26 protein-coding genes and 6 pseudogenes are annotated in these 41,149 nt (G+C 39.4%); 10 read left to right on the plus strand and 22 right to left on the minus strand.

Annotated elements, in window-relative coordinates; translation table 11 throughout:
* Positions 1 to 411 precede the first annotated feature (411 nt).
* The gene (locus tag BM100_RS18915) at positions 412 to 1,152 is read right to left on the minus strand and encodes a hypothetical protein (RefSeq protein ID WP_092513834.1); all 741 of its coding nucleotides are present in this window, start codon (positions 1,150 to 1,152) and stop codon (positions 412 to 414) included.
* A 773-nt stretch (positions 1,153 to 1,925) separates the two neighbouring features.
* Here BM100_RS18915 and BM100_RS18920 point away from each other — a divergent pair.
* On the plus strand, positions 1,926 to 2,204 hold the full coding sequence (locus tag BM100_RS18920; RefSeq protein ID WP_092513836.1) for a gp53-like domain-containing protein: 279 nt from the start codon (positions 1,926 to 1,928) through the stop codon (positions 2,202 to 2,204).
* A gap of 834 nt (positions 2,205 to 3,038) precedes the next feature.
* On the opposite strand, the gene BM100_RS23670 is transcribed toward BM100_RS18920, so the two are convergent.
* The 6 genes and pseudogenes from BM100_RS23670 to BM100_RS23215 form a co-directional block, all read right to left on the minus strand.
* A complete protein-coding gene (locus tag BM100_RS23670) occupies positions 3,039 to 3,308 on the minus strand; it encodes a tail assembly protein (protein ID WP_244590688.1) in 270 nt (89 codons plus the stop codon).
* 54 nt (positions 3,309 to 3,362) lie between these two features.
* Positions 3,363 to 3,647: pseudogene (locus tag BM100_RS18930) on the minus strand (C40 family peptidase); the annotation flags it as partial.
* Between the two features lie 99 nt (positions 3,648 to 3,746).
* Positions 3,747 to 4,412: a DNA translocase FtsK gene (locus BM100_RS18935; protein ID WP_169924754.1), complete on the minus strand. Its 666-nt coding sequence runs from the start codon at positions 4,410 to 4,412 to the stop codon at positions 3,747 to 3,749.
* Positions 4,413 to 4,485: 73 nt separating this feature from the next.
* Positions 4,486 to 5,134 (minus strand): annotated as a pseudogene (locus BM100_RS18940) (phage minor tail protein L).
* Between the two features lie 552 nt (positions 5,135 to 5,686).
* Positions 5,687 to 6,106 carry a hypothetical protein gene (locus tag BM100_RS18955; RefSeq protein WP_092513840.1) on the minus strand — a complete coding sequence of 140 codons (420 nt, stop codon included), beginning with the start codon at positions 6,104 to 6,106 and terminating at the stop codon, positions 5,687 to 5,689.
* A 1,376-nt stretch (positions 6,107 to 7,482) separates the two neighbouring features.
* Entirely contained in the window at positions 7,483 to 7,776 is a 294-nt protein-coding gene (locus tag BM100_RS23215; protein ID WP_153044897.1) for a hypothetical protein, read from the minus strand.
* Between the two features lie 221 nt (positions 7,777 to 7,997).
* Here BM100_RS23215 and BM100_RS18970 point away from each other — a divergent pair, with 221 nt between their 5' ends.
* Positions 7,998 to 8,690 (plus strand): tail fiber protein, encoded by a 693-nt coding sequence (locus tag BM100_RS18970; RefSeq protein WP_092513844.1) that lies wholly within the window; start codon positions 7,998 to 8,000, stop codon positions 8,688 to 8,690.
* A gap of 596 nt (positions 8,691 to 9,286) precedes the next feature.
* Here the strand turns inward: BM100_RS18970 and BM100_RS18975 are convergent.
* Complete coding sequence (locus BM100_RS18975; RefSeq protein ID WP_092513846.1) at positions 9,287 to 9,631, minus strand: hypothetical protein; 345 nt, start codon at positions 9,629 to 9,631, stop codon at positions 9,287 to 9,289.
* Positions 9,632 to 10,079: 448 nt separating this feature from the next.
* Between BM100_RS18975 and BM100_RS18980 the strand changes: the two genes are divergently transcribed.
* Entirely contained in the window at positions 10,080 to 10,526 is a 447-nt protein-coding gene (locus BM100_RS18980; protein WP_092513848.1) for a DUF1240 domain-containing protein, read from the plus strand.
* Between the two features lie 207 nt (positions 10,527 to 10,733).
* On the opposite strand, the gene BM100_RS22735 is transcribed toward BM100_RS18980, so the two are convergent.
* Positions 10,734 to 10,913, minus strand: coding sequence for a hypothetical protein (locus tag BM100_RS22735; protein ID WP_139216997.1), 180 nt, complete (start codon positions 10,911 to 10,913; stop codon positions 10,734 to 10,736).
* 853 nt (positions 10,914 to 11,766) lie between these two features.
* On the opposite strand from BM100_RS22735, the gene BM100_RS18995 reads away from it, so the two are divergent.
* The 5 genes and pseudogenes from BM100_RS18995 to BM100_RS19015 all read left to right on the plus strand — a co-directional run bounded on the left by BM100_RS18995 (position 11,767) and on the right by BM100_RS19015 (position 18,424).
* Entirely contained in the window at positions 11,767 to 13,305 is a 1,539-nt protein-coding gene (locus BM100_RS18995; protein ID WP_244590689.1) for a sulfatase-like hydrolase/transferase, read from the plus strand.
* A gap of 775 nt (positions 13,306 to 14,080) precedes the next feature.
* Entirely contained in the window at positions 14,081 to 14,248 is a 168-nt protein-coding gene (locus BM100_RS23220; RefSeq protein WP_169924755.1) for a hypothetical protein, read from the plus strand.
* Positions 14,249 to 14,259: 11 nt separating this feature from the next.
* Positions 14,260 to 14,400 carry a hypothetical protein gene (locus tag BM100_RS23225; RefSeq protein WP_169924756.1) on the plus strand — a complete coding sequence of 47 codons (141 nt, stop codon included), beginning with the start codon at positions 14,260 to 14,262 and terminating at the stop codon, positions 14,398 to 14,400.
* Positions 14,401 to 14,598: 198 nt separating this feature from the next.
* Positions 14,599 to 15,855 (plus strand): annotated as a pseudogene (locus BM100_RS19000) (IS3 family transposase).
* Positions 15,856 to 16,657: 802 nt separating this feature from the next.
* Positions 16,658 to 18,424: a purple acid phosphatase family protein gene (locus tag BM100_RS19015; protein ID WP_092513856.1), complete on the plus strand. Its 1,767-nt coding sequence runs from the start codon at positions 16,658 to 16,660 to the stop codon at positions 18,422 to 18,424.
* A gap of 372 nt (positions 18,425 to 18,796) precedes the next feature.
* Here BM100_RS19015 and BM100_RS19020 read toward each other — a convergent pair.
* From BM100_RS19020 to BM100_RS23230, 12 genes and pseudogenes are all read right to left on the minus strand, one after another.
* Positions 18,797 to 19,352 (minus strand): annotated as a pseudogene (locus BM100_RS19020) (IS982 family transposase); the annotation flags it as partial.
* Positions 19,353 to 19,581: 229 nt separating this feature from the next.
* Positions 19,582 to 24,213: a hypothetical protein gene (locus tag BM100_RS19025; protein WP_092513858.1), complete on the minus strand. Its 4,632-nt coding sequence runs from the start codon at positions 24,211 to 24,213 to the stop codon at positions 19,582 to 19,584.
* Positions 24,214 to 24,605: 392 nt separating this feature from the next.
* Positions 24,606 to 26,648 carry an ATP-binding protein gene (locus BM100_RS19030; RefSeq protein WP_169924757.1) on the minus strand — a complete coding sequence of 681 codons (2,043 nt, stop codon included), beginning with the start codon at positions 26,646 to 26,648 and terminating at the stop codon, positions 24,606 to 24,608.
* Between the two features lie 153 nt (positions 26,649 to 26,801).
* Positions 26,802 to 27,698 (minus strand): Pvc16 family protein, encoded by an 897-nt coding sequence (locus BM100_RS19035; RefSeq protein ID WP_092513862.1) that lies wholly within the window; start codon positions 27,696 to 27,698, stop codon positions 26,802 to 26,804.
* Positions 27,699 to 27,720: 22 nt separating this feature from the next.
* Positions 27,721 to 28,824, minus strand: coding sequence for a contractile injection system tape measure protein (locus BM100_RS23865; protein ID WP_092513864.1), 1,104 nt, complete (start codon positions 28,822 to 28,824; stop codon positions 27,721 to 27,723).
* Positions 28,758 to 29,540 carry a contractile injection system tape measure protein gene (locus BM100_RS23870; RefSeq protein ID WP_092513866.1) on the minus strand — a complete coding sequence of 261 codons (783 nt, stop codon included), beginning with the start codon at positions 29,538 to 29,540 and terminating at the stop codon, positions 28,758 to 28,760. The genes BM100_RS23865 and BM100_RS23870 overlap by 67 nt, the downstream gene beginning before the upstream one ends.
* Positions 29,541 to 29,672: 132 nt before the next feature.
* Positions 29,673 to 30,632 (minus strand): hypothetical protein, encoded by a 960-nt coding sequence (locus BM100_RS19050; RefSeq protein WP_092513868.1) that lies wholly within the window; start codon positions 30,630 to 30,632, stop codon positions 29,673 to 29,675.
* Positions 30,633 to 30,948: 316 nt separating this feature from the next.
* Positions 30,949 to 33,762 carry a hypothetical protein gene (locus BM100_RS19055; protein ID WP_139216998.1) on the minus strand — a complete coding sequence of 938 codons (2,814 nt, stop codon included), beginning with the start codon at positions 33,760 to 33,762 and terminating at the stop codon, positions 30,949 to 30,951.
* The gene (locus BM100_RS19060) at positions 33,752 to 36,580 is read right to left on the minus strand and encodes a hypothetical protein (protein WP_092513872.1); all 2,829 of its coding nucleotides are present in this window, start codon (positions 36,578 to 36,580) and stop codon (positions 33,752 to 33,754) included. The genes BM100_RS19055 and BM100_RS19060 overlap by 11 nt, the downstream gene beginning before the upstream one ends.
* 51 nt (positions 36,581 to 36,631) lie before the next feature.
* Positions 36,632 to 37,054, minus strand: a complete 423-nt coding sequence (locus BM100_RS19065; RefSeq protein WP_092513874.1) for a hypothetical protein — start codon at positions 37,052 to 37,054, stop codon at positions 36,632 to 36,634.
* Positions 37,051 to 37,470, minus strand: coding sequence for a GPW/gp25 family protein (locus BM100_RS19070; RefSeq protein ID WP_092513876.1), 420 nt, complete (start codon positions 37,468 to 37,470; stop codon positions 37,051 to 37,053). Before BM100_RS19070 ends, BM100_RS19065 begins: the two co-directional genes overlap by 4 nt.
* Before the next feature lie 47 nt (positions 37,471 to 37,517).
* On the minus strand, positions 37,518 to 38,606 hold the full coding sequence (locus BM100_RS23230; protein WP_420855337.1) for a phage baseplate assembly protein V: 1,089 nt from the start codon (positions 38,604 to 38,606) through the stop codon (positions 37,518 to 37,520).
* 26 nt (positions 38,607 to 38,632) lie between these two features.
* Between BM100_RS23230 and BM100_RS24105 the strand changes: the two are divergent.
* Positions 38,633 to 38,713 (plus strand): annotated as a pseudogene (locus BM100_RS24105) (hypothetical protein); the annotation flags it as partial.
* Between the two features lie 229 nt (positions 38,714 to 38,942).
* Here the strand turns inward: BM100_RS24105 and BM100_RS23685 are convergent.
* Positions 38,943 to 39,041: pseudogene (locus tag BM100_RS23685) on the minus strand (phage integrase N-terminal domain-containing protein); the annotation flags it as partial.
* A 999-nt stretch (positions 39,042 to 40,040) separates the two neighbouring features.
* Between BM100_RS23685 and BM100_RS19090 the strand changes: the two are divergent.
* The coding region (locus BM100_RS19090; protein WP_092513880.1) for a type VI secretion system baseplate subunit TssF at positions 40,041 to 41,149 on the plus strand (1,109 nt) is incomplete at its 3' end.

Here is a 41,149-nt window from a genome sequence, read left to right on the forward strand (position 1 = left end):
ACGAGAGGTTACAAAACACCTAATGAATTATTTAAAGGAGTGCCCACTCATTTACTTCGTTCATTACGGTGTTGCGCTTAATATGTGAATCCAAGGTTCATACATAAAAAATATTGCTAAATCAGCTATGATTTTTACAAATGAAAAATTAAAATAAGTCGTTTTTATACAAACATCAATTTCATAAAGGCAATGAAGATTATTTTTCATCTGAGAAACTTGAAGATAATATAAATTTAAAATCGGTTTTTTAGGTTGTCATATATATGAAATCAAGCCCGATATTAACATCAAAAAAACCAATTCTTTATATAAACTGACAAATTAGTTTGAGGCATAATAAAGATTCAGTGAAAGCAAAAATTGATTATACCTCAGACACGTGAGTTTCTTTCTGAGATGATACTGAAGCTAATTCGATTTGCGTAATTCCTGATGGGCTTGCTGTAACCATACTTTATGCAACTTGCGATAGTGCGGTTTGGAATAGCGAGCAATAACAATTATGGTCTCTAATTGCTGTTTCGCCGAAATTAAGTCCCCCTTCTCACATAGCATCTCGTAATAACGAAAACGTGCTTCAGGGCCAGTGTAATATTCGACAAGCACACGATATTCCTCTTCGGCCTTGTCCAGGTTTCCCATCTGTTGCTGTGCCCTGGCATAAAGTAAGTGGCAATCCTGAGAGCGAAAATCAGGATTCATCTGAATCAATTCATCTAATGTTTTTTCGCAGCCAATTGGATCATTATTATCAAATTGAGCCTTTGCTAATTTTGCCATGATGGTGGGATCATGTTTAAAAAGCCCGGTTAATGCTTTTTGATAGTTTTGTATTGCTTCCTGTAATCGCCCCAACCGGGCTAATTCATCCCCCAATTGTGTGTAATTTTCACTGTTTTCACTGATCATTAACGCATCACGTTGCTTGTTTATATGACGTTCAGGTGCAATTTTATCGAGAATACGGCTAATTCCTTGTTGCCCATAACGGCTACTGAAGAATTCCGGAATTATGATTGATAGTATGTAAATAGTACAGCCTAAGCCGGGTAAACCAATAATTAAATATAACCAAAAACGTTCCTGATTAGCTCTGATAACGTGAACGCCACACAGAATCTGGATAAAAACAATAATGATAAATGGCATATTTCCCTACTCTTTCTAAAATTGGTGTTTATTCAATAATTACAATAATGGCTCTAAATCACATTCAGTGAATAACCTGTTGCAATGGTGCCTGTACTCTTATGCACCTAACAAAATTTTAAAAACAGGCTGAACTTGAAAGTGTAAATTTTGCGCTATTCAATTTTCGATAAATGTGATTCGTTCACAATAGATAATTTGTTTCATCTCCTCTTACCCAGTATAGCGATGCCCTGTTTTTCATCTTTTCTCACAAACCCATTTTTATGAATTATTCATCGGTGATTTATAGAAAAATTTTATGTATATTTCAGTCCTATGATGTTTATGAGGGGGTATTCTACGAGATAATCTGTTAAATTTAATTTATACAATACCTGTTTTTTATTATTTAGGAGAAATCTTAATTAACATAATTTTTCGTGGGAATATTGTCCGCGACAAAAAACAATATTGTGTGGATCGTTGCTATACAAGGAAGAAGGAATTTTTACATCACTTGTAAATCACCTCCTCTACCCTATTCTAGGGCCTCGTAAAATAAATAAATTATTTTCCGATTTCATTTTAGAAAATGGAATAATGAGAACACCTTGCTTTATAAGCATATTAATTCAAAACACATCGCTCACAAAAAACGTCAGTTCATTCTCATCAATGACTTACAAATAATGTACATTGCAGCTTATTTCTTTTCATGATGTTATATAGGCCGCACAGTGCGACTCTAAATTATCTTTATAATATTCCTATCATATCTATTTGGGGGTTTTATGAATAATACAGCATCAATACTTCAGAATGGCTGGTGGAAATGTGGTTCTACGGGAATTATTCACCAATGGGGAGTTATAAATAGAATATATGATGAAACCCGCGTTTATTTCCCTATTAATTTTCCTCACAATTGCTTGAATGTGCAATTAACCCTATCAGGCATCAGTGGAGGAAGCAGTGATAATATAGTTGCCAGAGATATAACATCAACAGGATTTACATATTATGCTCATGGTGGAGAAGTTCAATCTTATTGGTTTGCCATAGGTTATTAATATAAAATTTCTCCTCTATAACTTATGCAGTAAAAATCCACCGGCTATGCTGGTGGATTTTTACTGATGATATTTCCCTAGCCATATTCCGACAATAAATACTTACCATTTCTTATAGGGAATGTTCTTAAGGAAAGTTTTGATAGTATCAGTATACGCCGAAAAAATTTGCATCCATGCTTGAGCAACTAATCAACAAAAAAGCCTCATGATAAAGCCGATTGGATTTCACTCGAATTGTTTTCACTCTTTTTTGCAGTTAGCTGCTGCATTACACCATCATAAGGTGAATTACCAATCGTAATCGTGCTATAGCGTAATGAGGGGAAAAATCCTCCCTAAATTCACCATCATCATATTTAAACTCTCGTTCCTTCATAAAAATCAATCCTTATTTGTGGTTGCTTGGTTACCCATTTCAATCAAATTAATTTCTTGAGTTAATATTACAAATAAGAATTTTTGGTCAAGGATGTTACCGTATAGATGTGAAGTTTATCTAATAGCTTGAGAATAAAGAGTGAAAATTAGACACAAGCTAAGTGATATGTAGTTTTTTATAGGACGGTCATTATATTCTCTTGAAATAATATTGGCTGTAATTAAATACTCTCTGCCAGGAAACCAGGAGGTTGTATATACACATATACCCTATTAACTCCAAGTTTCAGGAAGCAACGTATTATTATCCCGCGTCGCAAGATGATAATACGTGCACCTTGAAGTACAACGCGTATACTACTCCAGACTTCACCAACGGCACACCGTAAGGCGTGGCCCACATAAATGCTCCGACCACCACTATCACCGCCCCGAGGATAGTCTGAAAGACCTCTACCTTTTGCTGCCGATAATCACCGGTGCTATGCGGATGTTTTCTTCACCGAAGAATTCCAGTTCATCCCGGATAATGTTGCGCGTTCCATTATAGACAGCAAAGACCAGCCCGCGCTCTTTTGCCGTCAGGAGAAACTGTTCAAAGCCATTGGGTAAGACAGACAGTGCCCGGATGGCTTCTTGGGGGGATGAAACCGCCAGTTTATGTTCACTTCCGAATTGTGCGCCGAGTATTCCGTATAAGCGTAATATGCGCACTGTATTCATTACTCACTCCAATAAAAAACCTGCCGAATCAGGTTGGTTTCGATAATGTTCGGTTACCCACGAGAGCTGGGACAGGTCACACTGGGCAATATCCAGCTGGCTGGCTGGATTGCGTAGTAGCATCGGAGTGACTGTGAACAATGACGACAATCGTCCCGGCGTCTTCGGCATTGGCGTAATCTTCAGGGTGAATGCTGAATTGCTCTGTGGGTGAATGGGCGGTGTGTGACAAGGGATGTAGCGCTGTTTTTGACTGTTCTGTATCACCAAACCACAGCACTCATTGGGGTATTCGGCCTGTGCGTGATCGGTGATGGCTTTTAGAATATGTGGTCGCATGGAAAATCTCTTCCCATAAAAAACTGCACCTTACTCAGTTGGTGTCCAGCTTTTAGGGTGCAGTTTAATTTGCGAGGCATAATAAAAACAATTGAGGGGTTACATATCTAAGTGCTCCAAATAATATTTATCTTTATTCGGTTCATAACTCACGGTTACATTAAATTTTGTTCTTATCATTGCGCCAAAGCTATTTTGAGAGTCAACATAACCAATAAATTTAAAGCCACACCCCCTAAGTACAGATGATTCTACATCAGAAAAGCTGACAAATTTTGCAGTAGATGGGAATTTTAAATTAGATAATATAAAACTTTTTGCATGATTATAAGCACCTTCATCATCGGAGCAATAATTTCCTCTATAATGTGATGGTTTTCCAGAACAAGAAATAAAGATAACCAAAATTACAGTAAAACTAACAAGAGCCATAAACCACTCCAATCCATCATAACCTAATACTTTGGAGTTTCCTTTTTTAGAAGTGTTTTTACCTGCATACTCGTATGGTTTTTGTTGAGGTTGAACTTTGCTTTTTATTATTTCTTTAGTGGCAACTAAATATTGATTTGATTTATTGTTTCCATCCCATTCTTTCCATGTAACTATCCCAGCCTCTTCCATTTGCTCTAATAGAATCACAGCTCTATTATAATCTATGTTAAAGAACTGCATTAAGTCATTGGCTGAAATGGATTTATTGGCAATCACATAATCCACAGCTTTATCAAATAATGGGTCAAGAGTCTCCTTAGTTATATCCACTATCTATATCCTCGTTATGTGCAATATATCAGCAGATATTAACCTTTAGTTCACTTTATATCTATAAACTCTGTTACCGCCTTAGTAGCGCAGAGCCGGGGAAGTCGCCAAACGGAAGTTGATTGCCCTTTTCAAAACGTACTTCACCCCCATAGACAATAAACCAGAACACGTATCCTTTGAGGGCTCATCGACAGGATTGCCGTCTTCATCAAAATACTTTGTTCCCGTGTAGTTACATGGCGACTTACGATACAAACCTAGCATGCACCATGTACACTGGCTATGAATTTGGCATGTTGGAATTTTAATGCTCTGTAAATTAGCAGGCGAAGACAAGGCAAGATGCGCCTCGGTATTGTCTTCATGTGTCTTACTGTCAATGTAGAAGACGTCGATTTTTTCTTGTGTCGGATTGGATTCTGGATTTCCTTCGGGAAAATTACGGGCGTCCAGATAGTGCGAAAATGTCATATGAATAGTGACACGCGCCTGAACCAGATTCTGATACGCCAGACACATTGCGCTGATAGTGCCATCAAGGTTAGCCACACTTAGCAGTGGTGAGACAGTTCCACCATCACTATTAACTTCCAAGCCCTCAATTCTGGCAGGCTATGATTTATATTCGACACTTTGCCACCAAGCGCCGAGCCATCGACCGCAAATAATAAGGCTTTGTTTCCTACTTCCAGTTTTTGTACGTTTGACGTTATGCTCATGCGCTGAATGATTGTTCAAATTCTGCTTTAACCCGATACAGCCCTTTTTCACCAAATGGCGATGTCCATATAAATGATTTCAAGGTATGCCTTCGAATAAACTAAAAAAAAGCATCCGGCTAAATCCCCGTGCAGTTTGGCGGACTCGATATAGGGAGTTACCTGCAACTTTTTCAGCTTCTTTCTAAACTGTTCACGAATGGTGTTATCCCGTTGCTACCATTTCTTTAAAGCACGCTCGCCAACTCGATGCTAAATTTCATCGGTATTTATCCGAATACTTTTAGCGGTTTTTTTAAGTGTTCCCGTACAACATTATGAATGTCTTCGTCGTGCTCTGAGACTATCACTGACACTTCTGTGAATGGCAGCTTTTCATTCTTTACTACATAGCGTAGAAAGATCCGCATAACAAGGACTGATACTCATCAAATTTTTTAAAGGGCTGTATATATTATGTACTTGATTTGATATAAGCTAGCAAACTCGAACACACTATTCCATCAACAAAAAAAACGTAATGAGGCTTATTGATCTTCAGAAGAGTTATTTTCACTCTTTTTTGCAGTTATTGAGCCATTGCATTATTCCACCGTTGCGCGGATCACCAATCGTAATTGTTGCTATACCGTCATGGGGAGAAAAACTTTCACTAAGCTCGCCATCATCATATTTAAACATTCGTGCTGACATCAGCTTCCTACCATCCGGTGCTACTGGCGGTACGGTTAAAGCCATTTCATGTCCAACATAATCACCTGATTTCATTCCATGAATGATCATAACCCCATCGTTAAAAGTCATTCTGGCTTTCGCTGTCCCCAGCGGAAAATGATATTCACTTCCTCGGTCTGCTGCTACATAATTCATTAACCGGCCTATTCTACAGGTGTATATTCCGTTATATTCACTGTAATTCTCACCGCATCCCGTTAAGATAAGCGCTGCACACGATAATAGTAATTTATTCATTCCGTTATCCATTGTTTGCGGTAATAATCATGGTGGCTACCAAAAACAATCTCAAATAGCCCCCTATGAAGCTGATTGTGCCGAAAGCAAACCGCTTTAGTGTATGTAACACGACGTATTATACTTGATTTCTTAGTTATTCATCTACAGCAGGAATAAAATTGTTGTTTGGTTTGTAGAACGTTTTAATCTCAACATCTTTATTATTTCGAGACATAAATATTGCAAATTAAAATATAGAATGATTTTAGGTTGACTGCATTGGCTAGGTGTTCTAGTTCATCAAACTTATTCATTATTCCTGCTCCTTCTTAATTTTTATGTATTCAGAACTGAGTGGATGGAACTCCTTTTTCAATGCGCTATTTTTAATATTTTTCCATCATGTGGAGCATCCGCGATTTATCCATCTTTCTGATCTTTTCACGTCCTCCATTTTCATCTCGCCCCAGCCAATACCTAGCAAAATATTCTTATGTTTCTTCATTTGTAATGGGCTTAGATAAAGCGATTTCACCAAGGCCATTTTTAATACCAATAACACCTGCACACAGTCAGTCGTTTGTGGTTTCTATCTATATTCGCCATGTTTTGTTCATTAATATTGTTCGAAGGTTCATCATTCGATAATTTTGATTCGGTATCGTTTATTGGACTACACTATTTCAGAGAGCGTTTTGCTAATGCCTTTCAAATTGAATTTGTAGAGACTGATATCATCTGTCAATTAGCCTCCTGCAATTCGTTCCTGTATCCAGACAGGAAAAATAAGGGAGAATATAATTCCTAATAAATAGAGTATGTTGAAATAAACAAATAAAAATCCAAACCGTTTTGGGTGTTCACTTTTAAGACAAAAATAAGTTGGAAAAATACCGCTATTTACAGTTATGTATCCTTCCTTTAATGCTCTTAGGTTGAAACAAATTCCACAACACACGCAGGTAATACATGCACCAATCGCTACAAACCAAAAATAAATATCCATACAACACCCTATGTTTTCTTTTAGATATGACAATATTACCTCAAAAGTCCTTAGTGTAGGATAGAAAACAAATATCCTATTGATATTATTCTAATTTTACTCAGATTGGGTCAGCCGGTTCTAAGCCGTCGTGAGAGTTAGCAAAGTAGCAGTTTTTTGCAGTATCCGACGCATGTCGTGATTTAGTACAAATAATTTCTGTAATTCTTTTCAGTTCTGTATTGGGATTGTATTTTTCATAACGATGAATCATGAAAATGACATCGCCCACTTACTCTATCACGCCTGACTCTCGCAGATCGGTGTTGACCGATCACTTATTTTCACTCTGCTCCAAATTCTGGTTTGCAGTAGTCAACTAGGCTGTTTAGCAAATTCTTTCGGGTCTTCAATATTGTATATCATCTCCGTACTTTCCAATTAATTTATCAGTAATGTTAGATAATGCTTCTTCGATTTGTTCGACAGGCAATCTTTCAACTTTATCACCGTGAGCTATTGAAGCTGCAATACTATTCAAATAATCAGTTTTACTTGCTATCCCTTTAATATCATCTTTTAATTTAAACACATCAAGATCACCCAACATCCCGGGATATACGGTATTGAAACACTGAACACCTGTAGGATCATTTTTTAATAAGCATAAAAGCAAAGGAGATTTTACTCCTTTTACTCTCAACTTTCATCAGTCATCTGATAAATTCTATTAATTCCTCACCTATCATTTTATGTCATCCTTCCATCAAAAATATGCTACTCACAGAATCACCTTCTAGCTGTAATTAGTCAAAATTATTCGCCAGTATTGATGAACCGATTTTATTGATATTCACTGGCGGAGAAATCCTCCGCCTCATGTTATTTAGCAATGTGCATTGTTGATTAAATGAGGGAATAAATATGAGTAATGAAAATAATAAGCTAGATACATCATGTCCTGATGACTGTGATTTGTTGATAGTGCCTAGCCGAAAATATGTGAAAGACACTATCGATAAGAAAATTGAAGAACACGTTCAAAGTCGGAATCATCCCTATGCAACACTGACCGATAGAGGATTTGTTACTCTAAGTAATGATACTGACAGTGATAGCGAAATGACTGCGGCAACATCTCAGGCAGTTAAAACAGTGTTTACTGCAGCAAATACAGCAGACCAAAAGGCTGATAATGCAAACACTAATGCTAATACACGACTGGCTAAAGGCCAGAACGGCGCAGATATTCCAGATAAATCGGCATTTATGAAGAATATAGGGCTGGGTGATGCTCGATTTGTGATTGAGCGTGGCAGTAATGTGTATGGCGCATGGGTGATATGGTCAGACGGTGCTATAGAGTTGTTTGGTAAAGGGGAGCCGGTAGCGGGGTTAGCTACAGTTAATTTCCCCATAGAGTTACCTAGCATCTCATACTATATCAGTATAGCTGAGCATATAGCTGATGATACCGGTGATGGAAATGCAGTTCATGTATCAATCATCATTGATAGGACGTTAACAAAGTCAGGTTTTCAGGCTCGTTGTCAAATGGTTAATGGTCAATCGACTAATAACGCATTTTCATGGAGGCTCTATTATCCGCCCTCTTAATCCTATGCAATGGCCGAAGTTCTGTCATTAATTCCCGATACGATAAAACAACCTAGCTACCATCTGATTATTTTTTACGAACAAGAAAGATTACAAAGGAAATTATTATCAACCAATGAACTAGGTGATCCCTCCTTGATTTATACTTCTACTGCATTTGAATAGAACACAGGGGCTATGTGACGTGCCCCTGTGTTCTATTTTGTTTCAACTAATTTTTTCTGTTGCTGATTCCACGCCGAATCTTCCGGCATCTAGACACGAATATCCAAGCGATACTCTTCAGAAATATCACAGGGTTCACTATCCGCATAGTAGACCTTCTAACCGTCCATAATGGCTTTTACTCGTTTGTTCTGAAAGCGCTCCAAATGACTGTGCTGGCGGAGGAACATCTCAATCGTGTGCTGCCGTCCTTTTCCGGTAACGGAATGTTGTTTGTCCGATGATGATTCCTATTAGACTACGCTGGGCTGGCATGAGATGAAATGATGATGGTGTGACATATCGCAATTTACTATAGAGGCTCTTTGGGGTTAGCAAAATCTTGGCAAAATGCAGTCTGCTGACATTATGCTTAACTGTGCCATAAGATTTTATCTTATTGGTGGAGGCGTCCAAAATGTCTGGACACTTAATATTGCCAGTTGCATCGGCTGAGAAAATTGTGTAATTGCCTGTATATCCCAACAATTATTTTTAAATATTTCAATACGTTGTAGATTATGCGTTTTCCCGCCTAAATACCGCAATGTATCTTGATAAGTATAGCTGAGATGCAAATGAGGCCATGCATTTGCTGGATTGATACAGTGGGGATCTGGTGAGAAATACAGGTCAGAAGCACTCCAATCTGGCCCTCGTTTCCACATTCTTCCAAATATAGCTTCTTGCCCAACAAAAATTAAAACTCTCTCTGGAAGATACATAGCCATAACCATAAAAACCTCCCTATATTCTGAACCTTTTTCAGAAGAGCGGGTAGTGCCATTCTCTTACATAAGGAAAGCATATTTTGTGCCTTAATCCGCATAATTCTTAAAAGAACTTACACTCCCGCTAAGCACCAATATTGATGCCTCTAAATAGTTACGCGTAATAGTGCTCCATTTTTTCCATCCCTTGCAGCATCAAGTTTATGATGCTCTACCCTTATGACTGCTCCTGTTGCCTGCTACTAAACAGCAAGAGTAGCGATATTAGACGCAGCTATTTAGAATACTCTCTTTATTGCGATAGGGTGCATACCTCTCAAACTGGTAGACTGTTATCCTATTTTGTTTGCCTATTGATAGTATTAATAATAGGGTAATGTTTTAAATCCTGATAGTCGGCACGATACGCGGTATTTATCAGGGCAACACGTTGCGTGCCTAGGGAAAGAATATCATGACAGTGCAAAAAAGAATCGGGACTATCCTATTTTTATTAGCTTTTCTACTGGGGTATGGATTTGTTGTTTTTTTAGTAAGTAGTGATCTGATTGCGGTATTTAAGATGGAGGACAGTGTTAAATTTTCTTGGGTCATGTTTAACATTATTTTTTTATCGCCATTTATTTTTTATTTCTGTCTTTGGGGGCTTTATTTGAGTGTGACGCTAAAGCCAGAAGAACTTCAAAAGAAGGAAAAAAAGAAAAAGGGGAAAAGAGTTCCAACACTGAATGAACGCCTCATGATTATCTTTCTTGTAATGGCTCTAATCGGGTTAGTCGCTGGTGCTCCCCTATCTTGGTATATGCATTTTAAGTTTACGAGAGCCGGGTATGTTGTTTGTGAAAGTACCTCCTCTAAAGCACCAAGCCAGTATGCGAAAGAAAAAAAATTTTGTCGCTAAATTGGTAATGTCTGTTAACACCAGACAAAAAAACCGCCATAACAATGGCCATCAAAGGGAGGGATGGCTGGCTATTCATCATCATCTGGTGAATACCGTTGAAACCGGATCACCTCTTCGCCAAGCCAGTCATTCAATTGTTTCATCTTGCTTTGCGACGGCGTCAGCTCACTGCTCGCATACATCTCGGCCGCCTTTTCCACATTCCTAAAGTCGCCCGTGTTCTGCGCGGTTAATGCCTATCATCAGCGACAGAAGACAATGTGCAGCCAAATATTTAGGTAGGCCATACAATTTCCGCTGGCGACCGTGAAACGGCGAATGAGTATAATATTCTGGGCAATATCGATGTGGTAGGGCGTCAAATTCCAGCCAGTGATGGTTCATGATGCCCCCTGCCTTCAACACCAACGCATTTTACGGGAATAACCTGTAGTATCGTAATTGACATGAACAACATCACCGTGATGCACAAACTGGTGAAAACCATCATCCAGATCGAAACCAACCAGCAACCCTATTCTGATACTGTGTTTATCTGGATGCTTGAATTGCTGATAAAAACGCCTCCATATTCATACGGCTGTACGTACACAACGGAATTATCTTTTTCATGTGCTAATGTATCAGGGGGCTAACAAGTAAAAACGAGTAATTAGAAAAATAACCAATTGGTTACAACCAGTGCCAGAATATCACTTACGGTTCGGCATTCATTAACCATGAAACCTTTGCCTACTACCTGACTAGGTCGCTCCTGATTGAAGCAGTACTACCCCACCCGCCACATGTTATTTTTCAAGATAAAGAACCACCTTTAGAGTGGCTGCCCCTAATCCATTTCAAATTAATGTTATTTTATGAGCAGGGTGAAATTTGAACCTACACAGACTTAAAACCAAGGAATTTAGAATTAAATTATACTATAACTCAATGAATTAAATCAATATTCTCTTAATATAAACGCCAATTGGCTCCATTATAAGACAAAAAATTATAACCTCTATCCCTTAATTATTAGGCATAGAAAAAACATAAGGGGCATGGCATCATTTATCATTTTGTTAAAAATATTTTATGATTTTTTTAAATGTAAAAATGTGAACGAAAGAACCGAATGTGTCGACAAGACTCTCAATCGCAATTTTTTATTTGTTATAAAAAATCACATATCCTTTTGTTTAAAATATTAACTCATGTATAATCTATTGTTTCATGCCGCTATTGAATAGTATATTTTATGAACTTAAAAAAGAAAGAATCATATAAATACATATTAACTATTTTTTCAATGTTAATTTTATCTTATGCATTGAATCTATTTATTTTTCAAAAAGATTCTAGCATCCCCCATTTATCAACCTTTGCTCTGCTCTTATCAATTTTTCTATTAATTAAGGAAAAAAATAAGGCTTTGATCAGTATTGGTAGCTTGTTACTTTTTTTCTTAATTCTCCAAATAAATTACTCTCTCACTTTTGGCGAAAGAGTATCAGTATCAGTTCTAGATTCATTTATTGAAACAAATAAAAAAGAATCGTTATCTATGGCTAGTCATTTATTTTTTATAATGTTACTGCCATCTTCAGTCGTTACAATAGTTTTATTTTATTTAATAAAAAAAACAAAAAGCATTCAGTACCACATAACATTTAAGATGTTTCCTGTATTTATTTTCCTTTTTACACTTTATTTTAGTATATCTTCCGTAGACAAACAATTATTGTCAGATATCCGCGAGGATGATAAAACAACAGGGCGATTTATAAGGGACAGGTACCCTGCCGTTATTGGTGACCTAGTATATTTATATATTTCAAGCCATTCAAATGATAAGTATGCAAATATCAATGAAATAAATGAATTTAACGATTCAATAATAGGAAAGAAAAAACCCGAACTTAACACTGTTATTTTAATAATGGGAGAATCATCGCTATCAACACATTATAGTGCATATGGATACAAACTAAATACAACGCCAAATATGAGCAGTATATTTTCTTCCAATGGAGGATGTGTAATAAATAACGCACATTCTAGTGCACCAATAACAAGAAACTCTGTTTCTATGTCCCTTGCTTTTCATACTCCTGAAAGCGAAAATAATTTATTTAAAAACAAATCAATCATAGAAATGGCTAAATCAAATGGCTATAAAACGTATTGGTTGGGTTCTCAGGATCTAAGTGGGCTCCATTCGTCTAAATATGGGTTTATTGCGAAGAAATCTGATGTAATAAAACTCACAAATTTTAAAGACGATAATCTCGCTCCTCTATTAAATGCAGTTCTCTTAGATAAAGAAGAATATAAATTTATTATAATTCACTTACATGGTAGTCATATGCCTTATAAAAATTACGATGACATTGATAAGATAGCACTACCTAATGCTGATAATTATGATTTAACTATCCATCATACAGATAGAGTTATAAAAGACATATATGATGTGATTGATAAAAAAAGCATTAATTATTCTTTAATATATACTTCTGATCATGGAGAAATTGTAAATAAAGGTCATGGTTATCAAAATGGTAGGGAGCAATATTTAATACCCTTTATGTACAAATCAAATAATCATCATTTTAACTGCCAATTCATAGAGTCGTTTCGAAACAAAGATGGCTATCTAAGCGGATTAATGAATAAGTATATACTATCAAATCTTATCGGTTATGATATCAATCCATTAACTCTAGGTACAGAAAGAGATAATGACAGAGTCTTAACGGCAGACGAATCTATTTCACCATTTTCACAAGTAGAATAAAATAGTAAAATTACGACCACTTATTTAGTGGTCGTGAATACGTTTAATTTTATATTCACTATATTGATAATGCAATTTAACAAATTATTTTTAGAAAATAAGTATCACGATAAAAACCCCCATTAATTTTTAGAGATTTTCAGCCATACATATCATGTTCTATAAGGAAACTCCAATTCGCTGATCAGCAGATTATTATTGTTTTGAAGTTCATCGAAACCGGTATATTCGAGAAAGAAGAACATTTATTTCAAGACTGAGCAAACTGGGCAGAAAAAATCAGAATCGAAGCCATTGACGGTGAAAACTTGGAAAAGGGCATACAAGATATTATGTCCGAAATAAAAAATTTGACTAATAAAACACCTGAACCATTATGCTAAAATTTCAAACCTATCAAAGAAGGTATTTGCATGATAATCAATTTAGTGGGTAGTCGTTTTTATGCATATTTTAAGGGAAGTGGATAGTGGTAGTGTGGTGATACGGTGCTAATTATTCAATGGGAAACTCATAATTTTAAACCAGCAGATATGAATACAATTATTTTACAAAAGAATTTAAGCATGCCATTCTCAGTATTCAGATAAATGATACTGGAAGCTTGGTCTTATCAATGGTAGGCGCGCGCAATAGCACATTGCATAGTTTTAATACTTGAGCTGCCAGAAAATTTGTTGCATTTGATGGAAAAGAAATAACCCTTAAGCCTCCCAATAACATTAATGGACAATATATTGTGATCGGCTATTAAACATCCTCACTTCGTCAACTCGTGAAGGCAAAAACGCGCTATCCCGCTTCAGTCACTCATGCCGTGAATAAAGTGGCAGATGCCATTGGCAAATTAACGGCTTCGGCCAACGCGGCACATGCGTTCCATAACGCAATCAATGTCTATCAAAACCCGTCCCAATTGATCCAGATGCGTATTGCTATTTAAAAGGCCACCTGTTGCCCGATAGCACCCCATTTCATTTAATTGAGGCGATTGCGGATACCAGCATGACAACCGCCCAACACCAGCCCATTGCGGGAATTAACACGGATGATATTCAGGCAGCAATGAAGGGGGATCAATTCACGTCTGGATAACAAGCTGGGAACAAGTAACTTTATTCCAACCTTGTGCGACGAACAAATCACTCAACTAAACGACGCCGCGGAAGCATTAACGCATTCGCTTGATGACCTTGATAAAGCCACGTAGGCCGTCAATCGATTAGCCACACAGGTGAATTATCCCATCCTAAATAAGGTTGACACTTTTCTTCATCTATTGAGGAGAGTGTTATGAAATCAGAAAATAAACTCACTCAACGTGATTATTCACTGGCTTTTAAATTAGCCGTTGTTGATCAAGTTGAAAAAGGCGAGATGACATATAAACAAGCCTAAAACCGGTACGGTATTCAGGGGCGTTCAATCGTTTTAGTTTGGCTTAGGAAGCATGGTCAGTTAGATTGAAGTCTGGGTCGTACCCCTTTACATCCTCAAGGAGTTGCCATGACTTCATCCTCCTTACTCATTCCCGAGCAGCGGATAAAAGAACTTGAACAACAACTGGTTGAAATGGAAAAGAAAGTCGCGTTTTTTGAGGCAGTCGTTGAAGCGTTGAAACGGGATTATGGGGTGACTATCGTAAAAAAACCACGAGGCAAGCCATCCAAGGGAAAAAGGTAATCGGCTTCAATGTGGCTCAATGTTGCCGTTATCTGGGTATCACACGACAAGCTTATTACCAGCAATGCCAGCGGGCAGCTATAAAAGAAAAGCAGGAACAGGATGTGCTGGTGCAAGTGCTGTCAATCCGACTGAAACAACCCTGTATTGGCACGAGAAAGCTTCAGTATCTGCTGAACCAATCACGCCCAGTAAAAATAGGCAGAGACAATCTGTTCGCTTTACTCAGAGCCCATCATTTGTTAGTCAAACCCAGACGGGCTTATCATAAAACAACGTATAGTCATCATCGTTTTTACTGTCACCCTAATTTACTCAAAGCCGGTCCTAATAAGATAACCCCAACGGGGCCGGAACAAGTGTGGGTAGCCGATATTACGTACCTTTCAGTGAAAACAGGGGGAAGCGTATTTAAGTCTGATCACGGATGCCTGGTCACGTAAAATCGTGGGACATCATGTTCACGATAACTTAAGAGCAGACTCGGCCATTCAGGCCTATAAACACGCTTTAAAAAGTCGGAAGTTGATTGAACACTCGCTTATTCATCATTCAGATAGGGGATTACAATATTGTTCAAAACGCTATCAAGCGTTACATAAACACCATGAGATTATCTGTTCAATGACAGACGGCTCTGATTGCTATCAGAATGCCTTGGCAGAGCGTGTTAATGGTACCCTGAAAACTGAATTTTTACTCTGTAAACCCGCAGACCTGAAAGACGCGGCGAAAATGGTAAGTGAATCGATAGAGATTTATAATCGGTATAGGCCTCATTTAGCCCTAAAATATAAAACGCCCGATGAAGTACATCATCAGGATCAGGCGTTAAGCAAAATAAGTGTCAACGTATATCAGGACTAGACACGTAAAATAGAAAAGCCGATGTTTACACACCGGCTCTCTAAGCGCACAAATCCAACCAAAACAAGGTGTTTCTGCTGAATTATAAAAGAAGGATATTAGTAAAACGGGGCTTTGTGCCAGAAATATACTTAATCTTTCTTAGATTCAGTTCCTTGAACACCCTCGTGAGTCGATTTGATGGACTCCATTGTCTCTTTAAAGAGTTCGAAGGCTTTTTCGTATTTTCTTGTTTTCTCTGTCAGCGTAGTAATGAGTTCGTTTTCGAATTCATTACTTTGGCAAAAATCCTTTTTGTACAGGAGCAAAACCTGATCGGCGAAGCTGTTATCATCTATATAAAAATAGCAAGTTGGCACATCTAAAATCGCGGCAATCTGGCAGGCCACATTGTATGGCGGGGATAAAACCCCTATTTCATATTGGCTTATTTTTGCCTTTGCCTGCTCTTAACTTAAAAAGTCCATCCTGAATAATATCGGTATTCGGATAACGCAACTGATTACCTTGGCCCTCAAATCCTGGGGCTGATTCAACAATAGCCAGAATGGGTATCGTTAATCTGGCTATCGTAAATGAGTTGGCTAAAAATAACAATTTAAGATTTAAATTGACCGGTTAACTGTGTTTTTGTTCCATTGCCTCACAAACCCCAAAAATAAAATTTTTATTCGGTGTGCCGTAAAACCCCATTCTTCACTTTAGATCTAGGAGGATGTCAAATTTGTGTAACAAACGTTGTTTATTATTAATTTTTTATATAAACCTTGCTAGGTACAAAATCTCAATCGGGAATATTTACATGAAACTAACACTAAAAAAGATAAATTGTATATTAACAACAAGCTTAATTGCCTGTTCACTATTTGGTTTTTCTCACGCCCAAAGTAATATCACTAATAATCCCCTCACTAGTAATGCTACGTTACATAGAGCAGACAATATTCACAAGATTGAGACAATCATAGGTACTATTGACAAACCGAATGTTGCACCAATATATAAAAATAACAAACCTAACCGCATTACATCTACGTTAAAAAAACAAACAGATACAGAACGGTCATTTCGTTGGTTCACCAGTGACGTAGTAAAATCACCTGTTGTAATGATTGATACTCATCCTGATATGAAAAATGCTACAGCTTATCCAGCAGAAACTGCTACAGTTGAAAGTCATTATCTTGAACGTGATAAAGATGGTTTTTTTATCTATAAAGTGATCGATGATAAAAACAATGTGGTACGCTATTTCACTGATGCTGGTATTACCGATATAAAATGGGAGCCTAAAAAAGAGGTAAAAAATAAAAATGAAAAGGTAGCAATAGATATCATTCCTGTAAAAGAAGTGATTTATAGCGCAGACATCAATGGATTATCTCCTGAAACCGTTTATTATTACCAAGTTGGGGATAAAAATGGTGAGCTTAGTCAGATTGGCCAATTTAAAACATCTAGTTCACCACAAAAACCCTTTTCATTTATTCAATATACAGATACACAAAATGCTTACTGGAACGAACATATTCGTAATGAAGCCCAATTTGGCGCAGATACCATACAACAAGCACAGGAAAAAGCCCCTGATGCAGAGTTTGTAATTCATACTGGTGATATTGTGGAAATTGGTGAAGTTGAGGATGAATGGGTTGATTTAATGTCACAGTCGCAAAATTCATTATTAAAAATGAGTTTTGTGCCCGTTTCAGGTAATCATGATGAATATGGTTTAAACACAACTGATTTATACCTTAATAAATTTAATGATCATTTTAATGTCGATAGTGCTGGTAAAATTGATGGAGGGTCATACTATTCATTTGATTATAATAATGCTCACTTCATTGTACTAAATACTAATGATTACAAAAATGAAAAGAAAAAATCATTAAGTAAAGAACAATTAAAATGGTTAGAAAATGATGTAAAACAAGCGCGTAAAAAAGGAGCTGAATGGGTTATATTGAGTTACCATAAGCCATTATTTTCTAAGTCTTATCATTCATTACAAGATGAAGATGTACAAAATGTCCGCGAAGATTTTATGAAGTTAATTGATCAGTTGGATATTGATTTAGCGCTACAAGGTCATGACCATGTTTTCTCACGAACTAAATCATTAAAATACGCGGATAAAGTAGACAGTTTTGTAAACGCTAAAATTGATAACGCTCAATTCACCTATGATGAAAATAATTATAAAAAGTTAATTTCACCCTCGGGCACGACTTTTGTTATTCCGAATACGGGTGGAACGAAAGCCTATGATGCGATCTTCAATAAGCCGCTAACACATATTCACGAAATGCGACCAAAATTAAATTGGTTAACTCAGGAACAACTCGAACATTACAATAACTTATTTGAAGTCGGTTACCAACCTCAGAATTCCGAACGTTTTAAAACAAAACATGAGAATTACCGTGATAGTTCAGTTCAAAACTTTGCAGTTTATACAATCGATAATAATCAACTAACAGGTGAAATCTATCAAGTTACTGGTGACTTATCAAAAGGCGAAAAGCGTAGTGTTGAATTAATCGATAAGTTTTATATAGAAAAGTAGTAAATTGGGGTCGGCGTAGAATCCTAATACGGAATTCTGCGCCGGAAACCAGTAAAATTTTGAGATATTGTTCATCAGCCTGAAGACAGAGTGATCTCATCGAGCATTGCGTCCAGCTCGCTCTTCTTCCTCACACTAATAAAAGTGTAATGTCCATTTAAAAAGATGTGTTACTAAGCGAATGGTAACGTCCAACTCAGTAATTCAATACTACGAGTGTTACTGTTGGCCTTGTATTTTCGTAACAATAGGGATAATGGATTTATGTTATAGTAAATGACAGCGATAGTTAAAAATCCTAATTTGGTCAGTATATTTTTGGCTATTTAAATTGGTTGCTTCGCCGTGTTTTTGGTTCCATTACCCCCCAGCATAAAGTTTATCTAAAAACCCTTTTGAGAGCGCTTTAACAGGCGCCCTATCATCAATATTTGCGGGCGTCAGTTTTACGGCAACGATTTCACCCTGATGATTAACAATCATATGAAGCTTAAAGCCGTAAAACCATCCCATCGTGCCTTTTCCTCTTGCCGCGGTCTCTTTAAACACCTGATGTCTGGATATTCTGAGGTTGTGGCACACTTTAATACTTGTCGAATCAATAAATTCAATCCCTGTCGGTTTACCTTTAAGGTGGGTAAAAAATGCGCTCAATGGCGCCAATACCGTGGGCATCACCTCAAGAAAACGGGTATAACTGAACATCGTTGGAAAATCTTTTTTATGATATACCATCATAAATCCAATATAAAAATGCTGAAATCACGTTGATGAGACATATGATAATCGTCATGATTTCACTGGCCGCCATGCGTCCTTGGTGTAATCGCCGGCGCTCCCCCCTTTCAATCAAATAGATTTGCCAGTGAGGCATGAAGTTCTGGCAAAAATCATCGACATGACAGAATAAGTTGACTAAATTATGCATAGCGGGTTCCTAAGTGAAAAGTTTCTTTTTTGGTCAAAAGATCTGATCACCGAACCCGCTTTTAGTTCCCTTCTTTTTTATTCTGCTTATCCCGAACTCAGGTTAAATTAAACATACCAAAAACAGGCAATTACACAAATTCAGATACAGGGTCTGCAAAAACGGGGAAGACCATAGATTTTTTAATGTCTCAATGGGTAAATAAATCAAAAGGATTAACTAATGATTTTTATCCGATGTTCATTATCAGATACCCACTACCTTTAAACTCTATACTCGTTATTTTTTTACCATTAAACTCTTCAGCATGCTGAGCCAACATAAATGATGTAGCCTTACAATTATCAGTTCCTAAAAGTGTATAAAAAGCGTCTGGATTTTCAGTAGGAGAAACTCGTATAAGTTTACCTCGTTGAACCGGGGTTCCTATGGCGTCTATGACATTTTGAGTGACTTTATTTTCAATACTGGCTTGAATGGATTTTTTGAGATTTTTCAGGTCAACACCTGACTTTTTAAGCGAAAAAAACATGATATCTGAGTAAGGTAATGGTTTTCCAAATATAGGCTTTGTAGTTATATCATCAGCTTTATAAGATGATGAGGTGATGATATTTTCACCATCCCTGGATATATATATATCATAAGCCGGCTTTTCAGCTCCATTTGCTTTAATCTTAATATTATCCACATCACCTTGTACTAAGTCTCTGACATTTGCAAGTATAGAGGCTTCCGACGTGCTGCTGGTAATATATCTGTTATCAAAGTCATTTATTGTACTATCTGATACAGTGGATTTACTTTGAGAATTTTCATATAACTCTTTACCTTTTTGCTTCAACTTATCGAATTCCAGCTTATTACTCTCTTTCGGCTTAAATTCAATGGGCTTCGTTTTTTGAGCTGATGATGTTTCTGGTCGTTGTCTCAATGGTATCGGTGGCAGCTGTTGTTGTAAGAGTGGAGGAGGCGGAGGTGGTGGTGGCTGATGCCTTCCCCCTCCTCCCAGCAACCCCACATTATTTATTTCCCATAAATTATCACTGTTCAATTTGATTGGCATAGCATAATCAAACCGGCTGGGGTGTTTAGGATTAATAATTCGCCATGTGTGATAATCCTTATCCCATCTGGCCTGATAAACGTCATCATTCTGCTTAATATAATAACTAAACTCATCCATTGTTTGTGTATTACCCGACTTTATTTTATATATTCCATCTTCAGGTGCTATATTATCCAATGATACACCCATCTGCCGCCATTCCTTATTAAAGGCGTACTTGTTTCTTGTGGGGTTATCAGTATTAGGAATATTCTTATTTTTGGGTTTGACCTTATTCCAGTTATCCCAAATTTCTTGCCCTCCACGACGAATTATTTTTATTCCACTCTTTGCTAAAGCAACCGGAGGAAAAACAAATTCAGCCACTTCCGTTGCAATCCCGCCAATTTTTTTAGGTATCCCAATTTCTAAGGCTTCTTTTATAAATTGCTTAGCCAGAGCTTTTTTGAACCCTGCCTCTCCTACTTTTCCAGGAGAAACTTTTTTCCAGGCTTTGTCAAAAGCTTCTTTCCCCATTTTCCTGAGTCGATTAATTGCTCCTCCCCCCATGAAGATAATCGTTATATAGAGATCTATGGCATCATATACGATATCACTCAGGGTAACTGTATAATTAGAATCGTAATACCCCCGTTCAAAAGCAGAATAAAATGGCACTATACTTCTCCAAAAACTGGACCAAATTCCTAAATTCAAAAACCCTACTTTTGCTTGTTCAACATACTGAGTGAGTATGTTCTTATTCATCTCAAGCAAAAGCGATTGAATATTCTTAGATTTGGGTTGAACATCATTTGGAGCACTATTAACGAACCACCACCGATTGAACTGCATTCCATCTCTATCCGGATTTATTGCAGACTGATCCAGCACTCCAGCTGGCACATCCTCTCCCCATACCTGCTTAACAAACTCTTTGACATCCATGTATCGTAAAGCTTGTGTTTTACGGTGATATACGTCTCCCTGCCCAAGAGTTTGTTTCATTGTGTCGAATCGAGCTTGAAACTGCTCAGTGACTTCTTTGATTTCGCTAGAAAAGTTAATCGTGGAAATAGCGTATATTTTCCCCGATTTTGCTTTAACAAGTGCCAACCCTCCTGAAGGTATTATTGATTCTTGTCCGCTTCTGCGCCCTAAACCGATCCAAATAATATCGTCATAATTAGTCACCATATCCCATTCGTTTAGCACTCCATTTAAACGTGCTGCATGAATATTTGAACGGGTCATATATTCCGCATCCGATGCCAACGAATTATCTAAGTATTCATTAAATTGCCCGTAAAATTTTGTTTGATTATTTTCAAATTCAGTCAGTTTTTTAAAGGATAAAATGCCTATTTCTCTGTTCTGATCTTCATTCTTAACACCTTCTCTCGCACCCAAAGACTTGTTGTATGCTTTAAGTGCTTCCTGACGATCAGATGGATTAATCCCATTTTCCACAGAAAAACAGACTATCTCCATTTCAAACAGTTGATACATAATTTCATTGCCGAAGTCACCAGAGTAAATTTGCGAGGCAAGATCAAATAACACCCCATCTTCAGCCGAAGGAAAAACATTAAATCTTCGTTGTGCCTCTGTATTATCCGTTAAAAATAGCTCCATCGCTCGAATTCTAGAAATAATATTATTTTTATTTGGATGATTTAGTAAGCTATGGCCTCTCTGTTTACCGATTTTAATCCTCGATGCTTTATGAAAATTTTCTTTAAATTGGGTCTGCTCCATTATTTTTAGTAAAATTAAATCATGTTTATTTTGTAAATATTGTAAGGACACTGAATTTGTTTCAGTGCTTTTTAGATCGTTTATTTCTACTTCTATTTGACTCAAATATTCACTATAAAAAGCTACACGGTCTGCAATATTGGTATTTTTCTGTCCATTTTTCGCTTCCTGCTCCACATTCTGCACAAGATTTAATAGAGCCTGGATTTCATTATTTTCTATTTTCGGTTGATTGCTTGGCGATTCGATATCTGATTTGATCTCATTAGAATAAATAGAATAAGCACTTTGTACATTTGCACGCCTGAGAATTTCATTCTGAAATTTTAACCAAGCCGCATTCCCTTCGCTTTTTTCTCCGGCCATCTCGGTAGTGATAATTTGCAACGCATTTTGTACATCATCGCTCCCCACAGATGAAGAAGATGTGCGCCATTCCTGATTTTGAATTTCGTACAAGTAGTCAGAAATACTCAATAGAAAGAAAGAGTAAATAAACATACCGCTTGAATCTGGCACATTATTAAATATATTTTTTTCACGCAAAATGGAGGCCAACGATGGTGGAAATTTATGATAGAGAGACACCCATTTTTCACTGAGGTTTTTTGAACTTGAAAAAACTGAAGGTATAATTTTTTTAATATCAAGATGCTCTTTTCTGTACTTCTCAAAAGCTTGTATTGCATCATGACTAAAATAGTGTGGATATTTGACTTCTCGAATGTCATAGTGCGGTAATTTCAGCATATCCAACAAATCAATGTCCCATGAGGTATTATTATTATTAAACACTGTCGTAATAGCATTATTTTCAATATAACTATCAGCCCATATTTTAGCTGCATATTCGAGAAATTTATTGGGTGAATAATACATTGTTGATGGATGCAGAGTTATCTCCAGTAGGTGAAGACTATTAATTTTATTAAACAGATTATCCAATTTTTCTCGAATTGATTTACTTTGATTTGAATACATCCCTTTTATCAAAGGAGGTATATCTGCCAGAGTGCCCACTTTCGGATAATCGCCAGCTAATAGATCGTTTATGTTATATTCAATTAAATAGGATAAAAGGTTTTCTTTCTCTTCTGTGTTCTCCATCGGTAATATTTCATGCAACGCTAAAAACCTATCTTCTGACGTTGGAAAATGAGTCAGTAGATCCTCAATCGCGGACTTAACTTCCGGGTTCTTTTCACGAATATACCAGGAAGTGAACCTATCGACTCTACCACCATCAATATAGTATTTTAATAGTGAGTAATTCTGGAGTGATATACGTATTTCATTTATATAATCGATGACTCTATCTGGATTAACCAATGAATCCGATGGCCAATGTCGGTTATACAATTCCAAAAGAAGATCATCGATATCGAGTAAAAAACGCCTTCGGAACTCTATCAGAGTAACATATGCCCTACTTTTTATAGGGCGAGCATCCGCACCTCCGAAAAAAGCGGAAGTACTATCTGAGTATTTTACCAATCCATATAGTCTTTGAGAAATACTCTGGACAAAAACATTAAAACTTGATGAGGCTAAATGATTATCACTTAGTAAGTCTTGAAATGAAGCTTCATTGGTGCTGAGTTCCGGTGTTGTACAGGGTAAGATCGGGTGTTTTGCAGCATTTCCAGTATGATGTCTATTTATTTGACTAATAGAAATAGACTCATCATTTTTCAATGTATCTACAATATCTTCAGACTTATTAGTATTGTTATTCGAATGACCAGCATAATTTTTTTCGGATGCATATCTGATTGCTTGTGCAATACGTCCAGCTCTTTCTTGACGTTCACGCTGATTCATTTTATCTAAATTATTTACCAAATTTTGATCAGCCGCCGCTCGGGTACTTTCTTTTTCTGGACTACGTCGCTGGCTGTTCTTATTTACTATGTATCTTGTTCTATCAAGTCCCAAATTTGCCTGAAGGTATAATAGTAAAATCCACCGGGTCACTGGTTCACTCAGATCATATTTCACATCAGGTGGCGAAATGATTGGTTTTTTGTATTTAATCTCTATTTCAGAGTTATGCATTTCTGTCTTTTTGTTTAATTTGGAATGATAATCATTTGGTGGTTTTTTATGCGATTTTTTTTATGATATATATAGTTATGCATAATAAGAGTCCCCAGCAAGCCTTTATTAATGAAAAATCTTTATACAGATAAGTGACTTTTATAATATAAAAGATACTTTTTATTATTAGTTTGATAAAAGAAATTATCTGTTTAAGATAAAAAAATTATGTATATTTAGAAATCTAAGTAATAATTTAAATAAGTATTCAATGTAATACATCAACGCTTAAAATTGATGTAATCCTTAATAAATATATAATTTCATTAAATTTAGTATTTAATTTAATACTAAAGTTGTACTTTATTTTTCAACACGGTGTCCCTGATTTGAGCAAATTCCCTTCGTTTCTACGCGGGAAGTCGCCCAATTTTGCTGAGTTCACGACGGAGGGCGCGTTGTATATGCGCGTCAGTAATGGCTGATGACTCTCCTGCCAGCCACATAGACAGCAACGCAATGTTATGAATATTGGCACCGGTTAACGCTGTTTGTGCCAGACGTGCAAAATCCACATCTTCGGCTAAGGTAATCTCTTTCGGCCAAGCTTTTTGCCACATTCTTTCTCTTAAGGAAGCATCGGGATAGGCAAAACGAACAATGAAAGTAAAGCGACGAGAAAAGGCATCATCCAGATGTGAACGGTGATTCGTCGCCAGTACCACCAATCCGGGGTGGCGCTCCAGTCGCTGCAACAGATAGGCAACTTCAATATTGGCATGGCGGTCTTTGGCGTCTTTGGCTTCACTGCGCTTACCAAACAACGCATCTGCTTCATCAAAAAACAACACCCCTGCATCCTGCATCGCCAGATCGAAAATCTGTGCCAGATTTTTCTCGGTTTCGCCAATGTATTTATTAATCACTGTGGATAAATCTACCCGAATCATATCGACACCTAATTGGTGTGCCAGTGCTTCTGCTGCCAGCGTTTTTCCTGTTCCCGAGTCACCATAAAACAGTACACTGATGCCGGTGTTTCTACCCAGTTTACGCGCAAATCCCTGCGCGAGGGTTTTATCTCGTTGGCGGATAGCGCACAAAATTTCCTGTAATTGCTCCAACTGGTCATCACTGATAACGAGATCATGAAAATCGCGTACCGGCACAATACGCTGTGCCAGATGGGAGAAATTTTGTCGGGCACGACGTAAAAAAGCCTGCCTGAGATCCCCTATTTCAATCTGATCGCCCCCACGTTGATGTTGTAATACCCATGCTTCCTTCACTGCAGAAGTTATATCCACTTCCGGCAATGCAACGCGCTGCACTAACGACTGATAATCCAACAGTCCATGCGGGTAAGTGCTGAGTTGTTGTTGCAAATGCTTCTGGCGCTGAGGGACTGATGGCAGTGTTACAGGCAGTATCCATCGAGTCAGTGATGGTAGCGGTGTTTCTGGGCTGGAGGAAGCAATCAGAATACATAATGGAAGCGGATAATCATTCAATAATGACCTGATACAGTCCCATGATGGTGCCGGGCTTTCAGTATTGTCCTGAACGCTAATTTCTTGCAGCACCAGCAATGCGGAATGAAGCCTTGCCGCACTTATGGCCTGACCGAGTAATGGAATGAGATCTTTGTCATTGTTCAGAACCGAGGATTGAAGCAGTAAGGCGCGCATACCCATACGTTGGCCTAATACAGCGGCGGCCTGTTCACCTGACATGGCTGCCGCGACACGTAACTCGAGTAACGCTGGAAAATTGTGATGTTCATGGTGCCAGCAGTGCAACAGGGCAGTGTCATCCAGTTCAATATTATGACCCGGTTCCAGCCATGACAGCGTGCCGTATAAAGCCTCCGGCAGGCTGTCGTGACCCAGGAAATAATGGTAAACCATACTGCTGGTTTGATAAGCCTGTTCTCCTTTGTATTTATGGGATAACGCTAACAAACCAAAACGCTTCAATGGCGCATCCGCCAGTAAACTAGCTCGTTGTGCATTGCGTATAAACTGCCCGGTGCAAAATAGCCTCAGCGCTAAATCTAGTCCTAGCAGCGGAAGAGAGTTTGGTTGTAACTGACTGAAAAGTTCAGCATATTTCGGTTCAAAACGAGGCAAGCACCCCAAGATAAGTACCGCCAGTTCAAAATCGGTCAGATCGAATTTCTGAGCCAAACGCGCAATACGCCCTGTTTGCTTCACATCGAATTCCGGAATTCTCGTATCCCAGTTGGTATAACTGAACGACTGACTGGATGTTTCTAAACGATTATCATCTGACTTTTGTGTTAGCAATTTAGATAAAATATTTTGCTCATCATGAAGCTGGGCATTGCACTCACGTTCTAATAAAGATTCAATTTGTGCCACCACAGTAAGAAATTCATACAAAGCTTCTTCTGGGGTATCTTTATCATTAGCAATAAAAAAAGTCTGTGTCATTCTGAAATACTCCATTCATGCAATGACAATGTTATGTTTTATTATTTGAATAGAGAGAAAATGTTTTCGGTGTACCGTACATCACAAACCAATCTCATGTGCCGATGAGATGATAAGTAAAGAAAGATAACCCCGTAGACATGCACTCAGGCATTACGATATTTCTGGCGCAACCAGCGAACACTGTACTGAGGAAATCTGATATTTCTGATCACCACATGGGTGTTTTGAGTTTTTCCAGGAAGCAATGCAGCTTTCGATAGTCTCTCTTGCTGTTTTAAACGTCACGCCAGCTACGATAACCTCCACCTGTTGCAACTCTTGTTGCGTTTTAACCGGTGCAACTGCCTGATGGATATTAATTACCACTTTTTTTAGTGCCAAATCTGCCTCTTTTGCGTCCAAAGCTTGGTGTAACTCGTTAAATAAACACGTTTCCAACATATCCAGACTGTTCCCATGATAATGAACTAACTGATTATCAAATGACTGCACTGGCGGTACTATATCCTCTTTCTTACCCGGATGACTGATACTAATAGGAAGGGTGACAGCAAAATTCATGATCGCCCGAGGTTTATTATCTAAAGCTTGCCAAAAATTACCCAGACTATTAAGTGCTTCTGGCTCGATTATTCGCAGCATATATCCCTTAAAATCAATATGATTACGCATACATAACAACACCTTAAGCATGTTAGTCAGGTTTATCACTGTAGGACTATCTGGATGTGCGCCTGGCGCATCTGAACTGCCTTTCTGGTTATCCCAATAAGTGACTAAATACAGGCAGCGTATATAAGCAATTTCTGGTGTAAAGCTCCCTGTTTTAGGGTCATAATCACGTTGAGTATTTTGGCGAATACTCAGATCTTCATGGATCAGATACATAAACAGATTCAGCGTCGGCTGGGTTGGCGGGTTTGCGGGGTCAGGTTCATCAAAACGTAATTCGATACCTGGCATATGTTGCCTTACATGGGTCTCTATCAGATGGTTAAGCTTAGCAATATCAGTGAATTCCTTATAAGTATGACTGTTTCCGGGCATAACACACGTCCTTAATATGAGATTAGAAATTAAAATAATGGGGTAATTGCCATACCACTTCTAACGGTTCTGGCAACCAAGGCAGCGTCAATTGCTTTAACGGCCAGGGAAGCCGAGATAACATAATATCGCTGGCATGCGTCTCTACAGTAAGATACCAACCATCGGGACTCTCATACATAGCGCCCTGTCGCTGTAAAAATAGTGCACGCAATTCAGCTGGCTCACAGCGCTGTAATCCAGGGATTTGCTGGCTCATGTTGATCAACCATGAGGTCAATAATGCCTGGGTAGAGTCATCTGGTATTACCCATGGCTCCAATGGCGCTGTCAATGGCCAACCACATAGCCATTTATTCACCAGGCAGCGCCATTCCGCTATCTCATTATCTGCCCAAGTCAACCCATCTAACAGGCATACTGCCTGCAGTTGAGCTTGCTGATTGATAAATCGGTAAGGGGCATCTTCCTGAAGTTTCTCCAATAGCCCCAGTTGAGCAAATAATCGCGGTAATAACGGCCATAGAAATACAATGCCGGCATTACAGACCGATAATTTCGTTGGTAATGCACTGTCGTCCGACCAGACATCATGGGACGGCACATCATTTACCTTCTGTTTATTCGGGGGACGGGTTACGCCATTATGCAACTGTAAATGGGCTTCCGTTGCTAAACTCTCTGGAGCCAGAGTTGTACGTTTCTGCAAGTCAGGGGGTTGTTCTTTAGATTGATCAGTTTGCCATGCTCTTCCTTCTTTCTGAATATGGGGCTTCCTATCCCATAATAATTGCAGAGCAGTAAAAGAAAGTTGCGATTTCCATACATCAGCATGTTTGCGTAATAACGGTAACGCTTCAGCCAATAATTTTGGCCACGGTACAGAAGCTAACAACAGATCGTTTAACCAGTGAATTTCAGCTGGGACAAGCGCTTCAAAAACCTGACTGTTCCCCAAAACCCCGCCAGTAATCATCAATGAGGGGTGATGCAGCCAGTAGTGCCATGCTGCCAGCATCAGGCTGGCGAGGTGTATGGGGAGTGCTTGCGGTGCACTGATCAGCTGTTGTCTGGCTGTGAGCTGTTGAAAAATAAGCCGACGTTGCGTGTCAGAGCGTTCTGCCATAAGCGGCAGCGTGATTGTGGATGCCAGATGGCCCTAGCCAGCATCGGCAACACCCTCAATTCGCTTTTTGTCGTATCATTGAGCAATATGTCCAATGATTGTGTTGGTGAGACTTTCAATGTATTAGTCTGTGGTTTTACCCTCTGCTCCACAGCTTCGCCACTTTCTTCCGGATTCGAGTCAACAACTAAGAAGGAAGAAAATGACGGAAGCCAATAACCGGTATGGAAGAAATATATCAGGTTATCTAGCCTATTTTCCGATGATGACAATTTTGCAGTTATTTGCGGCTCATCTGGTAAAGTAAGTTTCTGCTGTCCAGTTATTTCTGTAGACAAAGGTTCTTCCTTATTTTTCCGTACACCATCATCCTCTGGTATTGTGTGATTCACATTCACGTTTTGTGGTAGTGACATAGCACTTAATGCGTCATTGAGTTGCTGAATGAACCGTTGTACAAAATGCGTTTCGAACTTAATCAGCGGTAATTCCCCTAAATCGAGCGTTAAACTGTCAATTAGTTGAGGAAGACTAATATGCTGAATAAAACGACACTGTGAAGCGGCAAATACCTTTGTTGATAGTATTGTCCGTACAGTTTGACTTACCTTCTGTTGCAAGGGAGCAGCCAATTCACGGGACGTATGCAATCTTACCCTCAATCGGTGAATATTCACTGACGAATTTGCCATTGATATATGAATATTTTCAGCCATTAATTCATCCTTATCCGATATAATTTTATCATTAGGGGCGAATTTATTCTCAGATAAAGCAATACTATTCCAATAAGAAATTACTAGCTAATTGATTACTATCAACACATTTGTATTATTAACGTATTGAATTTAATCCCATATTATTTTATGAATAGGTATCTTTTGATTATTATTATTAATTTTTATATGCAATTTCTTTTTGGAAATATCATCCGTAGTATCGCTTATATGAATATCTAAAAACATAGACATGCGACCATTTGATTTATATTGGTTTGTATTTAAATTCTCTCCATCAATACTTATTATTTTATTATCATAATATTCCAGCAATTCAGGGGGAGTAGAATTATTAATGGATTCTAACATATGCGTTGAAATATAAACTCTCCATATACCACTTGTGACTTTGGTATATAGGGTAAAAAATCCAAAATAATATGAATAATGCGTAGCCCCATGCAATGTAGCAAGTACCATTATTCCAGTGAGTCTATTATTTTTAATACTTACAGTATCATTTTTATCTGAAATATTAATACCATTGCCGCTCTTCAGTTTTTTTTGAATAATTTTAGTATCGATGCTTATTTGATTATTACTTGAAATATCAATTCCTGTATTGTTAACAGCCGTCAATTTCTCCTGAATTTTGCTAGTGTTGATGCTTATTTGATTATCACTTGAAATATCAATTCCTGTATTGCTAACAGCCGTCAATTTCTCCTGAATTTTGCTAGTGTTGATGCTTATTTGATTATCACTTGAAATATCAATTCCTGTATTGTTATCAGTCGTCAATTTCTCCTGAATTGAGTTGGTGTCCACTTCCAGCTTGTTAGTCATTTTATCCACTTTTAATCCATTACCAGTAGAGGCTCTGTCTGGATCCAACCCTACAGCTGCAAGTGCTGTATAAATTGCCTCAATAAGTACCTTAAAATCCCTTTCCTGAGGCACTGCACCCGCCACAAATTTCTTTTTTAACTCCTCGGCTTTGACAGGCAATTCATTCACCCACTCATCTATTGTCCTAACAGAAGTTTCATTGGATGTTATATTTTGTGACGCTTTGTATTTTTCACTCATACTCCACTCCTATTGTATAGTTTACGTCTCTTATTAAGAGGATTCTAACTCGTACCACAGCCGAAATTTACCCAGTTGGCAGTTATTTATGTTCAATATCACTGAATCAGCCTCGAAGATAATTAAGATTGCGTTATCGTGGGTCGCCAGAGTGAAATAAGGGAGTCAAAAAGGTGTGTAATACCAAAATCAACTGTTCCAAACTGTTAACAGTTGATTTCATCTGCCCCCTATTTTTATGTTAAGGAAGAAAGAAAATAATCATGGTCCATGATCGAGCACGGCTGTAATACTAGGCTTGGCGGCAATATTATTTTTATCGAGTAGGCTCGTGAATATCCGGTACGAAGAACAGCCCCAGATCGTCAATATATTGCTGTCTTTCAGTTGTGTTTGACGGTAATTTATGCAATTCCTCATCAGTGATGATATGCATCACACCAATACCTGTGGTTTCTCCGGGCAACATACCGATAGATAACATTTTCAACAGACGATAAGTATCCGACCCAAGCTGGGCGGTGTTATTCAGCCAACGTGCATAGGTGCTACTGAATACACTGAATTGCTGATCACTGAGCCATAATACTCTGGCCAGCAGGTGCGCCGGGATTTCTTCTTGGATAATGCGTTTGATATATGCTTCACGTTCAGCCAATAATATTGATGATGTTTGTCCATTCATCATCAGGCTGCGTTTGAAAACAAAGCTTAAAGTAAACGAGAAGCGATCCATAGCCTGCGTTTTTCCCTTGCTGATATGCCACTGGTAACGCGCTTTAGGATCAAATTTTTTATCTTTGCTAAGAATAGTGATAACTGCCTGACCATGAATGTGGTCAACACTGTCAACTCTGGCTTCTAAATCACTTTCTCTGGTTGTTATCTGACCTGTAAAAATTTGTTTTATTGTGACGGTATCGTCAGGTAACAGAATCGGCGGCCAAGGTTGATCCGCTGATGTTTCAATCCGTGTTTGCCCGTCAGAGAGGACTTCTTGGTTACTGCTGAGTATTACCCGATACTCCATATCTTTGAGCCACGAATTGCTGGTACACCATTTCAAATTTCCAGCCTGCGCAATCTCTAGTACTTTTGACCAGCGTCGACGCAGTTGTACGTGTTCATCAATATAGAGCGTGAAAGTATTATTATTAACAGCCGCCACCAATATTGCCTTCAGGGTTTCATTACCCTTTAGAAATAAATCCACCAACTGCCCGGCTTTCAGTTTACCTGCTAACGTATCTTGTACAGTAATCAATAAGCGTCTGGGTTCAGATAAATATTGCACACTAGTCACAGGCTTAGCATCTATAAAATCTGTCTCTGGCTTCTTCGGCATCAGCAAAGGATGCTCGACAATATAAAAGGGAAGGTGCTCTAAATAAGCTAACCGGTCAGCTTCAGGCATATCATCAAACAACATAACCCCAATACCTAACCTTGCTGCAACTCGGCGCTGGAGTGAGGAAATCTGGTGGATGTTTGTTGCCGTGCGGGAGTAGCCTGTTTGTGGCAGGCTGCTCAGATAAGCACGTTGAACCTGCAAAAATTCCTCATCTGTAGCCAGCCCGATATTTTCGTTTTTCGGCAACCCAAAATAACTTTGTAGATAATTCGTCAATGCAATCTGCTGAATAATATTTTGCTGATTACTCCAGTTCGCTTCTTCCACCTTCTCTTTATACTTGTTATGAACCTGATTATTTATGCTTTTTTCGGCAAAGGGCCATTGATGCCCCCATATTGGTTCTTCGATGGTTGCAGAAAAATCTAATAGTTTAGGTAAATATGCCAGCTGGGCACAACCATTCGCCAATAGTTGTTCAAATGGTAATAAAAATTGATGCAGTTGAAGAGTAAGATGCTCTGGAGCGTATTCTTGTAGATTATATAGAGAGGGCAATAAATCACTGGCAGGGTAGTAGCGAGACGGATTACGGTAATGCCCTATAGGGTAAGGCTCTGTCGATATCTGGTGTTCTCTTTGCATTTTTTCACGCAACAACCGACTAATCTCATCAGCATCTCCTGTTAATACTTGTCCTTTATAAGTAACCGTCACACATTTCAGCATCTTTGCAATTGTGGACACAATATTATTATCATCGAGCCAAAAAGCACTATTCGCGCCATTTGCAGAAAAAATTACCTTGTTTCTGTCCTCTCCAAAATTAATGTAACTAACATGGTTAACAAAAGGTAATGACTCAATAGCCTGTTGGATCTGGCTTGTATAGATCGTAAAGCAATTAACTTTATTTTCTTGTGGGACGTCTATTAACCACCCCTGCTGAGGTAATGGGCCGGTATAATTTTGATGCTGGAAATCCATAGTAGGAACACGTTCATACTCAGGTGAGAGAGTATTCTGTGCAGTTATAAATATCGCTAAAAAGACTTCGTTAATATCACTCACGATATCGCTTATTGAAACATCCATATATAAATTGAAGTCATGAGTATCATCAGTACAAAGCCAATTCACTTCTCCAATAACTTCACAAATATTTGTATTTTTCTTCAGATAGTCCTCTAGCAGCTCCTTGAGCTGCTCATACTTGCTTTTATGAAACTTAGAATATAAAGAAGGTTTAACTTTTACGGTGTAGCTGCCATTGAGATATAACGCCGGATCGGAATCATTTTCTTTAAAAAAAGTTAGCTCTCGATTCTTTTTATTGTAAAAGTAAAGATAACTATTTTCTTTGTCATTCTTTTCCATTTTTGCGTCACAAAACGCATAAACTATTTCACCATCGTCGCCCTTGATAGTGATATCAAGTATGCCTTTACGATAATCCTCGGCAGTAATTGGACTGGTGGTTAACATCCGTTCAGGTTGGAATCCGGCAGGAAATAATGGTTTTTTTTTCTCCTTGTTGACAGATGCGGGAGTCAGTAAATCTACCAACGGTAGTAGGTGCCGGTAGCTTAGATCTGAGACATTATAAGCCAAAGCTTCTAGCAATGTGATGCCGGGATCGTGCGCAGTAGTATCTGTCCATAAATCGCCAGATTGCTCTTTTAAAATTGTCCTTGCTTGCTCCATCAAAGTATCAAAATGGATATTTTGTTTTTCATCCTGAAAAATCCCCGGGGGTAAGTAAATTTTATCATTCATCATGGCTTTCCTCTGCCGAGAACGGGGGAATATTATTCTTTGGTTTTGGGGAAACTGGCTCCGAAGTAGGGTGAACAATTATCACTTTCAGTGAGGTATTAATCGCCTGCTGGCTGCCATTTATCTTGATGTCTTGTACATGATCAACATAAGGTTGCCGCTGGATCACCGACATCACGTCATAAATAGTCAGAGAATGACCCAGCTCTACTATATTATGCTCATCACGCCATGGCATAAATTGCTGCTTAATTGCCTCTGCAAGCAACAATTCACATTGTTCAGCGTTAGCTTCCTTTTTCCATCCCACTTTGTATTCCACTTTAACTTCGAAATATTCTGGGTTAAGTACTCGCAATTCTATCCAGGGTGATGCTAGGCTCTCTATATAACGCTGCATTTCCGCTAACCGAGCGGAATTCAACATCGGTCTCAGAGGATCTTCGCTGTCGCTATAACCCGCGCGAGGTACAATCATCAATGTCTGAATATGCAAAGCAGATTGGTCTTCGTAAATGGCAACTCGACGGCGTTTATGAGCGAAATCACCCCCGATCTGCTCATCTGTCTCTGGCTGGTATAAACCATCTAAATTCTCCAATCCTGGCAAGCGGATGTGATGTACCTCTGGGAATCGTGCTAATAGTAAGGCGCTGATATCACGCCAGGAAGAAGCCCGCCCCCGGTGAGACAGGCGCATAGCAACACGACGCATAAATTCGTCTTCACTCTCCCTTGCATGTGCCCCCCAGGAAGGTAAGGGTTGGCTCAATGCCGCCAATCCCTCAAATGGTTTCACCGTGCTGTTAATACTGCCAACGGGTAACGACTGAGTAAAATGACTGTCATCCAGCTCAGAAGCGTTTGCCAGTTGCACTGTACCAGCATTGGTATACAACGCAGACAACCAAGGGTACTGTTCAACTTTCGGCTGAGGTTGTTCGGGTACACCTGGTTCTACCGGCTTATCCGCTTCATCCAGCACAAAATCCTTAGCCCGCAGCCAGTAACGGCCGGTTGGCATCAACGTACTGAGCGCTGTGGCATCCTTCGGCAAAGTCGTTCTCCACAATCCGGAGCGAAATAGTCGCTCGGTTTGATCGTCTATTTCTTGCCGTAATAACACCCATTTCCCTTCACCATCTGTTGTTTCAGCCAGATAGCTCCAATGCAAGCCTTCTGGCTTTATTTGGCATGGCGTTTTTAGATCCCAATACAGTGTTAGTTGTTGACCCGGAGTAATATCACTGATGCCCAAATACAACGCGGGTGCACTGCTATCATCGCCATCCGGGACTGAGCTTTGGTAACCAAAAGGGGTTAATACGTATTGTTCAATTTTTTCACTGGTTGCCACATAATTCACATTAACCTGTCGAAATTGTGGGCTGTAAGGTGGGTTAGGAGGTAGCTCACCGTTAATGGCCATCTGGCGATAAGTACGATGCAGAAAATCTTGTCCTGCCAGTTCGACACGTGGAGCATGACGCCAAAATGCCTGCTCATCGGTCAGATTAAGTTGCGGTGAGGTCAATCTCACTTTAATTGGCTTAACCGATATCCTCCCATTGTCCATGCCGCCAAAAAACTGTTGTGGGTTATTATTATCCGGATCTGGAGGAAGCACTATTGCCTTAAAACTTGTATTATTAACGCTGATGGGATCAGCGCCTGCTTTATACTGACTGTACCAAGTCGTAAAATTATCCGGAAGATCCTGCCAAACAAGGTTAATCGTGATATCAAAAATTACATTTTGATTGCACCATTGCTCTGACATCAGTTGAAAACCATTGCCCGATACAGGCTCGCTACCAAAGGGGTAGCTATTTTCATTTACATCAACCAAGCCATTATCCGTGCGCATTTGCACATTGCTCATGTTGTGTACTGTCATTGTCAACGACTTTACTTTCGGCACCGTGCCTGTGCATTGATTAATAATGCGCAGCACAGGATGTAAAAAAGTATACCCTTCCAAATCTACTGGTGCCGCTGGCATCACATCCTCTGGCATATAATAACCATTATTTACACCACTATCCTGCGTTAACGGCTTCCAACCTTCTTGTGTGCTTACCTCCAGGCGAAAATTCGTGTTTTTTGGCAAGGTACTGACATACTCTATTGTAATAAAACGTTTCTCCCCCGTTGCCAATAGCAACGGCGAAACGATAAAACGGCCATTGATCATTGGCATATCGGCTTGTGGTTCACTCTGAAACAGGCGTATGCCTTGCTGTGGAAAGGCAATATCCTGACTCATGTCCAACAGAGTACGGCAAACGGGCAAAGAGCGATTATCATCTGCTTCCCTTAGCCAACGTAAATCAGTCCAGCGCGCATGATTAACCGACAATGACTGCTGCAAGTTGTACAAGCGTGGTGTGCCATTGAGATCCTGACCACCGGTCAACATTAAACCCTCTGGCAAGTAAAGTTCTGTATGAGAGGATTCTGGTTGGAAGATCACCAACGCTGTATCGGGGCGGGTAGGCAATTCACTCAAACCCAATTCCCCACGATAATAGAGTTGGCGGTGGCGTGCAGGAAGGCTATTAAGCAATCTACGTGGTGTATCCATCATATGTAAGAAAGCCAATAAAAAAGCCAATTGAGGCGGTAAGTTACGCGCCTCCAGCCCGGGTTCAGCAAAACGCACCGCTAACGTTTGAGGGGTGTTTTCATCGTTAAAAAAGACTTGATCCCAAAAGTTCCTATTAGTACCAAAAGGAATAGTGCGACAATACGCCTGAAATGCAGTTAACCGTGTTAACAGTGAACGGTCGTCAAGCACAAAGTCATTATTCTGTGTTGTCATACCTGCATCCTGAATAAGAGATTTAAAGGAGACTTCAACGTATCATCACCATTATCCAACGGTGACAAGCATTTGACTGTTAATGAACTTTCCACTGCCGAGAGTCGGCGCGGGTATATCTGGGGTTTGTGCCGGTGGCGGACTTTTTGCCAGATCTGTGGGCGTAAAACTGGCTATAAACTTCTGCCCAACTAATATAACGGGTTGACCACTCAGACACCATATAGCTTGTTGGTCAGCATTCAGCAGGCTTATAGTCACTTTTCCCTTCCCGGGGATAGGGAAACCAGGGGCAATATAAACTGCATCCAAGCTGATCTTTTTTTCATCCCCCAGAACACAGACTTTTTTATTATTAATGTTAGCTTTACCACTGCCTTTAATTTGAGCCGAGCCAGTAATAGTGACCAGGCGGTGACTAAACATTGTGTCAAATAACAGAGCATCATTATCAATCACGATATACTTGCTCATCTAAAGTACCCTCTGCGCCCATCAGCCAGATCCAAAAGGCCATCAATGATAAAAACCTGAGACATACCGCGAATTTGGTAAGAGACTTGAATACGTAACAGCCCCAGCGTGTTATCATCAAATTCAGCATCAACAGCCACCAGAAAAACTCTCTGTTCATACTCTTCAATGCTGTGACGAATTAAGGCCTTGATATCGATTAATAAAGACGCTGTAACATTTTCAAACATAACAGCGTGTAAATCGCATCCATACCATGGGCGCATGACACGTTCTGCGGGTAATGTGTTGAATAAAATGTATAAGCTTTGCTGGATATCTTCGTAGTCCTTAACTAACTTTGCACCCTCTTTAAGCGAAAAAGTGGGGGGGAAAGCCCAACCACAACCATAAATGTCATTACGTGCTGATACCATATTACCGCCTATGATTGTTGTATGAGTGTACGTTCTATTGCTAACGTCTATTGATTGAGCTTGACCTTACGTCCCTTAATCAATACATCGTTTGCTCCTCTAATTTCCAGATTGTCACCCTTTAACAGTAAGTCTTTTGCATCAATCTCCGTTTTTTTACTGCTTTGAGTGAGCAACTCTCCTTGTTTAAGGACAAGCTTGCTATTGTCTTCTCCCTTTTCTTCTTTAAACACTATTCCCTCATCAGGGTGCAGAAGTAGATACTGCGTTTTACCGTCATGTTTAATGACGATCCCCCGCCCCTTATTCAATTCCGCATTGGGTGCGGGGTTGATTGGATTATGCATCGCCCCTAAAATAATCGGATAACGAGGATCATCTTCCAAAAAAGCCAGAACGACTTCATCTTTCTCCTCAGGATATAAATTCAAACCACTACCGTTGCTGGCAAAAGGTGTACTTAATCGCGCAAGTAGCTGTAACGGCTTATTATCTTTTCCCAAGATAGGCATCGTTACTTTCAGGCAGTGGTTTTTATCGGGGCCATCTTTATTTTCCGCCACCTGACCAATATGTATTCCTCGTATACCAGGGACCATGCCAGTATCAAGATCTTGTAACCAGTCAGATCCCAGTACTAACTGGGTACGCCACTCAAACTTAGAAAAGGTATGGGTGATCGTAGTGACTAATGCTCGGCCATCCAAAGGCGCTCCAAAATTCTTAAGATCCAGAGTTTGACCTAATTCATAACCAAGATTACCCTCCGTTTCTATTTCGCCCTGAATCCCTTCTCCATATAGGGCTAACAGACGGCTGTTGGCCCAAGTGGCTTGTTCTTGAGGCTGCAATGCCAAACTATGATTCAATATCCATTCTTTTTGTGACAAGGTGTTTAAGTTCCTGGCGTTAAATGCCTTATCTCCTAAAGACATTGGCTCAGCCACTGACACCGGATTCATCTCCTGTTTTTCTATATTCCAGCTACTGACTGATACACGCTTTGGCATAAAACGGTTATTTTGACTGACACGGATTTTTATATGTTTTTCTGATTCCTTGCCGGAAATGGTTTGAGCGGTTTTTTTTAATGTGGGTTTGATAATAGTAATATAGCAGTGGTGACAGGGTCTCATGGGAGGGAAGCAATTGGGAAGCCAAATGGTGGACACATGGTATAAAACCAGGTACAGAAGAGATAGAAGGTCAGCAAGCTTATCCATGGAAGAAACTTGATCGATAGTGTCGTCATAAGCGATTTTATGGGGTTTTCGACCCTGTAAATAATTCTGTGGTGCGACACGAGGCTGTTTCTGTGATTGTTTCACACAATAAGTTGAAATTATAGTGCGATGAAACCTACTGTCTCACCAGCAGTTCTCTACCTGATTGTGTTGAGAGTAATTTCGGCGTGCAAAGCGTCAGGGACAACGTAGCCACGGGCAACCGTAGGAACGATTCGCGAGAGTCAATCCCAAACGCCCCGCAATCCGAATGCGGTCATGACAGGTTTTATGGCTGCCACCATCCTGGCGGGCAAAAAACTTTAATTCCTTAATCAATCGACTCATTGGCTTTTCCTTACTTAACCTTTCAACTTGATGCGATCTCTGGCGCGCGACAGGGCGGACAAAGCAGGAAATACCGGCTTTGCCCCTGACGGATATCTGTGCGCCAGAGTGAACGCTTGTTGAGGTATTGCGGGGTATCGGTTGAGTACGCGGTACTGCCGCCTGTATGAACAGGTCATCCCCACTGGCAAAGTGCCAGCCTCGATATCGTCAGGTTTTCCTTTTGATGATCTTTCAATCTATAAAATGCAGTGTCAGATTCACTGTGTGGTTAAGTAGGCGTGAGCCTATCATTGTCCAGTTGTTCTTTTGCTGCGGCGTCACTTTCAGCGGTAACCCGACAAAAAGTGACTCCTTAAATTCGCAAATAGTCAGCAAAAGCTATGCGAACGTTGAAATACCAGCAAGCACAGAAAAACGTGGCAAGGCGCAGTGTCAAACGACAGTTATGCGTTAATTATTTGGATGCAGAAAAGTTATCTGTTGAATATTTCAAGCAGAGATCGTAGAAGTATGAATGTCGTGTATGAGAATAATTTTGTGGTATGACGTGAAGTGCATGATTCAGTGTTCAATGCGCTTAGTTAACAGTATAAAAACACCTTTTAGGGTATTTTTTAGTTTAAAAAACCTTCATTGTTAGACAAGGGGTTTATGTCTAACAATATCTGCTTCCAAAGGTGCGCAGACGTACCGCAATGCTAGCTCTCCCTTGCAGGCTACAGGAGTTTTATTTCGCCACCCGAAGGCGATCCTGACAGGCGATGGATCATTTTTGTAGAAAAAGATATTAACGGTTAGGCATAGAGTAGTCAAACCGTTGACTGCACCTGTCATTCTTATTTTTTCCTGAATTCTCGCGTGTACTCCTCTAATTCCCCCATATTCCACCAAAATCAGATGAAAAATCCATCTAATTAGTTAATTAATTTTATTGATGTATATGTACAATAAATTAACCTGCCGGATAAAAAAATCTAACATAAAAAAGTAAAAAGAATGATAAACAATAAGGAATCTCTGTACCTGCAAGAGCGCGCTTACCTGCGGGAACTGGCTCAGCGCGTGATAAAAGAGTCACCCCATTTAACGGACTTTCTGGCAACGGCCCATGATCCTGATATTCAACGTCTCTTTGAGGCATTTTCTCTGTTGATTGCCCGCTTACGAAATAAGTTGGAAGATGATTTCCCCGAAATTACCCACGGCATACTGTCCCGTATCTGGCCGTTAGTGCTGTGCCCTGTTCCACCCACGACAATCATGCAATTTTTCCCCATCGATGACGAACATCAGGGCACTGCGGATATTCCCAGAAACACAGCTGTTTCTGCGCAGGCCGAAGAGCAATTACTCACCTTCAAAACCTGCCGCCCGCTGCATATTGAGCCTTTAGTGGTGCGGGATCGCACGGTGAAAAAAACCGGCACGCACAGTGAAATTATCCTGACCCTGTGCCAGACGGGAAGTACTTCTTCGGTCTGGAACTGCGGATCGCTCTCTTTTTTCCTTGGCACGGATACCGGACGAGCGGCGCAGCTCAGCCTGTGGCTTGACCAGCATATCTGTGAGATGAGCGTCAGAGCACAGGGCGAACAACGTAAACTGAACTGTTTTCCTTATGGCTGGCATGACCTGCTGGATAAGCCCATCCTGCCGATGAAAAAGAGCACTTATACCGGCCTGCAAACGCTGGTTGAATATTATGTGCTGCCGCACCTGTATAATTTTGTCACGCTGGATATCAGCCGTGATCGCGCGGAAATCCCGCTCAATGCAGACGGTACGTTTGAACTGATTTTTCGTTTTGAAGGCGAACTGCCGCTGGATGATGTCGGTGATGCCTTTATGCTGGGCTGTGTGCCGGCTATTCATCTGGAAAAACGGCTCAGCCCGCCTGTCCTGCTGAGTGCCGAAAATCACTGTTATCCCTTGCCGCTGGGGGATTCCGTAAAATTTTTCCGGTTGCATGACATTCAGGTGGTTCAACAACCCGATGATGACGCCCAACGGGGCACGCCTTACCGCTATCTGCCGATAGAGCAATTTACGCCCGCAGCGGAGCTACTGGCCGGAGAAGAACCGGATTATTTTTACTACCAGCTTCG

This window comes from Xenorhabdus mauleonii (assembly GCF_900113945.1).
GTDB classification, from domain to species: domain Bacteria; phylum Pseudomonadota; class Gammaproteobacteria; order Enterobacterales; family Enterobacteriaceae; genus Xenorhabdus; species Xenorhabdus mauleonii.

Excerpts from the sequence above, each read along its gene's own strand:
- BM100_RS19015 (WP_092513856.1), top strand. The coding sequence starts at position 16,658 with ATGAAACTAACACTAAAAAAGATAAATTGTATATTAACAACAAGCTTA.
- BM100_RS18955 (WP_092513840.1), bottom strand. The coding sequence starts at position 6,106 with ATGAATAAATTACTATTATCGTGTGCAGCGCTTATCTTAACGGGATGC.
- BM100_RS19050 (WP_092513868.1), bottom strand. The coding sequence starts at position 30,632 with ATGAGTGAAAAATACAAAGCGTCACAAAATATAACATCCAATGAAACT.
- BM100_RS18970 (WP_092513844.1), top strand. The coding sequence starts at position 7,998 with ATGAGTAATGAAAATAATAAGCTAGATACATCATGTCCTGATGACTGT.
- BM100_RS19060 (WP_092513872.1), bottom strand. The coding sequence starts at position 36,580 with ATGACAACACAGAATAATGACTTTGTGCTTGACGACCGTTCACTGTTA.
- BM100_RS19035 (WP_092513862.1), bottom strand. The coding sequence starts at position 27,698 with ATGCCCGGAAACAGTCATACTTATAAGGAATTCACTGATATTGCTAAG.
- BM100_RS23865 (WP_092513864.1), bottom strand. The coding sequence starts at position 28,824 with ATGGCAGAACGCTCTGACACGCAACGTCGGCTTATTTTTCAACAGCTC.
- BM100_RS19055 (WP_139216998.1), bottom strand. The coding sequence starts at position 33,762 with ATGATGAATGATAAAATTTACTTACCCCCGGGGATTTTTCAGGATGAA.
- BM100_RS19065 (WP_092513874.1), bottom strand. The coding sequence starts at position 37,054 with ATGAGCAAGTATATCGTGATTGATAATGATGCTCTGTTATTTGACACA.
- BM100_RS23230 (WP_420855337.1), bottom strand. The coding sequence starts at position 38,606 with ATGAGACCCTGTCACCACTGCTATATTACTATTATCAAACCCACATTA.
- BM100_RS19025 (WP_092513858.1), bottom strand. The coding sequence starts at position 24,213 with ATGCATAACTCTGAAATAGAGATTAAATACAAAAAACCAATCATTTCG.
- BM100_RS19030 (WP_169924757.1), bottom strand. The coding sequence starts at position 26,648 with ATGACACAGACTTTTTTTATTGCTAATGATAAAGATACCCCAGAAGAA.
- BM100_RS18920 (WP_092513836.1), top strand. The coding sequence starts at position 1,926 with ATGAATAATACAGCATCAATACTTCAGAATGGCTGGTGGAAATGTGGT.
- BM100_RS18915 (WP_092513834.1), bottom strand. The coding sequence starts at position 1,152 with ATGCCATTTATCATTATTGTTTTTATCCAGATTCTGTGTGGCGTTCAC.
- BM100_RS18975 (WP_092513846.1), bottom strand. The coding sequence starts at position 9,631 with ATGGTTATGGCTATGTATCTTCCAGAGAGAGTTTTAATTTTTGTTGGG.
- BM100_RS23670 (WP_244590688.1), bottom strand. The coding sequence starts at position 3,308 with ATGAATACAGTGCGCATATTACGCTTATACGGAATACTCGGCGCACAA.
- BM100_RS19070 (WP_092513876.1), bottom strand. The coding sequence starts at position 37,470 with ATGGTATCAGCACGTAATGACATTTATGGTTGTGGTTGGGCTTTCCCC.
- BM100_RS18995 (WP_244590689.1), top strand. The coding sequence starts at position 11,767 with ATGAACTTAAAAAAGAAAGAATCATATAAATACATATTAACTATTTTT.
- BM100_RS22735 (WP_139216997.1), bottom strand. The coding sequence starts at position 10,913 with ATGAACCATCACTGGCTGGAATTTGACGCCCTACCACATCGATATTGC.
- BM100_RS18980 (WP_092513848.1), top strand. The coding sequence starts at position 10,080 with ATGACAGTGCAAAAAAGAATCGGGACTATCCTATTTTTATTAGCTTTT.
- BM100_RS23870 (WP_092513866.1), bottom strand. The coding sequence starts at position 29,540 with ATGGCTGAAAATATTCATATATCAATGGCAAATTCGTCAGTGAATATT.